This is a genomic window from Chenggangzhangella methanolivorans (assembly GCF_019797865.1).
Lineage (GTDB): Bacteria > Pseudomonadota > Alphaproteobacteria > Rhizobiales > Methylopilaceae > Methylopila > Methylopila methanolivorans.
In genome coordinates this window covers 3,602,654-3,659,511 of the sequence record NZ_CP081869.1, presented here as the reverse complement: position 1 = coordinate 3,659,511, position 56,858 = coordinate 3,602,654, and the positions used below count along the sequence as shown (strand labels likewise).

Annotated in this window: 48 protein-coding genes and 8 pseudogenes (2 of these 56 running past the window's edge); 28 read left to right on the top strand and 28 right to left on the bottom strand. The window is 68.8% G+C overall.

What is annotated here, in order from left to right; translation table 11 throughout:
* The 3 genes in view from K6K41_RS19130 to K6K41_RS19120 are tightly spaced (each overlapping or abutting the next) and all read left to right on the top strand, a layout consistent with a single transcriptional unit that may run on beyond the window.
* Positions 1-331, top strand: the end of a protein-coding gene (locus K6K41_RS19130; protein ID WP_261401823.1) for a LodA/GoxA family CTQ-dependent oxidase. Its footprint begins 1,682 nt before the window's first position; 331 of the gene's 2,013 nt are visible here — the last part of the coding sequence; its start codon lies beyond the left edge, outside the window; it ends in the stop codon at positions 329-331.
* Positions 328-1,254, top strand: a complete 927-nt coding sequence (locus K6K41_RS19125) for an NAD(P)/FAD-dependent oxidoreductase (RefSeq protein ID WP_261401822.1) — start codon at positions 328-330, stop codon at positions 1,252-1,254. The genes K6K41_RS19130 and K6K41_RS19125 overlap by 4 nt, the downstream gene beginning before the upstream one ends.
* The gene (locus K6K41_RS19120) at positions 1,223-1,576 is read left to right on the top strand and encodes a hypothetical protein (RefSeq protein ID WP_261401821.1); all 354 of its coding nucleotides are present in this window, start codon (positions 1,223-1,225) and stop codon (positions 1,574-1,576) included. Before K6K41_RS19125 ends, K6K41_RS19120 begins: the two co-directional genes overlap by 32 nt.
* A gap of 77 nt (positions 1,577-1,653) precedes the next feature.
* Here K6K41_RS19120 and K6K41_RS19115 read toward each other — a convergent pair whose 3' ends face one another.
* Positions 1,654-3,369 carry a multicopper oxidase family protein gene (locus K6K41_RS19115; RefSeq protein WP_261401820.1) on the bottom strand — a complete coding sequence of 572 codons (1,716 nt, stop codon included), beginning with the start codon at positions 3,367-3,369 and terminating at the stop codon, positions 1,654-1,656.
* A 304-nt stretch (positions 3,370-3,673) separates the two neighbouring features.
* Between K6K41_RS19115 and K6K41_RS19110 the strand changes: the two genes are divergently transcribed.
* Positions 3,674-3,922, top strand: coding sequence for a hypothetical protein (locus K6K41_RS19110; protein WP_261401819.1), 249 nt, complete (start codon positions 3,674-3,676; stop codon positions 3,920-3,922).
* A 9-nt stretch (positions 3,923-3,931) separates the two neighbouring features.
* Here the strand turns inward: K6K41_RS19110 and fhuB are convergent, their stop codons facing one another.
* The 16 genes and pseudogenes from fhuB to K6K41_RS19030 form a co-directional block, all read right to left on the bottom strand.
* Entirely contained in the window at positions 3,932-5,905 is a 1,974-nt protein-coding gene (gene fhuB / locus K6K41_RS19105) for a Fe(3+)-hydroxamate ABC transporter permease FhuB (RefSeq protein ID WP_261401818.1), read from the bottom strand.
* Entirely contained in the window at positions 5,898-6,707 is an 810-nt protein-coding gene (locus tag K6K41_RS19100) for an ABC transporter substrate-binding protein (RefSeq protein WP_261401817.1), read from the bottom strand. Before K6K41_RS19100 ends, fhuB begins: the two co-directional genes overlap by 8 nt.
* A gap of 79 nt (positions 6,708-6,786) precedes the next feature.
* A complete protein-coding gene (locus K6K41_RS19095; protein ID WP_261401816.1) occupies positions 6,787-8,985 on the bottom strand; it encodes a TonB-dependent siderophore receptor in 2,199 nt (732 codons plus the stop codon).
* A gap of 153 nt (positions 8,986-9,138) precedes the next feature.
* Positions 9,139-10,008 carry an alpha/beta hydrolase gene (locus K6K41_RS19090; RefSeq protein WP_261401815.1) on the bottom strand — a complete coding sequence of 290 codons (870 nt, stop codon included), beginning with the start codon at positions 10,006-10,008 and terminating at the stop codon, positions 9,139-9,141.
* Between the two features lie 79 nt (positions 10,009-10,087).
* Positions 10,088-11,440: an L-serine ammonia-lyase gene (locus tag K6K41_RS19085; protein ID WP_261401814.1), complete on the bottom strand. Its 1,353-nt coding sequence runs from the start codon at positions 11,438-11,440 to the stop codon at positions 10,088-10,090.
* A 128-nt stretch (positions 11,441-11,568) separates the two neighbouring features.
* Positions 11,569-11,703, bottom strand: a complete 135-nt coding sequence (locus tag K6K41_RS19080) for a hypothetical protein (RefSeq protein WP_261401813.1) — start codon at positions 11,701-11,703, stop codon at positions 11,569-11,571.
* A gap of 21 nt (positions 11,704-11,724) precedes the next feature.
* Positions 11,725-13,229 (bottom strand): annotated as a pseudogene (locus K6K41_RS19075) (hydantoinase B/oxoprolinase family protein); the annotation flags it as partial.
* Between the two features lie 14 nt (positions 13,230-13,243).
* Positions 13,244-15,325 carry a hydantoinase/oxoprolinase family protein gene (locus tag K6K41_RS19070; protein ID WP_261401811.1) on the bottom strand — a complete coding sequence of 694 codons (2,082 nt, stop codon included), beginning with the start codon at positions 15,323-15,325 and terminating at the stop codon, positions 13,244-13,246.
* Positions 15,326-15,358: 33 nt separating this feature from the next.
* Complete coding sequence (locus tag K6K41_RS19065; RefSeq protein ID WP_261401810.1) at positions 15,359-16,462, bottom strand: alanine racemase; 1,104 nt, start codon at positions 16,460-16,462, stop codon at positions 15,359-15,361.
* Positions 16,459-16,659, bottom strand: coding sequence for a hypothetical protein (locus K6K41_RS19060; RefSeq protein WP_261401809.1), 201 nt, complete (start codon positions 16,657-16,659; stop codon positions 16,459-16,461). Before K6K41_RS19060 ends, K6K41_RS19065 begins: the two co-directional genes overlap by 4 nt.
* Positions 16,640-17,860, bottom strand: coding sequence for an MmgE/PrpD family protein (locus tag K6K41_RS19055; RefSeq protein ID WP_261401808.1), 1,221 nt, complete (start codon positions 17,858-17,860; stop codon positions 16,640-16,642). Before K6K41_RS19055 ends, K6K41_RS19060 begins: the two co-directional genes overlap by 20 nt.
* Before the next feature lie 5 nt (positions 17,861-17,865).
* A complete protein-coding gene (locus K6K41_RS19050; RefSeq protein ID WP_261401807.1) occupies positions 17,866-18,621 on the bottom strand; it encodes an ABC transporter ATP-binding protein in 756 nt (251 codons plus the stop codon).
* 1 nt (position 18,622) lies between these two features.
* Complete coding sequence (locus K6K41_RS19045) at positions 18,623-19,669, bottom strand: ABC transporter substrate-binding protein (protein WP_261401806.1); 1,047 nt, start codon at positions 19,667-19,669, stop codon at positions 18,623-18,625.
* A gap of 30 nt (positions 19,670-19,699) precedes the next feature.
* On the bottom strand, positions 19,700-20,119 hold the full coding sequence (locus K6K41_RS19040; RefSeq protein WP_261401805.1) for an ABC transporter permease: 420 nt from the start codon (positions 20,117-20,119) through the stop codon (positions 19,700-19,702).
* Positions 20,119-20,454, bottom strand: a complete 336-nt coding sequence (locus tag K6K41_RS19035) for a hypothetical protein (protein WP_261401804.1) — start codon at positions 20,452-20,454, stop codon at positions 20,119-20,121. Before K6K41_RS19035 ends, K6K41_RS19040 begins: the two co-directional genes overlap by 1 nt.
* Entirely contained in the window at positions 20,451-21,263 is an 813-nt protein-coding gene (locus K6K41_RS19030; RefSeq protein ID WP_261401803.1) for an ABC transporter permease, read from the bottom strand. The genes K6K41_RS19035 and K6K41_RS19030 overlap by 4 nt, the downstream gene beginning before the upstream one ends.
* Positions 21,264-21,379: 116 nt before the next feature.
* Between K6K41_RS19030 and K6K41_RS30610 the strand changes: the two are divergent.
* From K6K41_RS30610 to K6K41_RS19005, 5 genes and pseudogenes are all read left to right on the top strand, one after another.
* A pseudogene (locus tag K6K41_RS30610) lies at positions 21,380-22,146 on the top strand (GntR family transcriptional regulator).
* Between the two features lie 751 nt (positions 22,147-22,897).
* Positions 22,898-23,680: pseudogene (locus K6K41_RS30605) on the top strand (diguanylate cyclase domain-containing protein); the annotation flags it as partial.
* A gap of 184 nt (positions 23,681-23,864) precedes the next feature.
* A pseudogene (locus K6K41_RS30600) lies at positions 23,865-24,308 on the top strand (EAL domain-containing protein); the annotation flags it as partial.
* Positions 24,309-24,411: 103 nt separating this feature from the next.
* A complete protein-coding gene (locus K6K41_RS30595; RefSeq protein WP_428978534.1) occupies positions 24,412-24,597 on the top strand; it encodes a hypothetical protein in 186 nt (61 codons plus the stop codon).
* A gap of 40 nt (positions 24,598-24,637) precedes the next feature.
* Positions 24,638-25,120 carry a phage regulatory CII family protein gene (locus K6K41_RS19005; RefSeq protein ID WP_261401799.1) on the top strand — a complete coding sequence of 161 codons (483 nt, stop codon included), beginning with the start codon at positions 24,638-24,640 and terminating at the stop codon, positions 25,118-25,120.
* A gap of 16 nt (positions 25,121-25,136) precedes the next feature.
* Here the strand turns inward: K6K41_RS19005 and K6K41_RS19000 are convergent, their stop codons facing one another.
* Complete coding sequence (locus tag K6K41_RS19000) at positions 25,137-25,964, bottom strand: hypothetical protein (RefSeq protein WP_261401798.1); 828 nt, start codon at positions 25,962-25,964, stop codon at positions 25,137-25,139.
* 235 nt (positions 25,965-26,199) lie between these two features.
* Between K6K41_RS19000 and K6K41_RS18995 the strand changes: the two genes are divergently transcribed.
* The 14 genes and pseudogenes from K6K41_RS18995 (at position 26,200) to K6K41_RS18930 (ending at position 38,928) form a co-directional block, all read left to right on the top strand.
* On the top strand, positions 26,200-26,442 hold the full coding sequence (locus K6K41_RS18995; protein ID WP_261401797.1) for a TetR family transcriptional regulator: 243 nt from the start codon (positions 26,200-26,202) through the stop codon (positions 26,440-26,442).
* Positions 26,331-26,888: an HTH-type transcriptional regulator RutR gene (rutR, locus tag K6K41_RS18990; protein ID WP_315855235.1), complete on the top strand. Its 558-nt coding sequence runs from the start codon at positions 26,331-26,333 to the stop codon at positions 26,886-26,888. Before K6K41_RS18995 ends, rutR begins: the two co-directional genes overlap by 112 nt.
* A gap of 201 nt (positions 26,889-27,089) precedes the next feature.
* A pseudogene (gene rutA, locus K6K41_RS18985) lies at positions 27,090-28,186 on the top strand (pyrimidine utilization protein A).
* Positions 28,186-28,932, top strand: a complete 747-nt coding sequence (gene rutB, locus K6K41_RS18980; RefSeq protein ID WP_261401796.1) for a pyrimidine utilization protein B — start codon at positions 28,186-28,188, stop codon at positions 28,930-28,932. The pseudogene rutA and the gene rutB overlap by 1 nt, the downstream one beginning before the upstream one ends.
* A 186-nt stretch (positions 28,933-29,118) precedes the next feature.
* Positions 29,119-29,508: a pyrimidine utilization protein C gene (rutC, locus tag K6K41_RS18975; protein ID WP_261401795.1), complete on the top strand. Its 390-nt coding sequence runs from the start codon at positions 29,119-29,121 to the stop codon at positions 29,506-29,508.
* A 41-nt stretch (positions 29,509-29,549) separates the two neighbouring features.
* A complete protein-coding gene (rutD, locus tag K6K41_RS18970) occupies positions 29,550-30,323 on the top strand; it encodes a pyrimidine utilization protein D (protein ID WP_261401794.1) in 774 nt (257 codons plus the stop codon).
* Complete coding sequence (locus K6K41_RS18965; RefSeq protein ID WP_261401793.1) at positions 30,320-31,648, top strand: amidohydrolase family protein; 1,329 nt, start codon at positions 30,320-30,322, stop codon at positions 31,646-31,648. Before rutD ends, K6K41_RS18965 begins: the two co-directional genes overlap by 4 nt.
* Before the next feature lie 88 nt (positions 31,649-31,736).
* Entirely contained in the window at positions 31,737-32,711 is a 975-nt protein-coding gene (locus K6K41_RS18960) for a BMP family protein (protein ID WP_261405786.1), read from the top strand.
* Positions 32,712-32,929: 218 nt separating this feature from the next.
* Positions 32,930-34,429, top strand: a pseudogene (locus K6K41_RS18955) (ABC transporter ATP-binding protein).
* On the top strand, positions 34,429-35,484 hold the full coding sequence (locus K6K41_RS18950; RefSeq protein WP_261401792.1) for an ABC transporter permease: 1,056 nt from the start codon (positions 34,429-34,431) through the stop codon (positions 35,482-35,484). Before K6K41_RS18955 ends, K6K41_RS18950 begins: the two are co-directional and overlap by 1 nt.
* A complete protein-coding gene (locus K6K41_RS18945; RefSeq protein ID WP_261401791.1) occupies positions 35,481-36,425 on the top strand; it encodes an ABC transporter permease in 945 nt (314 codons plus the stop codon). Before K6K41_RS18950 ends, K6K41_RS18945 begins: the two co-directional genes overlap by 4 nt.
* 138 nt (positions 36,426-36,563) lie before the next feature.
* Positions 36,564-37,211, top strand: a complete 648-nt coding sequence (locus tag K6K41_RS18940; RefSeq protein WP_261401790.1) for an NHL repeat-containing protein — start codon at positions 36,564-36,566, stop codon at positions 37,209-37,211.
* A gap of 14 nt (positions 37,212-37,225) precedes the next feature.
* Positions 37,226-37,471 carry a hypothetical protein gene (locus K6K41_RS18935; RefSeq protein ID WP_261401789.1) on the top strand — a complete coding sequence of 82 codons (246 nt, stop codon included), beginning with the start codon at positions 37,226-37,228 and terminating at the stop codon, positions 37,469-37,471.
* A gap of 230 nt (positions 37,472-37,701) precedes the next feature.
* On the top strand, positions 37,702-38,928 hold the full coding sequence (locus K6K41_RS18930) for an amidohydrolase family protein (protein WP_261401788.1): 1,227 nt from the start codon (positions 37,702-37,704) through the stop codon (positions 38,926-38,928).
* Here the strand turns inward: K6K41_RS18930 and K6K41_RS18925 are convergent, their stop codons facing one another.
* The 7 genes and pseudogenes from K6K41_RS18925 to K6K41_RS18895 form a co-directional block, all read right to left on the bottom strand.
* Positions 38,929-41,187 (bottom strand): trimethylamine N-oxide demethylase, encoded by a 2,259-nt coding sequence (locus K6K41_RS18925; RefSeq protein ID WP_261401787.1) that lies wholly within the window; start codon positions 41,185-41,187, stop codon positions 38,929-38,931.
* Between the two features lie 148 nt (positions 41,188-41,335).
* On the bottom strand, positions 41,336-42,700 hold the full coding sequence (locus K6K41_RS18920) for an NAD(P)-binding domain-containing protein (protein ID WP_261401786.1): 1,365 nt from the start codon (positions 42,698-42,700) through the stop codon (positions 41,336-41,338).
* Between the two features lie 29 nt (positions 42,701-42,729).
* The gene (locus tag K6K41_RS18915) at positions 42,730-43,860 is read right to left on the bottom strand and encodes an aminomethyl transferase family protein (protein WP_261401785.1); all 1,131 of its coding nucleotides are present in this window, start codon (positions 43,858-43,860) and stop codon (positions 42,730-42,732) included.
* Between the two features lie 192 nt (positions 43,861-44,052).
* A complete protein-coding gene (locus tag K6K41_RS18910; RefSeq protein WP_261401784.1) occupies positions 44,053-45,093 on the bottom strand; it encodes a heme-dependent oxidative N-demethylase family protein in 1,041 nt (346 codons plus the stop codon).
* Between the two features lie 175 nt (positions 45,094-45,268).
* Positions 45,269-46,230, bottom strand: a pseudogene (locus K6K41_RS18905) (PDR/VanB family oxidoreductase).
* Entirely contained in the window at positions 46,227-46,823 is a 597-nt protein-coding gene (locus K6K41_RS18900; protein ID WP_261401783.1) for a dimethylamine monooxygenase subunit DmmA family protein, read from the bottom strand. The pseudogene K6K41_RS18905 and the gene K6K41_RS18900 overlap by 4 nt, the downstream one beginning before the upstream one ends.
* Before the next feature lie 82 nt (positions 46,824-46,905).
* Positions 46,906-48,528 (bottom strand): trimethylamine N-oxide permease, encoded by a 1,623-nt coding sequence (locus tag K6K41_RS18895; RefSeq protein ID WP_261401782.1) that lies wholly within the window; start codon positions 48,526-48,528, stop codon positions 46,906-46,908.
* A 686-nt stretch (positions 48,529-49,214) separates the two neighbouring features.
* Between K6K41_RS18895 and K6K41_RS18890 the strand changes: the two genes are divergently transcribed.
* The 3 genes from K6K41_RS18890 to K6K41_RS18880 all read left to right on the top strand — a co-directional run bounded on the left by K6K41_RS18890 (position 49,215) and on the right by K6K41_RS18880 (position 53,419).
* Positions 49,215-50,264, top strand: coding sequence for a helix-turn-helix transcriptional regulator (locus tag K6K41_RS18890; protein WP_261401781.1), 1,050 nt, complete (start codon positions 49,215-49,217; stop codon positions 50,262-50,264).
* Between the two features lie 38 nt (positions 50,265-50,302).
* Positions 50,303-51,364, top strand: a complete 1,062-nt coding sequence (locus tag K6K41_RS18885) for a helix-turn-helix domain-containing protein (protein WP_261401780.1) — start codon at positions 50,303-50,305, stop codon at positions 51,362-51,364.
* 141 nt (positions 51,365-51,505) lie between these two features.
* Positions 51,506-53,419 carry a caspase family protein gene (locus tag K6K41_RS18880; RefSeq protein ID WP_261401779.1) on the top strand — a complete coding sequence of 638 codons (1,914 nt, stop codon included), beginning with the start codon at positions 51,506-51,508 and terminating at the stop codon, positions 53,417-53,419.
* A 2-nt stretch (positions 53,420-53,421) separates the two neighbouring features.
* Here K6K41_RS18880 and K6K41_RS18875 read toward each other — a convergent pair whose 3' ends face one another.
* From K6K41_RS18875 to K6K41_RS18865, 3 genes are all read right to left on the bottom strand, one after another.
* On the bottom strand, positions 53,422-53,886 hold the full coding sequence (locus K6K41_RS18875; protein ID WP_261401778.1) for a hypothetical protein: 465 nt from the start codon (positions 53,884-53,886) through the stop codon (positions 53,422-53,424).
* Positions 53,883-54,647 carry a Trm112 family protein gene (locus tag K6K41_RS18870; protein WP_261401777.1) on the bottom strand — a complete coding sequence of 255 codons (765 nt, stop codon included), beginning with the start codon at positions 54,645-54,647 and terminating at the stop codon, positions 53,883-53,885. The genes K6K41_RS18875 and K6K41_RS18870 overlap by 4 nt, the downstream gene beginning before the upstream one ends.
* 101 nt (positions 54,648-54,748) lie before the next feature.
* Entirely contained in the window at positions 54,749-55,660 is a 912-nt protein-coding gene (locus K6K41_RS18865; protein ID WP_261401776.1) for a helix-turn-helix domain-containing protein, read from the bottom strand.
* A 456-nt stretch (positions 55,661-56,116) separates the two neighbouring features.
* Between K6K41_RS18865 and K6K41_RS30015 the strand changes: the two are divergent.
* A pseudogene (locus K6K41_RS30015) lies at positions 56,117-56,323 on the top strand (TonB-dependent receptor plug domain-containing protein); the annotation flags it as partial.
* Positions 56,324-56,856: 533 nt separating this feature from the next.
* Positions 56,857-56,858, top strand: a 2-nt sliver of a protein-coding gene (locus tag K6K41_RS18855; RefSeq protein WP_346433458.1) for a TonB-dependent receptor domain-containing protein. The gene runs 1,222 nt beyond the window's last position; a 2-nt sliver of its 1,224-nt coding sequence is all that appears in the window; its start codon straddles the right edge of the window (only 2 of its three bases are visible, at positions 56,857-56,858); the stop codon falls past the right edge of the window.

Sequence of the window (56,858 nt, the reverse complement as noted above, 5' to 3'; positions counted from 1 at the left end):
GTCGAGCCCGTGGCAGGGCGACTTCTGGTCCTGCGACACGGCCTGGTGGCCGACGCAGCGCCCCGACGTCGTGTTCGAATACGACAGGGCGACCCAGACCCGGACCTACAAGGAATGGTTCCGCGGCTATGACGAGAGCGGCGAGCCGCTCTCGTCCGACGACGGCTACCAGCAGATGGCCTACGCCTGGCCCAAGCTCGGTATGGTGCTGCCGCTCAGGACCGAGGACGGCGGCTTCCTGAAGGACAACGGCCAGATGGTGTTCGTCGAGCACGAGCGCGATCCCGCGCTCAACCGGCCGCCGCAGGCCAAGTCGCCCCCGGCCAAGTGAGCCAGGGCGCCGACCCGGCCGGCGAGATGTGGGACGTCATCGTCGTGGGATCCGGCCCGGCCGGATCCGCGACCGCCCTTACGCTGGCGCGGCTCGGACGGCGCGCGCTGCTGGTCGAGAAGCGGCGATCGACGGGCGTGAAGCTTGGCGAGACGCTGCCGCCGGCCTCGATCGACCTGATCGCGCATTTTCTCGGGCCTGAGACCGGGACGGCCGGGCGGCCCTTCGACGCCTTCCCGACGACCGGAAACGTTTCGTCCTGGGCGAGCGAGGGCGCGGACGCCGCGGATTTCTTCTTCGCATCGAGCGGTCATGGGCTCTGCGTCGACAGGCCCGCCTTCGACGACGCCTTGCGCGACGCTGCGGCCGCAGCCGGCGCGACGCTGCTCAAGGGCGCGAGCTTCCAATCCTGCGAGCGCGTCCTAGACGGCTCGCTCAACTGGCGCGTGACTCTCGCGACGGACGCGGGCGCCCGTCAGGACCGGGCCCGCTATCTCGTCGACTGCTCCGGCAGGCGGCGTGGGCCGGGCGCTCTCGGGGCTTCGATCGAGGACGACGACGACCGGCTGTTCGCCTATGCGCGATGGTTCTCATGCCCGGGCGGCGACGACGATCGCCGCACCCGCATCGAGGCGGCGCCGGAGGGCTGGTGGTACAGCAGCCGGCTGCCGGGAGCCGTGGGGCGAAACGGGGCGGCTGGTCGTCTTCTACACGGACCGCGACCTGCCGGCCGCGCGGCTCGCCGCGTCGCCGGACGGTTTCGACGGGCTCTTGGAACGCTCGGCGATGATCGCGCCCGTGCTCAGGGATCGCGGTTATCGACCCTACGGGGCGATCCGCGGCGCGCCGGCCGGCGGCCAGCGGCTGCAGGCGTTCTGCGGCGACGCCTGGATGGCGGTCGGCGACGCGGCGCAGGCCTATGATCCGCTGTCGTCGCAAGGCGTCGACAAGGCGCTTAAGTCCGCCAGCGACGCCGGGCACCTGATCCACTACGCGCTGGAGGACTCTTCGCAGGGCGAGGACTGTTCGCAGGGCGCAGCCGAGCTCGACGCGCGCAACCCTTACGTCGTCCGTCACGACGAGGCGCAGCGACGGATGTGGGACGAGTATCTCAGGCGGCGCGCCTTCTACTACGGCGCGGTGCGACGCTGGCCCGGCGAGGCGTTCTGGCGGCGGCGCCTCCCCGTCGAGCAGGCGGCCGCGGACGCCGACGAGCATCGGTTGCGCGCGTCCCCGAGCGTGTGACGTTTCAGGTCGAACCACCGCCGTCACGCCCGCGCTTCGTGCGGGCATGACGGCCGAGCCGGCTGTGATCTCCGCCTTCAGTTCGTCGGCGTCACGGGTCCGCGGCCCGACACCCAGAGGTTCGCCTCTTCGCGCTCGTCGGCCGGGTCCGACGTCACGCAGATCTCGCCGTTGAGCGCCGCCGTCAGCTCGTTGGCCTCGGGAAGCCGCGCGGCGCGCTGGGCGCGGGCCGGCCACCACGGCGGCGGCTCGTCGGAGCCGAGCATGCGGCCGAACATCCGCCAGGCGTCCTCCGCCGCGGTGCGCTGGGGCAGCACGCGGATCGACTGCATCATCCCGGCGTCCTCATGGCCGACGAGATGGCAGTGATAGACGAACTGCCCGGTCATCACCGGATTGGTGAAGGGGATGATGACCGACACCTCTCCGGGCTTGCCGTCGGCCGCGTAAGGCAGGGTGATGACGTCGCGCAGGCCCGTCGCGTCCGGCTGTCTGCCGACGCCCTTCTCCTGCACCAGGAACGAGGTCTGGTGCAGGTGGAAGACGTGGAGTTCGGTCGCGAGGTTGCGCAGGATCCACCGTTCGACGTCGCCCACCCGGGTCGTGGTGTTCACGACGTTCGGGTCGAAGATCTGGCCGTTGATGTAGAACTTGCTGAAGTCCTTCGCGTCCGAGAATTCGAACACGCGCTCGCGGGTGATGGGGAGGTTCTTGATGTCCCTCGGGCGCGGAAAGATCGCGCTCCTGTTCGCCGCAGGCTCCTGGACGCGCTCGCTGATCCCGCGGTCGGGCTTCGGGTCGCCCGCGACGATGAAGGTCCCGAGGTCGGCGGCGTCGTTCGGCAGGCCGGTCGGCCCGGTGTCGACGTTAAGCGAGCTCAGCTTGTAGCTGCCGGCCGCCCCGGCCTTCACCGCGACGGTCACGCGCGCGCCGGGCGCGAGGAACAGCGTCTCCTGCCGCTCGGGCGTGACGAGGACGTTGCCGTCGCGCTCGATCGTCCAGAACTCGTGGCCGGCGAGCGCGAACTTGAAGAACGAGTTCGCGCCGAGATTGCCGACCTGCCAGACCTGCCACTCGCCCGGCCGGGCCTTCACCGGCGCGTCGGTGTAGCCGTTGAGCGTCAGCGTCGTGGCGGTCTCGTTGGGAAGGACGATGTCCTTGAGCACCATCACGCGCCGGCGAAGGCCCGCGAGCTCCGGATAGTGGGCCTCGATGTAGCCGTCGACGATCAGCATGCCGGACATGCCCGACAGGATCTGCTTGTTCACCACGCCGTGCGCATGGGGGTGATACCAGTGCAGCCCTTCGGGATGGTCGCTCGGGAACGGCACGACATAGTCGAAGCTCGTCCCGGCCTTGACCTTGAGGAAGACGTCGTCGCCCGGCGCCTTCGGGCTCACGTCCGCGCCGTGGTAATGCATGTTGGTGCGGACGGACTTTTTGAACTGGACGTCCGCCGGCCCGATCTCGTTGTTGAGTTTCATCCGCAGCGTGTCGCCGCGGCTGAGCACGAGCGTCGGCGGGATGTAGAGGCCGTTATAGACGTTGCTGCGGAACCGCTTGCCCGCGACGCGGATCCAGCTCGGCCGCGCGGTGAGCTCGACCTCGAGCACGCCGTCGCGCGAGCGCAGCTCCGGCGGGTTGGGCAGGTCGTCGATCGCCGCAGGGTCCGCAGGCGCGCCGCGAATCGCGACCACGTCCACCGCCGCAGGCGCTGACGGCGGCGCCTCCTCGGCGAAGGCTGCGGCGCCTGACGCCAACAGCATGAAGAGCGCGACGGCAGGCCGAACCATGGTCATCCCCCGAACCAAGGCTGAGATGTCGCGAGTCTACCTCAAGTCGAAGAGGAGGCAACAGGATCCGGCCTGGAACGCGCCGCCTGTCCTCGGCGAAATGGTCCTTGGTCAATGCGCCTCCGCCGGAACGTCCGGCATTTGATCGACCTCGGCCGCCCTTTTGGGATGTCGCCTCCGCGGCGCGCATGATCTAGCATTGCGAGCAGCCGCCCGCCGACGCCGACGCGCGCTCGCGCACCCACTCTGGACGAAAGGTCCGCCGATGATTAGCCGAACAATGATCTGCGGAACGCTCTTCGCCTTGGTCGCCGCAGGGTCCATCCCGGCGTTCGCCCGCGACATCGGCGCGCCGGAAGTTCGCGACGCGGGCCCGGGAATGGGAGGGCCGCCGCAGATGGACGACGCGCTCGGCGTCACCGTTCCGATCGGAAAGCAGCCGAAAAGCGCGGGCGACGCCCCGCAGGACGGCCAGGCAAGGCCGAACTGCGGCGAGACCGTCACCATGGCGCAGGACGGAACCGAGACGGTCACGCCGAAACCCTGCGACTGACGCGGGGCCTCATCGGCGCTGCAGCAGCCACATCAGCAGCGGTCCGGCGATCAGCATGCCGATGAGCCCGGCCGGAACCTGGAACGGCACGTAGACCACCCGCCCGAGCCAGTCCGCCGCGATCATCGTCAGCGCGCCGATGAGCGCGGCCGCCGCAAGCTGGCCGCCGGCGCGCGCGAAGCCGAGACGCAGCGCGAGATGCGGCGCGATCAGCCCGGCGAAGCTCAAGGGGCCGACCGCGAGCGTCGCGCCCGCGGTCAGGGTCGCGCAGAGGGCGAGGACGCCCAAACCTGCGACGGCCGGCGATGCGCCGACCGAGAGCATGAACGGTCGCCCGAGCGGCGCGAGATCGAGCCAGCGCACGACGAGGAACGAGGCGGCGATCTGCACGATCGCGCAGGCCATGGTCCCGACCGCGACCGCAGGCTCGACGTCGTAGGTCGAGCCCGCCATCCAGTTCGCGACCAGCAGCATGCGCGGGTCGCCGCTCGCCATCAGGATCGCGAGCAGCGCCGAGAACATGGCGCCGAGCGCGACGCCGGCGATCAGGAGCTGTTCGGGCGCGAGCCTGCCGCCGCGTCCGAGCCCGAGCAGCGCGCCCGCGACCAGAAAGCCTCCGGCAGCCGCAGCCGCGGTCTGGACCGCCAAGCCCGGCGATGGGGCGAACAGCAGCGCGAGCACGAAGCCAAGCGCGGCGCCCGAACTCACGCCGAGCACTTCGGGGCTTGCGATCGGATTGCGGGTCAGGCGCTGGAGCATCAGCCCTGCGGCCGCCAGCATCGCGCCCGCGGCCCCGGCCCCGAGGGTCCTGGGCCAGCGCCACGGCAGGAGCTCGGCGAGCTCGGGCCATGGCGCGACCGACAGGCCTCCGCCCGGCGCTGGGCCGATCGCGAGCGAGGCGAGCAACGCGACCGGAACCGCGGTCGCCAGCAAGCAGATCGCCAGGCCGACGCGCCGCACGCGCGGCCCGGCGGGGCGCTCGGTCTCGACCGGCGCGGGGTTGCGCAACCTGGAGGCGAGCCAGACCAGCGTCGGCGCGCCGATCAGCGCCGTCGCGGCTCCGGTCGGCACGTTTAGATGCGCCAAGGCCTCGGCGGCCTGGAGAAGCGCGTCGGTCGCAAACAGGATCGCCGCGCCGATCGCCGCGCTCCAGGCGAGCCGGTCCCTCAGCCTTCGGACGCCGAGAGCGCGGGCGAGCGCAGGCGCAGCGAGCCCGATAAAACCGATGACGCCGACGGCGCTGACGATGACGGCGGTGAGCGCCACCGCCAGTCCGATCGTGACGAGCCGCAGCCGAACCACCGACAGGCCGAGGCTGCGGGCCGGCTCGTCCATCTCCAGCAGCTGCAGCGGCCGGACCGTGAGGGCGACGAGGCCGGCGAGGACCGCGACCTTCACGCCGAGCGGGCCCGCGACCGACCAGTCCTGCTGGTTCAGCGCGCCGCTGCCCCAGACATAGAGGCCCGTCAGCATCCGCTCGTTGAAGAGCGTGAGCGCGGAGGCCGCCGCGCCGCAGAACATCGCCGCCACCATGCCGGACAGGATCACGGTCAGCGGCGCGAAGCGGCTTCGCCAGGAGAGCGCCGTCACCACCGCGGTCGAGGCCGCGCCGCCGAGAAGCGCCACCACCTCCCGGCCGGCCAGAAGCGCAGACGGCGCCGCCACCGTCGCCAGCGACAAAGCAAGCTGCGCGCCGGCCGAGACGCCGAGCGTCGAGGGCGAGGCGAGCGGATTGCGCAGCGCCTGCTGGAGCACGGCGCCTGCGAGCGCGAGCCCCGCTCCCGCGATCAGCGCGACGACGGCGCGCGGCGCGACGCTGTAATGGACGAGAAGCTCACGGATGTCGTCGGCCGAGGGCGCCAACAGCGCCTCGAGCCAGAGCCCGACAGGCAGCCGCGCCGACAGGTTGAGCGCCATGGCGACCGCGCCGAGCCCGATGAGCGCGAGCACGGCGACGAGCGCCGGGCGGAACCCGTCATGCACGCTGGGCGGCCTCCGCCAGGAGCCGCGCGAGACGCGTCACGGACGGTAGGCCGCCGAAGGCGAGCACCGGCGGCAGGCGGAACAGTCGGCCTTCGTCCGCAAACCCCGTCGCGCGCCAGATCGGGCTCCCCGAAAGAAGCGCAAGCGCGTCCGGCGGCGTCGGGGCGAGGCAGAACAGCCGAGCGCCGCGCGCCTGCGCAAGCGCCTCGACGCCGACCTGCGAAAAGCCCCACGGATTGGTCGGGCGGGTCCAGCCATTGGTCAGGCCGAGCCGCTGGAGCGCGTCCTCATAGAGGCTGTTCGCCCCATAGACCCAGGCGTTGCGCGCGTCCTGAAAGGCGGCGAGCAGCACGGGCCGATCGCGAAGCGGAGCCACGCGCTCCGACAAAGCCGCAAGCTCGGCTTCGGTCCGCGCGACGAGCCCCTCGGCCTCCTGTTCCGCGCCGAGCCGCTTGCCCATGGCGCGCGCCGCCGCCACGAGGTTCGGCCAGGGCGAGGATCCGGTGGCGTGGACCGGAAAGCTCTCGACCGGCGCGACGCGCTCGAGCTTCGGGCGGAGGCGCTCGAGATAGGGAGTGGAGAAGATGACGTCGGGCTTCAGCTGGCTCAGGATCTCGAGATTGATCTCGCGCGACGTCCCGAGATTGACGATTCCAGCGGGCAGCCGGGGCTCCACCACCCAATCGTCCCAGTCGTCCGCGGCCGCGATCGCGATGGGCGGCCGCCCCATCGCGATCAGCGTCTGGGCGATGCCGTAGTCGCCGGTGACGGCGCGCGGGGCGTCCGACGCGCGGACGCGCACGGGCGCAAGCGCTGCGGCGGCCGCAAGCGCGACGGCGGCCCGTCGCGTGACGCCGCGCCGTTCGCGTTCCTGAAAGTCCTCACCAGCGATAGCGCAGCGTCCCGATCACCGTTCGTCCCTGGCTCAGATAGCACCGACCGCTGTTGCACACAGGCGCGTCCTTGTCCGCCAGATTGGTGGCGTTGAGCGCCAGCGAATAACCCGCGAGCTTCGGATTCGCTGTGCCGAAATCGTAGCGGGCCGCGGCGTCGAGCAGCGTGTAGGGCCTGTTGCGGATGACGTTGGCGTTTTCGGCGTAGCTCGCCCCGACATGGCGCACGCCCGCTCCGAAGCCGAGGCCCGCAAGCGCGCCGCCCTGGAACTCGTAGTCGAGCCAGGCCGAGGCCGTGTGCCTGGGCGTCACCAGCGGCTGGTTGCCGACGTTCGCCGCGACCGAATCCCGTTTGATCTCGGCGTCGTTGTAATTGTAGGAGGCGATCGCCTTGAAGCCCTGCGCGAGGTCGATGCGGGCGCTGAGCTCCACGCCGCGGGTCTCGATCTCGCCGATCGCCTGCGCGGCGCCGTTGAGCGGATCGTATTTCACCGCGTTCTTCTCGGTGAGCCGGTAGACCGCGGCGGTGAACAGGCTGCTCGATCCCGGCGGCTGGTATTTGACGCCCGCCTCGATCTGCTCGCCTTCGGTCGGCTTGAGCAGTCCGCCGTTCGGGCCGCGAACGGCTGCGGGCAGGAACGAGGTCGAATAGCTGGCGTAGGGCGAAATCCCGCTCTCGAAGGCGTAGAGCACGCCGATGTTGTAGGAAAACGCCTTGTCGTCGCGCTCGGCCGAGGCGGTCGGCGCGCTTCCGTCGAAGCGCGTGTTGTCCGACGTTCGGTTCGCCCAGTCGCGCCGGACGCCGGCCGAAATGTTCCAGCGCTCCCCGATCTTGATCTGGTCCTGCGCATAGAGGCCGAGCTGCTTCAGGCCGATGTCGGTGCGGGTCGTGATCGGCGGCGTCGGGCCGTCGACGCCGTAGCGCGGGTCGTCGATGTCGAGGTCGTAGGCCGGGTTCGCCGCGAGGCTCCCCTGCCCCTGGCGCGACTCCGACCACTGGTAGTCGAGCCCGAACAGCATGGTGTGGCGGATCGCACCGGTCTCGAACTTCGCCTGCAGCTGGTTGTCGAGCTGGACCGCCTCGATCGTCTCGTCGATCGCCCATGAGCCGCGCCGGTAGACGTTCGGCCGCGCCGGGTCGAAGCCTCCGCCCGAGACGCCCGCGGTGAGGTAGCGCGAGCGCATGTCGAGGTGATTGTAACGGGCGTTCTGGCGCACCGTGAAGGTCTCGTTGAAGGCGTGCTCCAGCTCGTAGCCGAGCTGGTATTGGTCCTGCTTCAGATAATCGTAGTCCGGATCGCTGGCGCGGATGTTCAGGACGTTGATGTTCGGCGAAATGCCGGCGTTCATCACCGCGACGTTGCTGTCGGTCTCGTCCTTCTGGGCGAGGCCATAAATGGTGATCCTGGTCTCGTCGTTCGGCGCCCATGTGAACGAGGGCGCGAGGAAGAAGCGCTCGTCCTCGATGTCGAAGTCGACCTCGCCGAGCCGGCCGAGCGCCGTCAGCCGGCCGGTGAGCGTTCCCTCGGCGTTGAGCGGCCCGCTGGCGTCGAAGCCGGCCTCGTAGCGGCCTGTGCCGCCGATCGTGCCGATCGCCTCGAACTGCGGTTCTGCGGTCGGGCGCTTCGACACGCGGTCGATCAGGCCGCCGGGCGTCGACTGGCCGTAGAGCACGGCGGCCGGGCCCTTGATGATGTCGATGCGCTCGAGCTGGAACGGGTCGGTGCGGAAGGTCGCGAACTGCCCCTGCGCCTGCCGCAGCCCGTCCTTGTAGTCGCCGAAGGTGTTGACCGGGAATCCGCGGATCGAGATCTGGTCGAAGCGCGGATCGAAGCCCGAGCCGTTGGTGGTGACGCCCGGCGAATAGCGCACGGCCTCCGGAATGGAGGTGGCGGCGCGGTCCTCCAGCTCCTCGCGGCCGATGACCTCGACCGAGCGCGGGGTCTCCATGATTGGCGTGTCGGTCTTCGTGCCGGCCCGGCTCTCGGTCGCGACATAGCCCTGGACCGGGCCGCGGCCCGTCCCCCCGGCGCCCGGGTTCGCGCCGCCGCCTTGGCCGCGGCCCTGCACCTCGATCCCGTCGAGCGGCGTCGCGTCGTCCTGCGCCCTCGCCTCGCCCGCCCCGACGGTGACGGACAACGCCGCCGCCCCCGCAAGCCGCAACGTCAGTCTGCGCGCAGCCCCCATGCCCATCCGCCCCCGCGATCATGAGTTTCAGATACGGGGCGGTTGCTGGGCGCCTGCAGATTGATTGTCAAGCGATTATTCAATGTATTTAATTATTATAGCTCAAATAATACGCTGTACTCTCTCGTCATACGCGCCGAGTCTGAAGTATTCTCAACGGATCCACGCCCCGAACGCGAACCGGATGGCCTGATTGATCGCGGTCGGCAGGACGGTCATGTGCGTTTCGCATGGAATGAGCTCGTAAGAGACCTCGAGATCATCCATCGCCGCGAGCCTTTCGGACATCGCCCGCGCGTTCTCTTCCGTGCGGCTCCGCTCATGCCCCGCCCGGCGCTTCTCCTCGTCCTCGGCGCCGACCTGGAAGGGCGCGAGGGTCTGCTCGTATTCGCCGACCGAAATCAGCACGCGCTTGCCCGACGGACGGTCGGCGCGCGCCTCGAACCGCTCCGCCGAGCGCAGCAGCGTGAAGTTCTCCCAATAGACCGTCGGCGAGGCCGCGGTCCACGTCGCGAACGCCTCCGGATGGTTGAACAGGGCGTAGAGAACGAACAGGCCGCCGAACGAGTGCCCGAAGATCGCCTGCCGGGCGGGATTCACCGGCAGGCGCCGGGAGATCTCGGGCTTCAGCGTCTCTTCGATAAAGGCGAGGAACTCGTCCGCGCCGCCCGTCAGAACGTCGGGTCCGCCGGCGACGTGCGGCGGATAGGTCGCGCCGGGCGGCGGGCTGTAGTCCCAGGAGCGCCGGACGCTGTCATAGGCCGCCTCGGTCGGATAGCCGATCGCGACGACCGCGGCCTCACGCACCCCGGTGCCGAGCGGCCAGGCGGCCTGAACGCGGATCGCGTCGGCCGCGGTCGCGAACACCGCGTTGCCGTCCAGCATGTAGAGCACGGGCCACCCCTCCGGCGGCGCGTCTCCGGGCGGCGTGCGCAGGAAGATGCGATAGGGCGCCGCGCCGGATTTGGCCGGAAGGTCGAAGCGCACGGCTTCTGAAAGGACGACGGGGTGGTCCTGCGTCATGTCGGCCGGCCTTGCGCTCCGTTCGGGGCGCTCCCCTATCGCGTTCATCGGCCGCCGTCGACCGGCGGGAGAGCCGCCCTCAGCACGCCGCGACGTTGACCGCGAGCCCCCCTTGCGATGTCTCCTTGTACTTGGCCTGCATGTCCGCGCCGGTCTGGCGCATGGTCTCGATGACCTCGTCGAGCGTCACGCGATGCACGCCGTCGCCGCGCAGCGACAGCGAGGCGGCCACGATCGCCTTGTTGGCCCCGAAGGCGTTGCGCTCGATGCAGGGGATCTGGACAAGCCCGCCGATCGGGTCGCAGGTCATGCCGAGATGGTGCTCCATCGCGATCTCGGCCGCGCTCTCGATCTGCTCGGCCGTGCCCCCAAGCGCGGCGCATAGCCCCGCCGCCGCCATCGCCGAGGCCGAGCCGACCTCGCCCTGGCAGCCGACTTCCGCGCCGGAGATCGACGCGCGGCGCTTGATGAGCCCGCCGATCGCCGTCGCGGTCAGCAAAAACTCGCGGCCACGCTCGACCGACCAGCCGGGGCAGAAGTCGCGGCAATAGCGCAGCACCGCCGGCACGATGCCGGCCGCGCCGTTGGTCGGCGCGGTGACGACGCGCCCGCCGCCGGCGTTCTCCTCGTTGACGGCGAGCGCGTAGAGGCTGACCCAGTCGACGATCTCGTGCGGCGGGCGGCTGTTGATGTGCGCGCGGGCGTCGAGCGACTCGCGCATGCGCTTGGCGCGGCGGCGGACCTTCAATCCGCCCGGCAGCATGCCGTCGTGGCGCATGCCGCGCTCGATGCAGTCGAACATCGCGGCCGCCACGGCGTCGAGCCCGGCCTCGATGTCCGTGAGCGAGCGCCGCGCGAGCTCGTTTTCCAGCTGGGCCTCGGCGATGGTCCATCCGGTCTCGCCGCAGAGCTTCAGCAGCTCTGCGCCGCTGTCGAAGGGCGTGGGATAGACGGTCGAGTCCGCGCTTCCGGCGTCGCGCTCGGTGACCACGAAGCCGCCGCCGATCGAGTAGCAGACGTGCTCGTCCAAGACCCCGCCGTCCGTCCCATAGGCGCGGAACCGCATGCCGTTGGTGTGGAGCGGCAGCAGCTCGACGAAGTCGAACACCACGTCGGCTTCGGGATTGAAGGCGACCGCAGACAGCGTGCCGTCCAGGCTCTTGGCTTCGCGCAAGGCCGCCATGTAGCCGTCGACGAGATCCGGATCGACCGAGGCCGGTTCATGGCCCATGAGGCCGAGGCAGATCGCGACGTCGGTGGCGTGGCCTTTTCCGGTCCAGGCCAGCGACCCGAAGATTTCGGCGGTCACCCGCGCGACGCCGTTCGTCAGCATCACCCGATCACGGAAGGCCTTGGCGGCCGCCATCGGCCCGACCGTGTGCGAGCTCGACGGGCCGACGCCGATCTTGAAGAGGTCGAAGGCTGAGATCATGGACGGCAGCGTAATCCAGAATGACGACGCCCCGAAGGCTGAACCGCTGGCGGGATGACGATCCGCCAGCGGTTTCTCTTCGTCGCGGCCCTCGGGGGGCGAAACGCCGCGACCTCGTGAGGCGCGGATCACTCCACGCCGTAAACCTCGCGGGCGTGCGCCGCGGTCACTTTCCCCTGCGCGATGTCGGCGCGGATCGCCTCCGGATCGCGTTCTTCGGCCAGGCCGTAGCCGCCCGCGCCCGCCATCTCGACGCGGAGCACGTCGCCGGCCTTGAAGCGGCGGGTAAACTTCGAGGGCAGCGCCTCGGCCTTGTCGGTGCCGGGATTCAGCGTGGTGGAGGCTCCGCCGCCCGCGCCGCCGCCGAACAGCCCCAGGGCTTCGACTTGAAGCGGTCGGCGCGCACCTGCACCTGGATGTCGTCGGTCAGGAAGCGGTACTGCCGCACGAGACCGAGCGCCCCGCGATAGCGCCCGGCGCCGCCGGTGTCAGGGAGAAAACCGTATTCGTCGATGACGATTGGGTTTTCGGCCTCGATCAGTTCCACGGGCACGTTGGCGAGGTTGCCGATGCAGTAGGGGCCGGCGTCCTGGCCATCGGAGTCCGGGTTCGCCCCGAGACCCGTGTTGTTGTGGAACTCGAGATGCAGGAACCGGCGTCCGTTCGCATCCGACCCTGAGGCCGCGATCGCGAACTCCGAGCCGCCCGCGCAGGCGGGCATCTGGTCGGGAAGGAGCGTCGCGAGCGCGCCGAGCACGATCGAGCGCAGCCGGAAGCCCACCTGCCCGCGCGAGCCGACCGCGGCCGGGAACGTCACGTCCACGAAGGTGCCGGGCTTGGTCTTGACCGTGATGGCCCGGTAGAGCCCGGCGTTGTTGGGGATCGCGGCGCTGAGCACCGTGCGGATCGCCGCATAGGTGCAGGAGACCGTGAAGGCGCGGTTGCAGTGGACCGCGCCGCCGAGATCGACGTCGGTCTGCGAAAAATCGGCCTCGATCTGGTCGCCGGTCTTGGTGAGTTTCAGGTGGATCCGGATCGGGCCGTTGCCGACGCCGTCGTCGTCGTTCCATTCCTCGAACTCGACCGTCCCGTCCGGGAGCTTCGACAGCTCCGAGCGGGTGAGGATCTCGGCGTAGTCGATGAGGTCGTCGAGATAGGCTTCCAGAACCTCCGGCTTCCACTCGCGCGCGAGCTTCTCGGCCTCAGCGGCCGCCTGGTCGAGCGCGGCGAGCTGGGCGCGGACGTCGCCCATCACACGGTCCGGCACGCGGGTGTTGAACTCGATGATGCGCATCAGCGTCTCGTTGACGAGCCCGCCCGCGACCATCTTCAGCGGCGGGATGCGCAGCCCCTCCTCGAAGATCTCCATGCTGTCGGCGGCGTTGCCGCCCGGCACGCGGCCGCCGAGGTCGCTGTGGTGGAGGATGAGGCTGACGAAGGCGACGCGCTTGCCGTCCACGAACACCGGCTTGAACGTGTAGATGTCGTTGAGGTGACTGCAGCCCGAGTAAGGATCGTTGCTCGCCAGCACGTCGCCTTCGCGCACGTCGTCGCCGAAGTGGGCAAGGCATGCCTCCAGCGCCGGCATGACGACGCCGAGATGGACCGGCACCGCGACGCCCTGCGCCACCAGCCGGCCGGCCCCGTCGCAGACGGCGGCCGAAAAATCCATGGAGTTCTTGACGTTGGAGGTGCGCGCGGTGCGCATCACCATGACGAGAGCGTTGTCCGCGGTGGTGACGAGCGCGTTCTTGAGAAGCTCGCGGCGGACGGGGTCGATCGTGGTCATGTCAAAGGGCTCCGTCAGGCCGCGTCGCGGGTGAGGACGACGTTGTTCCAGCTGTCGCGGGCGGCCGACCAGCCGGGGCGGACCACGATCGTGGTGTCGTATTCCTCGATGATCATGGGACCTGCGGCCGGCGTCGCGGTGAGGTCCGAGCGCGGCGCGACCGGCGTGTCGCGCCACCCGGCCTCGCCGAAGAAGGCGCGGCGGACATGGCGCTCGACGGTCTTTTCGGCGCCGCGGCGGGCGCTGTCGGGCATCCGGGGGCTGGAGGCGAGGCCGCGCGCCACGAGCTTCAGCGCGACGAACTGGATCGCTTCGCCGGGCGAGGCGTAGCCGAAGACCGACTTGTGCTCGGCGTGGAAGGCGGCCGCGAGAGCGTCGAGGCCGCCGGCCTCGTCGATCTCGAGCGTCAGCGGCGAGGTCTGGCCGACATAGCGCAGGTCCGCGAAGAGCTTGGCGCTCTGGGTCTCAGGCGTCCCGAAACCCTCGTCGCGCAGCATGCCGAGGCCGCGCGCCAGCATCGGGGCGGCGGCCAGCGTGACGGCCGCCATGTCGACCTCGTCGAGGCGCTTGTAGAAAGCCGAGACCAGCTGATGTTCGACGTCGGCGAACAGCATGCCGAGCGCCGAGAACAGGCCTGCGACCGGCGGCGCGACGATGCGCGTCATGCCGGCGGCCTCGGCGAGCGAGCAGGCGTGCACCGAGCCGTTCCCGCCGATCGCCAGCATCGTGTATTGCGAGGGATCGCGGCCCTTCTCGGACGAGACGCCGCGCAGCGCCCGCAGCATGGTGGCGTCCGCGATGCTGTGGATGCCGTAGGCGGTGTCGGTCGCCGACAGCCCGACGCGCGAGCCCACCGCTTGAATCGCGTCGGTCGCGGCCTTGACGTCGAGCGACAGCTCGCCGCTGACGAGCGCCTTCGGGTTGAGATAGCCGAGCACGATGTTGGCGTCGGTCACGGTCGGCTGCTGGCCGCCGCGGCCATAGGCGACGGGGCCGGGTTCCGCACCTGCGCTGCGGGGACCGACGGTCAGGCCGCCCGCCGCGTCGCTGGCTGCGATCGAGCCGCCGCCGGCGCCCACTTCCGCGATGTCGATGGTCGGCGTCTGCACGGGATAGCCTGCGCCCTTGATCATGCGGGCGCCGAGCGCCGCCTCGCCGCCGACTTCGGTCTCGGGGCAGAGCGCATAGGCGTGGTTCTCGATCACGGTGGCCTTGGCGGTGGTGCCGCCCATGTCGAACACCAGCATGTCTCCTACGCCGATCTTCTCGCCGAGCCGCTGGCCGCCGAGAACGCCCGCCGCCGGGCCGCTCTCGATGATGTCGATCGGCTGACGCGCCACCGCCTCGCCGGGCGAGACGCCGCCGCTCGACTGCATGATCAGCAGCGGCGCCTTGATCCCGAGCCGGTCGAGCCGGTTCTTCAAGGACTGCACGTACCGCTCGACCACCGGGCGGATGTAGGAGTTCACCACCGTCGTGCTGGTGCGCTCATATTCGCCGAGCTGCGGCAGCAGGTCGACCGAGGCCGTCACCGGCACGCCGGGCAGGCGCTTGGCGAGATAGGCCGCTGCGCGGCGCTCGTGGTCGCCGTTGACGTAGGAGTTGATGAACGCGACCGAGACCGCCTCGACGCCTGCCTCCTCGAACGTCTTGGCGGCGGCTTCCAGGTCAGCGTCGTTCAGCTCGCGGACGATCGCGCCGTCCGCGGCGACGCGTTCGTCGGCTTCGAGGCGCAGGCTGCGCTCAACCAGCGCGTCCTGCTTCTTGTAGTGGATGTCGTAGAGCCGCGGCGTGCGGAAGCGCGCGATCTCGAGAACGTCGCGGAAGCCCTTCGTGGTGAGGAGGCCCGACTTCGCGCCCTTGCGCTCGATGATGGTGTTGGTCGCGACCGTCGTGGCGTGCACGAATTCGGCGATGTCGGCGGCGTTGATCTTGAGTTCATCGAGCAGCGCCGAGACGCCGTTCTCGATGCCCTGGCTGTAGTCCTGCGGGGTCGACAGCACCTTCTTGGAATAGATCACGCCGTCGGCGCTCATCAGCACGACGTCGGTGAACGTGCCGCCGATGTCGACGCCGAGACGATAGGGAGCGGACATGTCAGGACTCGCGGGTTCGGGATGCTGTACGGGTCACCGCAGCTTGGCTGCGGGAGAAATCGGCCACACGTGCTCGATCCGGCCGCCACGGGCGGCGAAGATCGCATCGTGCAGATGGACGGTCGTGTCGGCGTAGCCGACCACGAAGCGGATGACGTCGCCGACGCGCGGGGTCGCGCTGTCGGAGCCGAGTTCGATCTTGCCATGCTCGGCGGAGAACGAGACCGAGGCGACGTCGCCCAAATCGAGCGGGATCGGCGTTCCGGCGTCGACGCTCATCGCCTTCTTGCCGGCGTCGCAGATCACGCGCCGCGGCGTCGGGCGGCTCGTCACCGTGGCGTGGACCGTCAGCCCGTAGGCCACCGGAACGCGGTAGATCGTGCGGTAGCGCGCGTCGCCGAACACGCCGCCGCCGGCCTGAATTTCTGTCACGCCGGGGATCGTGGCGGAGGTCTCGAAGGTGCCGGTGCCGCCGCAGCTGACGACGTCGATCGCGATCCCGTCGCGCCGGCAGAGCTCCGCGCTCGACACCAGCGCGCCGACCGCGTCTTCGATCGCCCAGCGCTTCTCCGTCGGATCGGCGATCTGGGTGGTGTGGCCCTCCCAGGTCATGACGCCGGCGAGGCGCAGTCCCTGAAGGCCGACGAGACGGCGGGCGAGCGCCAGCACCGGCTCGCCCGGCTGGACGCCGGCGCGGCGCGTGCCGGTGTCGACCTCGATCAGGACGGACAGCGTGAGGCCTGCGAGCCGCGCGGCTTCGGCGAGCGCTTCCGCGTTCTCCATGCCGTCGACCGCCACCATCACGTCGGCGCGGGCGGCGAGGTCCATCAGCCGCGCGATCTTGGCAGAGCCCGCGATCTGGTTCGCGATCAGGATGTGGTCGACGCCGGCCCGCGCCATGGTCTCGGCTTCGGAGAGCTTGGCGCAGGTGACGCCGATCGCGCCGGCGGCGAGCAGCAGCTTGGCGACTTCCGGGGACTTGTGGGTCTTGCAGTGCGGGCGCCACGCCACGCCGCCCGCCGCGCAGGCCCCGGAGATGCGCGCGAGGTTCTGCTCCATGACGTCGAGGTCGGCGACGAGCGCCGGCGTGTCGAGCGCCTCGACCCGTTCGCCGATGAGGGCGGCCGCGTCGCTCATGCGGCCCGCCGCTCCTGCTCGCAGCCGCGGAAGAGATGGATGATGAGGCTCGCGTCGACCAGCGCGTCGAGCGACATCACCGCGTCCTCGAGCCCCTGCAGGTTGGCGTCGCCCGCGTCCATGCCCCAGCGCAGGCAGGCGCGGAACTTCGCCACCGTCTCCTCGAGGCTCATCGGGTCATTGGGCGCGCCCTTCATGGTCCAGCGCGTCAGCTCGACCGAACGGCCGCTCTTCAGCTGAAGGCGGATGCGCGCCGGCGGCACCGCGGTCGGCTCCATGTCGGCGGCGTCGGCGCTGTCGAAGATCGAGGCGAAGGACACGTCTTCGGCGGATGCGGTCCGGCGTGAAGGTCGAGATGTCGACCTTGCCGTCGACGAGCGCGGCCGCGAAGGCGTAGGCGGCGTTGAACTGGGCGTGCACCACCGGATTGGGGTGGGACTGATCGAAGCGCGAACCGACGATCTGGCGGTTGACCTTGCCGATCTCGATCACGCCGCTCTCGATGTCGTCCGGCGCGATCCCTTCCGCGCGCACGTCGAGCGCGAGCTGGATCACCGTGTGGGTGCAGCGGCAGCACGGATAGGGCTTCATGGAGAGTTCGCGGATGCGCCAGCTCTCGCCCAGGCCCTCGGTCAGCAGTTCGGGGATCGCCTCGCCGCGCTCGTAGAGCTCGAAGAGGCCCGCCTTGCCGTCGAGATAGCGGTAGGGGCCGGTGACGCCGTGCTTGGCCATCTGGGCGGCGAGCAGCCCGGAGCGGGCCGCAAAGCCCGGGCCGACGCGTTTCGCGAGCGCGCCGTCGGCGATGAACTGCGTGGTGCCGGAGAGCTGCACGAAGGCGAGCGCCATGGCGTGCAGGGTCTTCTCGGCGTCGAGCCCGAACACCTTGGCGCAGGCCGCAGCGGCCGAGATCGAGCCGAACGAGGTCGTCGGGTGCCAGCCCTTGCCGAGCGAGTTGTGGCAGGCGAGGCCGATGCGGCAGAACACCTCGACGCCGACGGCGAGCGCCGTGATGGCCTCGCGGCCTGAGACGTCGCGCTTGGCCTCGATCGCCGCGAGCACCGCGGGAAGGATCACGCAGAAGGCGTGGATGCGCGCCTGATCGTGCTGGTCGTCGAAGTCGAGGCTGTGGGCCGCCGCGCCGTTGGCGAGCGCGGCGGTCGCCGGGTTCGCGGTGCGGCCGTTCAGCAGCAGCGTCGCCTTGCCGGCCGTCTCCCATTCGGTGAGCGCCGAGAGCAGCTCGGTCATGCCCGGGGCCCGGCGCGCGCCGCCGATGACGCCGAGCGTGTCGAGCGTGAAGAGCTTCACGATCTCGACGACGTCCGCCGGGATGTCGTCATAGCCGATCGCTGCGAGCGTCGCGGCGATCTCGCGGCCGATGGAGGGAGCGGTCGTGGTCATGGTCGTCAGGCCGTGATGTCGTGGCGCAGCAGTTCGGAGATCTCGCGGCGCAGTTCGAGGAACTGCGGCTCGAGCTTCATGGCCTCGCGGCGCGGCCGTTCGAACGGCACGACGATCTCCTTCAGCACCCGCGCAGGGCGCTTGGAGAATACGAGGATGCGGTCGGCGAGGTAGAGCGCCTCTTCGATGCCGTGGGTGACGAAGAGCACCATCTTGGGCTCCGCCTCCCAGATCCGGACCAGTTCGTCCTGCAGGATGTCGCGGGTCTGGACGTCGAGGGCGCCGAAGGGCTCGTCCATCAGAAGGAGCTGCGGCTTGACGCAGAAGGCGCGCGCGATGCCGACGCGCTGCTGCATGCCGCCCGACAGCTGGTGCGGCCAGGCGTCTTCGAAGCCCTTGAGGCCGACGAGATGCAGATAGTGGCGCGCGCGCTCGAGCCGCTCCTTCCTGGGAACGCCCATTACCTCAAGCCCGAAGGCGACGTTCTCGAGCGCGCTTCTCCAGGGGAACAGGTCCGCCCCCTGGAACACCATTCCGCGGCCGGTACCGGACTTGCCCGTCACGTCCTGCCCGTCGAGCACCACGCGGCCGGCGTCCACAGACGTCAGGCCGTTGATGATCTGGAGCAGGGTCGACTTCCCGCAGCCTGACGGCCCGAGAAGCGCGACGAACTCGCCCTCCGCCACCTCGAGCGACTGGTCGATGAGGACCGGGACGCTTCCGAACGACTTCGAGACGCCGGAGACCGACAGGCTGGCCATGTCAGGCGAGGTCCTTCAGGGCCTGCTCGAGATAGGTGCGGTCGATCAGCTTGCCGAGATCGACCGTGCCCTTGAGCGCGCCGGCGTCCTTGTAGACGGGCAGCACCTTGGCGAAGGCGTCGGGGTTGAGGTCCTCCATGGCCTTCGGGAAGGCCTTGATCTCGGTCGTGAGCGTCGTCCAGACCGGCTTCAGGAACGCGTCGTCCGCGGCCTTCAGCTCCTTGGACGAGGCGTATTCGGCGACCTGGGACTTGTACCAGTCGAAGTCGTCGTCGGTCTTGCGGAACGAGCCGAGGACCGCCTTCAGAACCGCGACGGCGGCCGCCTTGTTGGCGTCGTCCTTGAGCCACGCGCCGCTCGCGATCACGCCCGCGCTCGGCCAGGAGCCGTATTCCTGCCAGGGCCGGACGAGGATCTGGTAGTTGCCCTTCTGGGCGAGCTGCGCGGCCTGCTCGACATGCATCGGCACGGCGTCGACGCGGCCGGCGACAAGCGCCCGGGCGCGGTCGCCCGACGAGCCCATCTCGATGAAGTTGATGCTCTTCGGGTCGATCTTCTGCTTCATCAGCACGCCGACCAGCATGACGTACATGAAGTCGCCGATGCTGTTGACCGCGATCGCGCCGCCGTGCTTGGCGATCTCCTCGAGGCTCTTGGTCTTGTCGGCGTTGACGACGATGACCTGCGAGGTGTTGGCGTAGGAGAGGCCGATGATCTTGAGGTCGGCGCCGGCTTCGGCGGCGGCGAGCGTCGAGGCGACGTCGGCGTCGCCGAGATCGGCAGCGCCCGCGATCACCTCCTGGGCGATCTGCGGGATTTTCGCCGTCGGACGGACTTCGGCGGCGGTGTAGCCCTCGATCTTGGCGAGGCCGGAGCGCAGCGCCGACTGCATCGGCACGTTGACGGCCGCGGCCGACGCCAGCGTGTTGATCTTGAGCGTGCGGGGGGCCGCCGCGAAGGCGCGGCCCGCGACGCCCGAGCCGAAGGCCACAAGGCCAAGGCCCGCGCCTGCTTTCAGGAGACTGCGGCGGTTCATGCTCTCGAACATCGTCAATTTCCCAGGCGTCCAGAGGGGGCTTCAGGCCTTGGTGCGGCTCGCGTACCAGGGGGCGGATCGATCGGCGACGAAGCGCAGGAGACCGGTGGCCGCGACGCTCAGCGTCATCAGGATCACGATCAGCGCGAAGAGCGGCGCGGTGGAGAGGTCGAGGCCGGCGTTGTTCAGGAGCCCGCCGAAGCCCGCGGAAATGAACATCTCCGCCGTGATCATGGCGCGCAGCGCATGGATCAGGCCGATGCGGGCCGCGATCAGCACGAAGGGATGCAGCGCCGGCAGGATGACGTAGCGGAAGCGCTGGAAATCCGAGGCGCCGAAGGAGAGCGCGACGTTGATCAGCTTCGGCGAGACGCCGCGCGCGGCCTCCGTCATGGTCGTGACCACGTACCAGACGGTCACGAAGAACACGATCGAAACGCACATCACCGGGCCGCGGCCCATCAGGATGATGAAGAGCGGACGATGGCCGCGGCCGAGATGACGATGAACATCTGTGACCAGGGCTTCACCACCGCGAGCACGCGGTCGGAACGGCCCATCGCGACGCCGAGCGGCACGCCGACGCCCATCGCGAGCGCGTAGCCGAGCAGCATCTGCCAGCCCATCGACCAGAGCGCGGGCCAGAATTCGCCGGCCGCGAGCGTCTCGACGAGCGCATGGGCGACCTGCACGGGCGTCGCGACCAGCGCATCGCCGAGGCGAGAACCCAGGATCTGCCAGCCGACGAGCGCGAGTCCGACGCCAGCTGCGTTCACGAGGAGACGGGGCGGCCTCATGACGACGCCCCCTGCCGCCACACGCAGATGCGGCGCTCGATGAGAAGCAGGATCTCCTGCAGCGCGAGCCCGATCATGCAGAGCACCGCGAGCACGCCCAGCACCGCGGCGCTGTCGAGCCGCACCGCCGCCTGCTTCATGATCTGGCCGAGATTGACGGCCGCGAGGAAGAGCTCGGCGGTGATCATGGCGTTCACCGCCCGGACCGCGCCGATGCGCAGCGCCGTGAACAGGAACGGCAGGCTTTCGGGCAGCAGGATGTAGCGGAAGCGCTGCCAGCCGCTCGCCCCGAAGGAGCGCCCGACGTTCAGCAGCTTGCGGTCGGCGTTCTGCGCGCCGGCGCTCGTCACGATGATCATGTCGAAGGTGCACATCATGACGACGAGCGCGACCCGCGCCTCGAAGAAGAGGCCGAACCAGATCATGATGAAGGGCGCCCAGGCGACGCTCGGCACCGCGTAGACGAGGTTCACGATCGGATCGAGCAGGTCGTTGATGAGGCGCACCCGCCCCATCAGCATGCCGATCGGAATGGCGATCGCGCAGGCGATCAGGAAGCCGAGCGCCATGTGCTGCAGCGCGCCGCCGAGCGCGCGGGGCAGCTCGCCGCTCATGGTGAGCTCGACGAGGCGGTTCAGCACGCCCGTGGGCGGCGCAAGCACGAAGCTCGAATAGCCGCTCGCGATGACGTGCCAGACGCCGAGGCCCGCCACGATCGACACGAGGTAGAGCAGCATCAGCGACCGGCGGGCCGGCGCAGGAGCGCGCTTCGGACGGCCGCCGACGGCCGAAAGGGCCGCGTCCGTCATCGAGCGAGATCCTGTGACGCCAAAAACATGCGTGAAACGCCTGTCGAGCCTGCCGCGGCCACTTCCGCGGAACGGCGAGACCCTATATGACTGATCTCGGACATGTATAGTTGACTATGCAGCTTTTTGCGGGAGAGCCGGTTTTGTCGCAGCAGGACTTCGTCCCGCTTTACGTCCGCATCCAGCGCTATCTCCTCGACGAGATCGCGGCGGGCCGGCTCAGCGAGGGCGACCGCACGCCCTCCGAACCCGAGCTCGCCTCGAAGTTCGCGACCACGCGGGCGACGGTCGCGAAGGCGTTCCAGCAGCTCGTCTATGAGGGCGTGATCGTGCGCCGCGCGGGCAGCGGCACCTTCGTGGCGCGCCCCGCCATGAGCGCGCCGATCGATCTGTCCCGCGTGCGGTCATTCGAGGAGCAGCTCGCCGACCGCGGCGCCATCATCGACTACGAGGTGGTGGCGTTCGACAGCCACATGCCGACCCCGCTCGAGATCGAAGCGCTGCATCTGCGCAAGGCCGAGACCGTGTTCCGGCTCGACCGCCTGCGCGTCGTCAGCGGCGAGCGCATGAGCCTGGAGCGCCGCGTCATCCCGGCGAGCTCGGCCGGCGCATGACGCCGATCATGATCCGCACCAAGTCGATCCACCGCATCCTCGACGAGGATTTCGGGCTTCCCGTCCTGCGCGTCGAGGGCTCGATCCGCGCCGGCGTCGCCAAGGGCGCGATCGCCGACCAGCTCGCGGTCAAGCGCGGCGCCCCGGTGCTGATCCGCGACTACGTGCTGCTGAGCGCCGACCGCCGCCCGCTGGTGCGGGGCGAGTCGTTCTACCGGGAAGACTTCCACATTGACTACGTGGTCCAGCAAGAGCTTCGCGATCGGTGATCCCGAGAGCCGCAAGGCCCTCGCGTGAGGTCGGCCGCCCGCCCCGGGCGATAGAACGGGCGGACGGCTCTCCCCACGCCTCGGGCCACGCCCGCGACGCGGGAGTGCAGCTATCCGGGACGCGCGGCGCGCGAAATCAAATCGTCACGTTCGTTTTTGACGCTAATCGGCGGAAATCAGGGATCTCTAAAACCGCATCTTAAGATTTGAGCGATCAAATCGATCCGGGCGATGGTTGTCGGATATGTTACGATGTCCCCACACCTTCGCCCGGACGACGAACGGCTGCGCCTCGCGCGCCTCGACAGCTACGCATTTTCGGCGCGCCCCCGATCCCGAATTCGAGATCGCCAGGCTCGGCGCCGAGGTCTTCCAGACCCCGTTCTGCCTGATCGCGATCACCGGCGAAGAGGAGCACTGGCTGCTCGCGCGCCGGGAATTTCCGCGCCAGTCGCTCGTCCGGACGGGCGCGTTCTGCTGCTACGCCTTCGCCGCCGACGGGCCGTTCGTCTGCCTCGACGCGGCGCAGGACCCGCTTCGCCGGCCACCCGCTGGTGACCGGCGAACCCCACATCCGCTTCTACGCCGGCGGCCCTCATCGACTCCGACGGCGCGCGGCTCGGCGTGCTGTGCGTCGTCGACCGCACGCCGCGCGAGCGCTTTTCAGAACGGGAGGTGGAACTGCTGTCGACGCTCGCGCGGATCGTCTCGACCAAGCTCGAAAAAGCGTCGCAAGGCGCGCGACGGGACGATCGTCCAGGGCTTCGCCGAAGCGAACTCGCTCGCGACCGTCGCGACCGACCACGTCGGACGCATCACCTTCTGGAACCCGGCCGCCGAGCGGATGTTCGGCCGCAGCCGCGACGAGGTGGTCGGCCGGTCGATCGAGATCATCATGCCCGAACGGTTCCGGGCCCAGCACGCCGCGGGCATGCGGCGCATGACCGAGAGCGGAGAGTCGCGCCTCGCCGGCAAGTCGGTCGAGGTCGTCGGCGTCGACGGCGCCGGGCGCGAATTTCCGATCGAGATCACGATCTCGTCCTGGCCGGGCGCGCGCGGCCGCGAATACGGCGCGCATGTGCAGGACATTTCGGAGCGCAAGATCCGGGAGCGCCGGCTCGAGCATCTCGCGCGGCACGATCCGCTCACCGGGCTGCTCAACAAGGCGGCGTTCGGCGAGGAAGTCGCGCGGCTGCTCGGCGAGCACGGGACCGCGACCGCGATCCGGCTCGATCTCCATCGCTTCAAGTCCATCAACGAGACCTTCGGGCACGACGTCGGCGACGCGCTGCTCCAGACCGTCGCGCTCCGGCTGCGGTCCTGCCTCGACGAGACCGCCATCGTGGGCAGGGTCGGGGCCGACGACTTCGCGGCGCTGCTTCCCCATGACGACGAGGGCGCCGCGCGCGAGGTCGCCGCACGCCTGCTGGCGCTCTTCGAGTCGCCGTTCCACGTGTCGCGCTTCGCGATCCCGCTCGCCGCCGCGATCGGTCTCGCCTTCGCCCCGGCGCACGCCGTCGAGGCCGAGGATCTGCTGGCCCGGGCGGAGTTCGCGATGCTGGGCGCGAAGCCCGAGGCCCGAAGCGCCTGCCGCGCCTTCGACGACAGCATGGCCAACCAGCTCGCCGCCCGCCGGGCCTTCAAGGACGAGCTGCGCCGCGCGACCGTGCGCGGCGAATGGGAGCTGTTTCTACCAGCCCCAGGTCGCGCTCGACGACATGACGCTATCGGGCTGCGAGGCGCTGCTCCGATGGCGCCATCCGCAGCGCGGGCTGCTGAGCCCGGCCGCTTTCATGCCGACGCTGGAGACCCATCTCATCGCTTTCGACGTCGGCCGCTGGACGCTCGACGAGGCCTGCCGTCAGCTCGCCGCCTGGCGCGCCGAGGGCCGCGACGTCCCGAGGATCGCGGTCAACCTCTTCGCGGCGCACTTCCACTCAGGCGCGCTGAAGGCCGACGTCGAGGCGGCGCTCGCCCGTAACGGCCTGTCGCCCGAAGACCTCGAAATCGAGATCACGGAGACGATCGCGCTCAATTCCGACGACGACGCGATGCGCTCGCTCAGCGAACTGCGCGACATGGGCGTCGGCCTCGCGCTCGACGACTTCGGAACCGGCTTCGCGTCGCTCTCGACCCTCAAGCGCTTCCCGGTCTCGCGCCTCAAGATCGACCGCTCCTTCGTCCAGGACATCTGCGACAACGCCATGGGCCGCGCGATCGTGGGAGGCCGTCGCCTCGATCGGGCGGAGCCTGTCGATCGAGGTCGTGGCCGAAGGCATCGAACGGGACGAACAGGCGCAGATGGTGCGGCGGCTCGGCTGCCAGATCGGACAGGGGTTCCTGTATTCCAAACCCCAGGCCGCAGACGCGCTGTTCGGTCAGGCTGCGGCCGGCTTCTCGGAGCGCGCCGCGCCGTCAGGAGCCTTGCCCGATCGGGCGCCTGACGCCTAGGCTCGCAGCGCGCGGTCCATCGCGCATCGGGAACAGGCCCGTGGCTGAACGCGGCAAGGACTTCGCCGACATCGCCTACACGATGATGGTCGTGGAGAAGTCCCATTCCATCGAGGCCGTGGCCGCGGCCCTGAACATGAGCTACGCCGCGCTGCACGCCCGGCTGATCAACCGCACCTGCTTCTCGGCCGACGAGATCCGCGGCGTGATCGCCGCAGCGCCGAGCGCGAAGCTCGTCTCCTACCTGCTCGAGGGCACGCGCTTCGTCGCCGCCGACCGCGTCGAGGGCGGGCGCGACGACGTGCCGGCCGCGATCCAGCGCAGCGCCACCCATGTGGTGGTCAACGCAGCCGACATCCTGCACTCGATCGACGAGGCGCTGTCGGACCGCAGGATCGACCACCGAGAGGCGCTGTCCATTCTTGAGGGGATCGAGAACGCCCGCCGCACCCTCGCCTCGCTCAAGCTCAAGATCGAAAGCGCCGGCGTCCATCCGGCGCCGCGGCCGGACGCCGGCGGCTGAGCGCTGACGGCTCGCGTCAGTGGTCGATTTCCAGCCGGCCGCTCTGCGGGTCGAACTTCAGCAGGTTGTTCGGGCCGTTCTCGCGGTAGCCCACCACGTCGCAGCCCGACCAGATCGGCGCCTGCCCCTGCAGAGCCCAGGAGCCGGTCGCGACGCGGGCCTGCATGACCGCATAGGGCGCGGGTTCGCAGCCCTTCTTGAACACCCAGGCCGTGCCGACCATCGACGACACATAGATGCCCGGCGTTTGTTCGTTTTCGTAGACCACCAGAACGTCGCCGGGCTTGATCGTGCCCGCGATCGACGGCTTGGGACGCGAATAGCTGATGACGCCGTTGGTTCCGTCGAGAATGACCTTCGAGCCGTTGTGGTCGATCTCGATCGCCGGGAACTCCGGCTTCTCGGTGACGCGGGGGCGTCGGCCCGTCGCGAGATCGATGAGCCAGCCGCACGCCGACAGCCATCGGCCGCCCATGTAGAGCCTGTGGTCGCCCGCGCTTCCGTCGCACGCGAACTTTTCGGCGATCTTGGCCCCGCCGCGATACACGATGGTCTTGCAATTGAAGGCGCCGCAGGCGTTCGTGTTCGAGCCCTGCACGATCACCGAGCCTCCGGCGCGGGCCGCCTGCAGCTGCGGCCGGTCAACCGGCGCAGCGCTGATCAGGCCGTCGCGATCGGCCGCGATCAGCGCCGCGATTTCAGGATCCTCGGGCGAGACCGGCGCGTAAGCGTGGCGCTCGACGGCGGCGGACGCCGCGCCGGCCGAGACCGCGAACATCAGCGCAGGCAGAGCGAGCCGCGACACCCCGCGCGCCACGCGGGCAGAGACGGACGAGAAACACATTCAGACACCCCCAGTCGGTTACGGGGCGCAGTTCATCACTCAACTTGTGAGAGATTTTATCTCGACATGATTGCAATTTTAGGCAAGCCGTCCGGGCGCGCGCGTCGTCCGCAATGACGGGGGCGCGGCTTCTCGCTATGGATGGCTGCGGTCGGGCGCAAGGCCCCGATCAGGAGCAGATCGACGGAGGCGGAGCGAGCGCGTGGCGTCCGGAAGTGCGAAAGCGACTGAGGCGGTGACGAAGAGGCGCCGGATCGCCGCCACGCCCGTCGACGAAACGAAGACCTCCGACACCTCCCGACGGCAGCGGCGCGTCCTGGCGCGTAAATCCGCGATCCTCGACGCGGCGCTGACGCTGTTCTCGCAATCGGGACTGCACGGCGTCAGCGCCGAGCAGATCGCGGAGCCGCGGACGTCTCGAAGACCAACCTGTTCTACTATTTCGCCTCGAAGGACGAGATCTATGTCGGGGTTCTGAAGCGGCTGCTCGCCGACTGGCTCGCGCCGCTTGAGGCGCTCGATCCCCAGGCTGACCCGATCCGGGCGATCGGCGACTATGTCCGCCTCAAGATGGAGATGTCGCGCGACGAACCGCGCTCGTCCCGGCTGTTCTGCCTCGAGATCGTGCAAGGCGCGCCGATGATCGGGGAGGAGCTCCGAACCTCGCTCAAGGCGCTCGTCGACCGCAAGGCCGGCGTCATCCGCGCATGGAGCGACGCGGGCAAGATCGCGCCCGTCGACCCCCACCATCTCATCTTCATGATCTGGGCCGCGACCCAGCACTATGCGGACTTCTCCGCTCAGGTGGAGGCGATCACGGGACGCACGCTGGACGACCAGAAGTTCTTCGAGGACGCGACCGAGAACGTGCTGCGCGTCGTGCTCGGAGCGCTCTCGCCGCAGCGGGCCGCGGATCCCGCATGACGCCTTCCGCGGCGCCTGTCGCCGCAACTTTCGGCACAAACCGGACCGCACGATAAAAAATCGGACCAAATGGTCCGATCAATCGACGTCCGGATCTCCGCATCGCTCGAACTCAGGGCCGGATCAACATCTGGCACGCGCCCTGCTTAGCCTTTTCCATCTCGTGACGACGCTGCGGTTTCTGCCGCGCAGGAGGACGCGATGCAGATCGGCGTGTTCATTCCCATCGGCAACAACGGCTGGCTGATCTCCGAAACGTCGCCGCAATACAAGCCGACCTTCGAGCTCAACAAGATCGTGACGCAGACGGCCGAACGCCACGGCCTAGATTTCGTGCTCTCGATGATCAAGCTGCGCGGGTTTGGCGGGAAGACCGAGTTCTGGGACCACAATCTCGAGTCCTTCACCCTCATGGCGGGGCTCGCCGCCGTCACCACGAAGATCAAGCTCTTCGCCACCGCCGCGACGCTGGTGGTACCGCCTGCGATCGCGGCCCGCATGGCGTCCACCATCGACTCCATTTCGGGCGGCCGCTTCGGCCTCAACGTCATCACCGGCTGGCAGAAGCCGGAATATTCCCAGATGGGCGTGTGGCCGGGCGACGAGTATTTCGGCCGCCGTTACGAATATCTCTCCGAATATGTCCAGATCCTGCGCGAGCTCTGGGAGACCGGCGTCTCGGATCGGAAGAGCGAATTCTTCCAGATGGACGACTGCCGCCTGAGCCCCCGGCCGCAGGCCGACATGAAGATCATCTGCGCCGGGCAGAGCGCGGCCGGGATGGCGTTTCCGCCCAATACGCCGACTATAATTTCTGCTTCGGCAAGGGTTTCAACACCCCGACGGCCTTCGCCCCGACCGCGGCGAAGCTCGCGGAGGCGGCTGCGAAGACGGGGCGAAACGTCACCTCCTTCGCGCTCTTCATGATCATCGCCGACGAGACCGACGAGGCCGCCCGCGCCAAGTGGGAGCTCTACAAGTCGGGCGCCGACCAGGACGCGCTTAAATGGCTCGTCGACCAGTCGAACGTCGACAAGTCCTCCGGGGCCGACACCAACGTGAAGCAGATGATCGAGCCGACCTCGGCGGTGAACATCAACATGGGAACGCTGGTCGGCTCCTATGAGACCGTCGCGACGCTGCTCGACGAGGTCTCGACCGTGCCCGGCTGCGAGGGCGTGCTGCTGACCTTCGACGACTTCATCAAGGGCGTCGACGAGTTCGGAACGCGCATCCAGCCGCTGATGAAGAGCCGCGCCGGGATCGCCGCGCCGGCGCCCGAACTGGCGGCGGTCTGATGGCGGCGCCCCTCCACGCCGGCTATGCGCTCGGCGACTCAGCCGACGCAGCTATCGTGCCGGCGCGCCCCGAGCCGCTGTCGCTGAAGCCCGCCGAGACCGCGGTGATCGTCGTCGACATGCAGAACGCCTACGCCTCGAAAGGCGGCTATGTCGACATCGCCGGCTTCGACGTGTCGAAGACCGCCAAGGTCATCGGCAAGATCGGCCAGGTGCTCGACGCCGCGCGCGCGGCCGGCGTCGCCATCGTGCATTTCCAGAACGGCTGGGATCCGGCCTATGTCGAGGCCGGCGGGCCGGGCTCGCCCAATTGGCACAAGTCCAACGCGCTCAAAACCATGCGCGCCCGGCCGGAGCTCGAAGGCCAGCTGCTCGCCAAGGGCGGCTGGGACTACGCGATCGTCGACGAGCTGAAGCCGCAGCCGGGCGACATCCTGATCCCGAAGACGCGCTACAGCGGTTTCTTCAACACCAATGTGGACAGCGTTCTGCGCGCCCGCGGGATCCGCACGCTCGTCTTCGTGGGCGTCGCCACCAATGTCTGCGTCGAGAGTTCGCTCCGCGACGCGTTTCATCTCGAGTATTTCGGCCTGATGCTCGAGGACGCGGTCAATCATCTCGGCCCCGACTACATCCGCGACGCCAGCCTCTACAACATCGAGAAATTCTTTGGCTGGGTGTCCACCGCCGCCGACTTCTGCGGCGCGATCTCCCAGCACGCCGCCGAGGCGCAAGACGACCGATGACTGAGAGGCCTGGATCTCCGCCGCTGCGTGCTTCGAGACGCCGCCCTGCGGACGGCTCCTCAACATGAGGGAGGTTTGCGCTTTAGCGCCCTCAACAATCCTCATGCTGAGGAGCCCGCGCAGCGGGCGTCTCGAAGCACGCACATCGCCAACGCCTCCGACCACACAGGTTTTGAGAAGCCCGCCATGCCCAAGACCATCGTAACGCCGCCCGGGACCGGAAAGCCGATCGCGCCGTTCTCGCCCGGAACGCTCGCCGACGGCGTGCTCTACGTGTCCGGCACCCTGCCCTTCGACAAGGACAACACCGTCGTCCATGTCGGCGACGCCTCCGCGCAGACGCGACATGTTCTGGAGATCATCAAGTCGGTGATCGAGACCGCCGGCGGCACGATGGACGACGTGACCTTCAACCACATCTTCCTCACCGACTGGGCCAACTATGCGGCGATGAACGCGGTCTACGCCGAGTATTTCCCGGGCGAGAAGCCCGCGCGCTACTGCATTCAGTGCGGACTGGTGAAGCCCGACGCGCTCGTCGAGATCGCCTCGATCGCGCATATCGGCAAGGCCTGACGTTGAACTACACATCGACTGGCCGCGAAGGCGCGGAGACGGTGCTTCTATCGACGGGGCTCGGCGGCTTCGGCGCGTTCTGGAAGCCTCAGCTCGCCGCGCTCGAGCAGCGCTTCCGCGTGATCGTCTACGACCACCGCGGCTGCGGCGCGAACGCCGGCCCGCTGCCCAACGGCTATGCGATCGCGCACATGGCCGACGACGTCGTGGAGATCCTCGACGCGGCGGGCGTCGGCCGCTGTCATTTCGCCGGCCACGCGCTCGGCGGGCTGGTGGGGCTCGAGCTTGCGCTCAAGTCCCCGGAGAGGCTCGCGACCCTGACCCTCGTCAACGCCTGGGCCGCGGTCTCCCTGCATACGCTGCGCTGCTTCGAGGCGCGGCTCGCGCTGCTGCGGCATGTCGGGGTCGAGGCCTATGTGAAGGCGCAGCCGATCTTCCTCTATTCCGCGGCCCATGCGGCGGCCAACGCCGAGGCGATCGACCGCGAGGTCGCGCACGCCATCGCGGCGTTCCAGGGCGAAGAAACCCTGCTGAGGCGCGTCTCCGCGCTTTCGGCCTTCGACGTCCGCGACCGGCTTGGCGAGATCGCCGTCCCGACGCTTGTCGCCGCCTCCCGCGACGACGTGCTCGCGCCCTGGACCGCCTCGCGCGATCTCGCCGAACGATTGCCCGCAGCAGAGCTCTGGATGGCCGAGAGCGGCGGCCACGCGTTCACGGTCGTCGATCCAAAGCCCTTCAATGATGTGCTGTTGCACTTTCTTGCGAAGGGCGGCATGCCGGCGTCTTCCTCGAACGCCGCCGACGGCCTCTCATGATCGACACGCTCATCCGCGACGCGACCCTGCCCGACGGCCGCAAGGGGATCGACCTTGCGATGTCGGGCGGGAAGATCACGGCGATCGAGCGCGGGATCGCGGCGGAGGCCGGCGAGATCGTCGACGCCGCCGGGCGGCTCGTCTCGCCGCCCTTCGTCGATCCGCATTTCCACATGGACGCGACGCTGTCGCTCGGCAGCCCTCGCCTCAACGTATCCGGCACCCTGCTCGAGGGCATCGCGCTCTGGGGCGAGCTGAAGCCGCTGCTCACCCATGACGCCATGGTCGAGCGGGCGCTGCGCTATTGCGACCTCGCGGTCGCCCAAGGCCTGCTCGCGATCCGCAGCCATGTCGACGTCTCGGACCCGCGGCTCCTCACCGTCGAGGCGCTGCTCGACGTTCGCGAGCGGGTGAAGCCCTACATCGACCTCCAGCTCGTCGCCTTCCCGCAGCACGGCTATTTTCGCAGCGGCGGCGCGGTCGCGGCGCTCGAAAAGGCGCTCGACATGGGAGTCGAGGTCATCGGCGGCATCCCGCATTTCGAACGCACCATGGCGGACGGGACGGCGTCGGTCGAAGCGCTCTGCCGGCTCGCCGCGGAGCGCGGCCTGCGCGTCGATCTCCATTGCGACGAGAGCGACGATCCGCTGTCGCGCCATGTCGAGACGCTGGCGGCCGAGACGGTTCGGCACGGGCTGCAGGGCCGCGTGGTCGGCTCGCACTGCACCTCCATGCACTCGATGGACAACTACTACGCCTCGAAGCTGATCTCGCTGATTGCGGAGGCGGAGCTCTCGGTCGTCGCCAATCCGCTGATCAACATCACGCTTCAGGGCCGGCACGACAGCTATCCAAAGCGCCGCGGCATGACGCGCGTGCCCGAATTGAAGGCGGCCGGGGTCAACGTCGCCTTCGGGCACGACTGCGTCATGGACCCCTGGTACTCGCTCGGGAGCGGCGACATGCTCGAGGTCGCCCATATGGCGATCCACGCCGCCCCCATGACCTCGCGGGAGGCGATGCGCGGCGCCTTCGACAGCGTCACGATCAACGGCGCCAAGGCCATGGGGCTTGAGGGCTACGGCCTCTCGGTCGGCGCGAGCGCCGACCTCGTGATGCTGCAGGCCGCCGACCCGATCGAGGCCATCCGCCTCAAAGCCACGCGTCTCCTCGTGATGAAGGCCGGCAAGGTTCTTGCCCGCGCGGCGCCGCGCGTTTCGGAGCTTTCGATCTCAGGCCGTCCGCGATCGTCGACGCCTCGGCCTATGCGCCGCGACTTGATCAGGAATCGGACTGACGGCGCCGAAGTCTTCGTCTTGACGTGAACAGGCGGGCCCGGAAGCCTGTCTTCGAAACGACCGCGACGGTCCGGGGATCGCGGCTCAGGAAAGCATGTCCGACATGGTCCATTTCATGAACCGCAGAGACGTTCTCGCGCTCACGGCCGGCGGCGCCGCGGCGCTCGCGCTTGGGGGCCGCGGCTTCGCGCAAGGGACCAAGATCAAGGTTGCGGGGCTGCATTCGAGCCCGGTCGAGAACGCCTGGAACTCGCGCCTCCACGAGGCGATGCTCGAGGCCGCCAAGGACGGCGTCATCGAATACGTGTTCTCCGAAGGCGTGGCGGGCACCGACTATCCCCGCGCCATGCGCGAATACGCCGAGCAGGGCCACCAGCTGATCGTCGGCGAGTCCTACGCCGCCGAGACCGAAGCAAGGCAGGTCGCCGCCGACTATCCGAAGGTAAGCTTCCTGATGGGCTCGAGCGCGGGCCCCGCCGGCCCGAACTTCGGCGTGTTCGGCACCTGGAACCACGAGGCCGCCTATCTCACCGGCATGCTCGCGGGCAAGACCAGCAAGTCCGGCAAGTTCGGTTCGGTCGGCGCGATCCCGATCCCGGAGATCAACAACACCATCAACGCCTTCCGCGCCGGCGTGAAGGAGACGCGGCCCGACGCTGTGTTCCTCAACGGCTTCATCGGCACCTTCTTCGATCCGCCCAAGGCCAAGGAGGCGGGCCTCGCGCAGATCGACGCCGGCGCCGACATCCTGTTCGGCGAGCGCATCGGCACGGCGGACGCGGCCAAGGACAAAAACGTTCTGTCGATCGGCTCGCTGCGCGATTATTCCCCGCGCTATCCCAAGACCGTGTTCGCCAACGCCATGTGGTACTTCCGGCCGATCCTCGACGGGGCGCTCGCCGACATCCGCGCAGGCAAGCCCACGGGGCAGGACTACAGCCCCTTCAGCTTCATGGCGAAGGGCGGCAACGACGTGCTGTTCGACAAGGAGCTGGTTCCCGCCGAGGCGGTCGCCCTGATGGAAGCCAAGCGCAAGGCGATCAAGGAGGGGAGCTTCACGGTGCCGGTCGACAATTCGGAGCCGTCCTGACGGTTGGCTTCAACATGAAGGCGCCTGGCTCAAACGAACTGCGTGCTTCGAGACGCCGTCCTGCGGACGGCTCCTAGAGCCATGAGGGAGGTTTGCGTTCCGGCGTCCCAAAACGGTCCTCATGCTGAGGAGCCCGCCACCGGCGGGCGTCTCGAAGCACGCAGTCGGCCGATCCGACGCGCTGTTTCCGAAGACGTTGCTGCTGGCGGCGTCTCACGATGACCGACCCGGTCCTGCGCCTCGAAGGGATCACCAAGCGCTTTGGCGCGCTTCTCGCCAATGACGGGATCTCGCTCGAGCTCGCCCGCGGCGAGGTGCTGGCCCTGCACGCTGAAAAGACCACGCGATGAACATCCTGTTCCCACTACGCGGCCGACGAGGGCAGCGTCTCGGTCTTCGGCAGGGAGCTGCCGCCCGGCCATCCGCGCGCCGCGATCGAGGCCGGCGTCGGCATGGTGCACCAGCATTTCGCGCTCGCGCCCAACCTCACCGTCATCGAGAACGTGGTGGCGGGAACCGAGCCGCTCTGGGGTTGGCGCTCCCGCCGCTCTGCGGCGCGAAAAAAGCTCGCCGAACTTTCAAGTCGCTTCGGCCTCGCGGTCGATCCGGACCGGCTGGTCTCCGAGCTGTCGGTCGGCGAGCGCCAGCGGGTCGAGATCCTCAAACCCCTCTATCGCGACGCAAAAATCCTGATCCTCGACGAGCCGACCGCGGTGCTGACGCCGGCGGAGTCCGAGAGCCTGTTCGCTGCGCTGAAAACCATGGCGGCCGAGGGGCTGTCGCTGATCTTCATCTCCCACAAGCTGCATGAGGTGATGCGCAGCGCGGACCGCGTCGCGGTGCTGCGCGGCGGCCGAAAGATCGCCGAGCGCCGGACCTCCGAGACGAGCGTCGACGAACTCGCCGAGCTGATGGTCGGCCGCCGCGTCAGCCGCCCGACGCGGACCGCGCAGGAGCCGGGCGCGCCAATGCTCGCCGGCCGCGACCTCGGTTTCGCGAAGGGCGGGCGGACGCTCGTCGAGGCTGCGAGCTTTGAGCTCCGCGCCGGCGAGGTGCTCGGGATCATCGGCGTGTCGGGCAACGGCCAGTCGTCGCTGGTCGAGATGGTCTGCGGCTGCGAGGCGCCCGCCTCGGGCGAGATCGCGTATTTCGGCGAGACGCAAGCGACCGCCTCGCCCCGCGGGCTCGTGGCCTCGGGCGTCGGCCGCGTGCCGGAGGACCGCCACGCGCAAGGCGCGGTGGGCGAGCTCACCCTCTGGGAGAACGCCGTGCTGGAGCGGTTGAAGGAGCCGCGCTTTCGCCGCCTCGGTTTCGTGCGGCGCGCGGAGGCCCGCGGTTTTGCGACGGACGTCATCACGCGGTTCGACGTGCGCGGCGGCGGGCCCGAGACCCCCACCCGTCTGCTCTCGGGCGGCAACATGCAGAAGATGATTCTGGGCCGGAACCTCGCCTCGGACCCAAGAATCCTGATCGCCGCGCAGCCGACGCGCGGGCTCGACGAGGGCGCGGTCGCGGGCGTGCACGCCGAGATTCTCAAAGCCCGCGCCTCCGGCATGGGCGTGCTGCTGGTCTCCGAAGACCTCGACGAGGTGCTGGGCCTCGCCGACCGCGTGCAGGCCATGGTCAAAGGCCGCCTGTCGCCGCCGGTCCCGGTCGAACAGCTCGACGCCCGCCGGCTCGGGCGCATGATGGCCGGCGTCTGGGACGAGGCGGCGTGATGCGTCTCGAACGGCGCGCGAGCGTTCCCCCGATCCTCTATGTGGCCGCCCCGCTCGCCGCGGTCATGGTCGCGCTCGCGATCTCAGGCGCGCTGATCGCGCTCGCGGGCGCGTCCGTGCCGGAGGCTTATCGGCGCATGGCGATCGGCGCCTTCGGCTCCCGCCTCGCCATCACCGAGACGCTGACGCGGGCCACCCCCCTCATCCTCACGGGGCTTGCGGCCGCGGTGGCGTTCCGCGCCCGGCTCTGGAACATCGGCGCGGAGGGGCAGTTCTACATCGCGGCGCTCGCCACCGCCGCGCTCGGCGGCGCGGCCTCGGCCGGCGGGCTGCTGCCCGGGCCGCTGCTGATCCCGTTCCTCATGATCTGCGGCGCGGCCGTCGGCGCCATGCTCCTCCTCGCGCCGCTGGCCTTGCGCCTGCGCTTCGGCGTCGACGAGGTGGTGGTGACGCTGCTGCTGAACTTTGTCGTGCTGCTCTTCGTCTCGATGATGATCGACGGGCCATTGCGCGACCGCATGGCCTTCGGCTGGCCGCAATCGGTGCGCGTCTCGCCCGAGGCGGCGCTGCCGAAGCTCTGGCAGGGCACGCGGCTCCATGTCGGCCTTCTGGTCGCGGTCGCGATGAGCGTCGTGGTCTGGATCATCCAGTCACGCACGGCCTTCGGGCTCGAGGCCAAGGCCGCGGGCTTCAACCCGCGCGCCGCCGCCTTCGCCGGGGTGCCGATCCCGAAGGTGCTGGTCGGCGTCGCGTGCCTCTCGGGCGGCCTTGCGGGCCTCGCCGGCGCGATCGAGGTGATGGGGGTGAAGGGCTATGTCACCACCGACCTCTCGCCCGGCTTCGGCTATGCCGGGATCGTGGTCGCGATGCTGGCGGCGCTCAATCCGATCGGGGTCGTGGCCGCCTCTCTCTTCGTCGCCGCCACCTTCGTCGGCGTCGACGGCATGAGCCGGGCGCTGAAGGTCCCGAGCTTCATCGCGGACGTGACCGTCGCGCTGTCGCTGCTCTGCGTCCTCGTCGCCCTGACGCTCGTCACCTACCGGATCCGGCGATGAGCGAGACCCTCGACATCCTCGCGAGCGCGAGCCTCTGGGCGGCGGTCCTGCGGATCGCGACGCCGCTGCTGTTCGGCGTGCTGGGCGCGCTCTTGTGCGAGCGCTCCGGCGTCCTGAACCTCGGCATCGAGGGGATCATGACCTTCGGCGCGATGATCGCGTGGCTGACCGTCTTCAAGACCGGCGACCTGTGGTTCGGCCTCGCGGCGGCGCTCGCCTGCGGGGCGCTGTTCGGGCTGCTGCATGGGGGGCTCACCGTCGTGCTCGGGCTGTCGCAGCATGTCGCGGGGCTCGGCGTCACGCTGCTCGGATCGAGCCTCAGCTACTATCTCTACCGCCTCGCGATCCCGGTCTCGGGCAGCCCGCCCACCATCACGCCGTTCCAGCCGCTCAAGATCCCGCTGCTCTCGGACATCCCTCTGCTCGGCGAGGCGCTGTTCTCGCAGACCGCGCCCACCTATCTCGCGATCCTCCTCACGCTCGCCGTCGCCTATGCGCTGGCGAAGACGCCGCTTGGCCTCGCCATCCGGCTCGTGGGCGAGAACCCGCATGCGGCCGAAGCGCAGGGGCTCGACCCCATCCGCCTGCGCATCGGCGTGGTGGCGTTCGGCAGCGCGCTGATGGCGCTCGGCGGGGCGTTTCTCACGACCGCGGCCTTCAACAGCTTCTTCCCCACGATGGTCCAGGGCCGCGGCTGGGTGTGCATCGCGCTCGTGGTGTTCGCCTCGTGGATGCCCCTGCGGGCGCTCGGAGGCGCGCTGCTGTTCGCCTTCTTCGACGCCTTCCAGCTCCGCCTCCAGCACGTCACGGGCAAGGCCGCGCCCTATCAGCTCTTCCTGATGATCCCCTACCTGATGTCGATCGCGGCTCTCGTCGTCTTCGCCCGGCGCGCGAAGGTGCCCCAGGCGCTGATGCAGCCCTATCGCCGCGGCGAGCGATGAGGCGCCGGCCGCGGCGTTTCGCAGCCCGGCCCATGGACGTCGCGAAGCTGCGCTCGATATGCCCTCCAAAACACAACGATGGAGGGCGGACGGTTGAGCTGTTTCTGGAACGCGCGCAGCGGCGCGGCGGCGGCGAGCATGGCGCTTACGATCGGACTTGCGTTCAGCGCGCCGGCGAGCGCCACCGACGTCATCCCTCTGCCCGAGAGCCACGCCTTCCCCGAAAACGTCGCGGCGACGGCTGAAGGCGTGCTCTACGTCTCGAGCTTCCGCGACGGCGGGGTGCTGAAGATCGCGCCCGGCTCGACGCCGGTCCCGTTCTTCAAGCCGGGCGAACACGGGACGCGCTCGACCTTCGGGCTGCTGATCGACGAGAAGACCAGAACGCTCTGGGTCGCCTCCAACGACATCTCGGCGATCGGCGTCAAGGGACCGGGCGACGTCGAGGGCGCCTGGGTGAAGGGCTTCGATCTCGACGGCGGCGCGCCGAAATTCAGCGCGAAACCGGCGGACGCCGCAGTCGCGAACGACTTCGCGCTCGGCGACGACGGGACCCTCTACGTCACCAACACCCGCGGACCGCAGATCTTCCGGCTCGCGCCGGACGCCAAGGCCTTCGAGGTCTTCGTCGAGGACGAGCGGCTCAAGGGCGGCCTCGACGGGATCGCGTTCGACGAGTCCGGCGCGCTCTACGTCAACACCTACATGTCGGGCGAGCTGTTCCGCATCGACATGAAGGCCGGAAAGCCCGGCGCGATCACCAAGCTCAAGACGTCGCGCCGCTGAAGCATCCCGACGGCATGCGGGCGATCCCGGGCGGCTTCCTGATGGTCGAGGGCGGCGGCGCGCTCGACCGCGTCACCGTTTCGGGCGACGAAGCCAAGATCGAGACCTTGAAGGACTTCGCCGGCCCGACCGGCGTCGCGGTGGTCGGCGACAAGGTCTGGGTGAGCGAAGGCCAGCTCGCCTGGCTCAGCGACAAGGACAAGAAGGGCAAGCCGCTGCCGAGCTTCCAGCTCCGCGCGACGGCGCTGCCCAAGGACTGAGACGGCGAGCCGGCGAGGGTCCGCTCAATAAACCGTGGGGCGCGGTTGCCCCAGGGCGACCCTGGCCCATGTCGTGGCCAACGCCAAATTGCCGTGGATTTGCATGATGTTGATGACACGACGCGCCGCCGTCGGCGGACTGGTTTCGCTGGTCGCCCTCCCCGCTTTCGCGCAAGGCTCGCCCGGCGCCGGCACCGCTCCTGAACGCGCGCCTCTTCACCGGCTCCGCCATGAGCGCGCCCTCGAGCCTGCTCATCAAGGATGGCCGCATCAGCGCGATCTCGGCCGGGGCCGGCCCGGCGGACCTTCCGCAGGGCGTGCGGCGCGTCGACATGGCGGGACGCTTCCTCGTCCCGGGGCTCAACAGCGCGCATGTGCATGTCGGCCATGTGGTCGGGATCGAGTCCGGCATCCGATTCTATACCCGAGACCGCGTCGAGGAGCAGCTCGCGCTCTACGCCGCCTTCGGCGTGACGCAGGTGTCGGCGCTCGGCATGTCGCCGCCGCTGTTCCACGAGATCAGGCGCGAGAGCCAGGCGGGGCGGCTCAAGGGCGCGACGCTCTATGGCGCGGGCCCGGGCGTCGGCGTCACGGACGGCGCGCCGCCCGCGAAGGTCATGAACCTCAGCGACGAACAGGTCGCGCGGCCGCGCACCGCCGCCGAGGCGAGCGACGTCGTCGACCAGCTCGCCGAAGCCGGCGTCGACCAGATCAAGCTCTGGATCGAGGACATGAACGGGCAGCTGCCGGTGATGTCGCCCGAGATCGCCAAGGCGACGGCGGACGCCGCGCATCGCCGAAACCTGCCGGCGGTCGCGCATGTGCACGACGTCTCCCACGCCCGGCTCGCCATCAATTCGGGCGTCGACGTCCTCGGCCATGGCGTGCGCGACGAGGAGATCGACGACGCCATGCTCGCGGCGATGAAGCAGGGCGGCGTGCGCTACATCCCGACCATCCAGATCGACGAGGCCGAATACATCTACGTCGACCGGCCGGAGCTCGCCGACGACCCGTTCTTCAAGGCCGCGGCGCCGGAGGCCTTCCGCAAGAGGATGGCGGACGCCGCCTGGCGCGAGACGCAGGCCAAGAAGGGCGAGAAGAACCGCCCCTCGGTCGAGATGAACAAGCGCAACCTCGCGAAGCTCCACGCCGCCGGGATCACGATCGGAATGGGCACGGATTCGGGCGCGACGCCGATGCGCATTCCGGGCTTCGCCGAGCACCGGGAGCTCGCGCTGATGGTCGAGGCGGGGCTGACGCCGGCCGACGCGCTGCGCATCGCCAGCGAAGGCTCGGCGGCGGTCTACGGCCAGAAGGACCGCGGCGTCCTGAAGGTCGACGCGGCCGCCGACCTCGTGGCGCTGGACGCCGACCCCGTGGCCGACATCGCCAACATGCGCCGGATCGTGTCGGTGTGGCGGGCCGGCGAGCAAATCGCCGGAGCGCCCGCCTGATCAGGCGGGATCGGCCTCGGTCCGCACCCGCGACTTGGTCGGATCGTAATGCGGGAAGGCCACGACCGTCGCCTTGATGCGCTTCTGCTGGCCGTCGAGCTTGCCGATCTCGACGTGCTCGCCGAGGTTGGCGTAGGTCACGTCGAGGCGCGCGAGCGCGATCGACTTGCCGAGGATCGGCGAGCGCGTCGCGCTCGTCACGACGCCGATCTGCGCGCGGCCGACATGGACGCAGTCGCCATGGCCGATCGCGTCGTTGGAGGCGATCTCCAGCCCCACGAGCTTCTTCGACGGCGTCTCGCGCCGGCGCGCCAGCGCCTCGGAGCCGACGTAAGCGTCGGCCTTCTCCTTCGGCACCGCGAAGCCGATGCCGGCCTCGAACGGGTCGGTCTGGTCGCAGAATTCGTAGCCCGCGAAGGCGAGCCCCGCCTCGATCCGCACCATGTCAAGCGCGAGAAGCCCGAGCGGCTTGATGCCGTGCGGCTCGCCGGCCGCCATGATCGCGTCCCACACCTCGACCGCGCGGGAGGGATGGCAGAACACCTCGTAGCCGAGCTCGCCGGTGTAGCCGGTGCGCGAGACCACGACGGGCACGCCTGCGAGCCGCCCGACCGTGAAGCGGAACCACTTCAGCTCCGAGACGGTCGGCTCGGCGGGCGGCGTCACCGTGATGGCGTGGAGGATCTCGCGCGAGCGGGGGCCCTGCACGCCGACATTGTGGAGCTGGTCGGTCGCGGTCTTCACCCAGACCTTGAGATTGTGCTTGGCGGCGAGCTCGCGCAGATGCACGCCGCAGTAATCCTCGCCGCAGATCCAGCGGAAATTGTCCTGGCCGATGCGGAACACCGTTCCGTCGTCGATCATGCCGCCGTGCTCGTAGCACATGGCGGTGTAGACCACCTGGTTGATGGCGAGCTTCTTCATGTTGCGCGTGACGGCGAGCTGCATCAGCGCCTCGGCGTCAGGGCCGATCACCTCGAATTTTCTCAGCGGCGAAAGATCCATGATCGCGGCGCGCTCGCGGCAGGCCCAGTATTCCTCGATCGGGCCGTTGTCCGAGTAGCAGTCGGCGAGCCAGAAGCCGCGATATTCGGAGAACTTTCGGGTCAGCGCAGACGTGCGCGGGTGGAAGCCGGTCTCGCGCGTGAGACGGGGCGCGGCGTCGGGGGTCATGCGGTGAGCTATCCCTCGGGAGAAGGTTTCTGACGCGTCATAGACGCGGACGTGGATGTCGGTCGGGGCCCAGCCGTTCGCGGGGTCGATGTCGTCGGTGCAGGACGAGGACGCGCAGACAAGGTCGGTGAGCGCGCGCAGCAGCACGTAGTCGCCGGGCCGCGACCATGGTTCGTCCATGCTGATCGAGTCGTCGGCGTTGACGGTGGTGTTGTAGAAGAAATTGATCGCGGGCCAGCCGGCCTTCGGCGCGATCCCGTAGGGCTTCAGCGCGCGGTTGAAATTGTCCGTGCAGTTGTCGTGGCCCGGATAGCCCATGTCCTCGTAGTATTTCGAGTTGCAGGCCAGCAGGAACGCGTCGTGGCGGCCGACCGTGTCGCGCACGATCTCGACGAGCGGGGTCAGCCGCGCGTCGAAATACTTCGAGTGAAGGCCCGGCGCGGGATTGGCCGTGGCCATCAGCGTGCGGGTGACCGTCGGGTCGATGCCGGTCTCGTCGCCGCGCTCGAGCGCCGCGGCGTCGAAAGCGAGGAAGTCGGAGCACTGGCGGCCGTCGACGTCGATGATCTGGATGTAGTCGCCGGCCTTCACGCGATAGGCGGACGCCGTCGCGGCGTCGATGCGAAGGTCGAGTTTCGGCTCGGCGAGCGGCGCCGGGGCGACGCCCTTGGCGGGCGCGGCGGACTCGATCTCGACCAGGAGCTCGGTCGGCGGGGTCTGTTCGTCCGGAGCCATCTGCGCGCCGGCCGGAACCAGCGCGCAGACGGCCGCCGAGGCGGCCTCGAGGGCGATCGAAGCGCCGGGCTCGGCGTCGTCGGAGAACAGGCGGAAACCCTTGAGCTTCGAGACGTCCGTCCCGCGCGCCGCGAGCGCGGCTCTGGCTGCGGCGGCTTCAGCCTCATCGGCCGGCGTCAGCCCTTCGGCCTCGATCTCGCCGGAGACGAGCAGGAGGCCCGGCTGGCGGCCTTCCGGATCGACGATCCGGACCCGGTCGCCGGCCGCGAGGTCGAACAGCAGGGGCTCGGTCCCGCGCGCCACCAGCGTGTCGGTGCGCAGCGGCGAGGTCGCGTCTGAACGGGCGTCCATGATCTTGGTCCTCGATGGATCATCGTCATCCCGGACCAGCGGCGAAGCCGCGCCGATCCGGGGTCGTCTTCAGGATGGGGCGCCCCTTCCGGAACGCGATCCCGGATCGACGGCTTGCAGCCCTCGTCCGGGATGACGCCCCTTGAGGCTACTCCGCCGCCTGGCTCGCGGGCTGGTTCAGGAACGCCTCGAGGCTGTCGTCGAGCGCATCCATCCACGGCGTGTGGTGCACCGGCGCGACGGTGCCGGTGAGCGTGGAAGGGTAGGAGCGGTTGCGGTAGGTGAGGATGCCCTCGGCCTTGTGGTGTTCCCACTCCTTGAACAGCCGCGCGCACATGTCGACGTCGAGACGCGGATAGTCGGTGGGCTCCAGCAGGTCGCGGACATAGTCCGTCTGGTAGTCGATCATCTGGTCGGCGTTTTCGAGCGCCTCTTCACGCGACATCCAGCTCTGCCAGTCGGCGCGCATCTCTTCGGGAGACGGAAGCGCGATGCGGCCGAGCACGACGTCGCGGGCGTACCAGGCCTGCGCGTCGAACATGTTGAAGGTGTAGAACTGGTCCTGCGCGCCGATGTAGAGCAGCTTCGGATTGCCCTCGTAGAAGATGCCCTTGTAGAGGTTCGGCGGGAACAGCCGGTTGCGGGTCTTCAGGCGCAGCTCGTCGTCCAGGAACGGGTAATAGTTCAGGTAGCCGGTGCAGAAGATGATGGCGTCGACGCCGTCGACATGGGTGCCGTCCTTGAAATAGCAGGTGTTGCCGACGACCTTGGTCAGCAGCGGCTTCTCCTCGAAACCTTCCGGCCAATCGAAGCCCATCGGCCGCGTGCGGTAGCTGAAGGTGACGCGCTTCGCCCCGTATTTGTGGCACTGGGTGCCGATATCCTCGGCCGAATAGCTCGAACCGATCATCAGCACGTGCTTGCCCGCGAACTCGTCCGCGACGCGGAAGTCATGGGCGTGCATGACGCGGCCCAGGAACTTATCGACGCCCTCGAAATACGGGATGTTCGGCGTCGAGAAGTGGCCGTTGGCCACCACGACGTAGTCGAACTCTTCCGAGAACACCCGGTCGCCGACCAGATCCTTCACCGTGACGGTGAACTTCTCCGTCTCGGCGTCGAAGGTCACGCCTTTCACGGCGTGGCTGAACTTGCAGTATTTGCGCACGCCGGACTTCTCGACGCGGCCGGCGATGTAGTCGTGCAGCACCGCGCGCGGCGGATAGCTCGGGATCGGCCGGCCAAAGTGCTCCTCGAAGCCGTAATCGGCGAATTCGAGGCACTCCTTCGGGCCGTTCGACCAGAGATAGCGGTACATGCTCCCATGGACCGGCTCGCCGAACTCGTCGAGACCAGTGCGCCATGTGTAGTTCCACAGACCGCCCCAGTTCGACTGCTTCTCGTAGCAGACGAGCTCGGGAACCTCGGCGCCCTTCTGCTTGGCGGACTCGAAGGCGCGGAGCGCGGCGAGGCCGCTCGGGCCGGCGCCGATGACGGCGATACGCTGGGTCATGACATCCTCCTTGAACTGAACGGCGAGCGTCAGGCGCGCTCTTCGAGCGGGTGCGTGCGCAGGCGGTGCGGGTCGTAGAACGGCGTCCGCACGACATGGGCGGAGAACTCGCCCTTCTCGGACTTCACCGTAAACGCGGTTCCGATCGCCGTCAGGTCCGGCGTCACCTGCGCAAGCGCGATCGACTTCATCAGATAGCGGCTGTAGGTGGTCGAGTTGACCGTTCCCACGTCCTTGCCGTCCTTCAAGAGCTTCGCGCCGGGCTCGATCGCCTCATGGGCGTCGATCTCGACGCCGACATTGGCGAAGCGGATGTCGCTTTTGCGCTTCTCGAGCGCCGCCTTGCCGTTGAAGTCAGACTTGGACAGGTCGACGGTCCAGTCGGCGCCGACCTCCCAGGGGGTCTCGTCGCCATGAGGCATGTCGAAGGGGAAGAACAGCAGCGCGCCCTCGACGCGGACGATGTCGAGGCAGTCCCACGACGCCGCGCAGATGCCGGCGCTCTTCCCGGCCTCCATGATCTTCTCCCAGATGACCGGCGCGTCGGCCGCCGAGCAGAAGACTTCGTAGCCGCGCTCGGCCGAATAGCCGCCGCGCGCGATCAGCACTTGCTTGCCGAACAGCACGTTGGGCGAATGCTCGAAATACTTGAGGCCGGTGATGTCCTTCTCGGCGTGCGGCTTCAGGATGTCGAGCGCGAGCGGGCCCTGCAGCGAGAGGATGTGGACGTCGTCGTCCTTGGCCCAGGTCGAGGACGAGCCGGCGAAGAAGCCGTCGATGACGTCCTCAAGCGCGCCGCCGCCGTGGGAGAGACGGAACTCGGTCGGCCCGTCGCAATAGACCAGCACGTCGTCGATCAGGTTTCCGTTCTCGTTGACGATGTTGGAGATCGCCGACTGGCCGGCCTTCAGCTTGGCCATGTCGGAGGTCAGCATCTTGTTGAGCACGGCGACGACGTCGGCGCCCGAAACGTTGATCATGCGAAGCCCCGAGACGTCGAACAGGCCCGCCTTCGTGCGGACGGTCGCGGTCTCCTCATAGGGGCAGGTCGAGTAATGCTGCGGGATCGGCATCCCGTTCCAGTCGCTGTCGAGCTTTGAGCCGAGATCCAGGTGGATCTTCTCGAGCGCGTTCTTGCGGGGAAAGTCGGCGGGTCCCATCGAAATGTCCGTTCTTGTCTGACGTTTATTGTTGCATCAGCGGAAGTGCGTCCTTCGAGACGGCCCTTCGGGCCTCCTCGAGGCATGAGGACCGGGGAGGACGCCAAGCTCCGACCTCCCTCATGCTGAGGAGCTTTGGCGTCAGCCAAAGCGTCTCGAAGCACGCAGTCCGGTCGGAGCGAGGCGCCTCCTTCAGTCCGGATAAAAGCCCGGCGAGGTCGGCGCGCCGTCGTCGTGCTTGGCCAGCCAGTCGACCACGGTCTGGCGGTAGCGGGTCGTGCCCTTGTAGTCGGCGATCTGGTCCGGCAGGTCGCGCAGCACGCGGTGGAAGCGGCGCGCCCATTTGGGGATCGTCACCAGCTCTTCCATCTTGATCAGGTAGCAGCGGATCGAGAACACGATCGCGTTCGAGCGCGGCAGCCGCCACAGCGCCTGCAGCTCGACGCGCAGATGCACCTTGTCGCCGACGTTCTCGGGCGTCACCGTCGTCCGGTCTACGCCCCACTTGTGGTAGTTCTCCGGCGACGTATCGAGCCGCGGATTGATGGTCATCGTCCAGTTGAGGCGGCGCACCGGCCGGCCCTGCTGAAGGTTCAGCAGGAACTTCAGCGCCCGGTCGAACACCCCGATGTCATGGGCGATCGGCACCGGCGCGTGCCATTCCATGAAGTTCATGCCGAGGTCGAAGTCGAGCGACCAGTCGGCCTGGGACGTGATGATGCCCGCGTCCATCCAGAGATTGTCGTTTCTCTGGTCGATCAGGTTGAAGTCGCCCTGGCACTGGCGGGTGACGTATTCCATCGGCGGATAGGGCAGCGTGGCCGTGTCGCCGAAGGTGAACTGCTGGTCGATGCCGAGCGGCCGGTTGATCCAATGCCAGCGGTCGCCGTCCTTGGTCAGGGTGAAGTGCTCGGGATAGTGCTTCGACATCGACTCCATCAGGAGCTCGAGCAGGTCCCATTCGGCCGTGATCATGTGCGGCAGCGACTGGCAACGCAGCGGGTCCTGCTTCAGCACCAGCGACCGGTCGGCCATCTCGGCGACGTAGTGCTCGTCGATGTCGATCGGGAATTCGGTCGCCGACTTGATCGGCCCCGGCATGTGCTGCTCGATGTTGACCGCGTACATGTAATGATCCTTGTCGAACGGGAACGGAAAGCGACGGATCGCCTCCGGCGAGTTCGAGAAGGTGAAGTCGTCTCGGAAGGTTTCGGTCTTGAACTGGATCGTCATCGGGCGGCTCCGTTCGAGTATTGGATCAGCCCGACTGCGTGCTTCGAGACGGCCCTTCGGGCCTCCTCAGCATGAGGGGCGTGGGAGAATGCCAAAGCGCGAACCGACCTCATGCTGAGGAGCCCGGCGGGAGCCGGGCGTCTCGAAGCACGCGCTCGGCTCGTGCAGGCCGCGCTCACAGGTCGAGCACCAGTTCGCGGCCTTTCAGGCGCGACATGCAGATCATGATCTTCCGGCCCGAGGCCTTTTCCTCGTCCGTGAGGTAGTGGTCCTTGTGGTCGAGCTCGCCGTCGGCTCCGAGCACCACGGTCTCGCACTGGCCGCAGGCGCCGCCGCGGCAGAGATACGGGGCGTCGACGCCCGCCTCCTCGATCGCTTCGAGCAGGCTCTGGTCGGAGCGGACCTGCGCGGTGATGCCGGCTTTCGCGAGCGTGACCGAGAACGGCTCGCCGCCCGCCGGCGACAGGAAGCGCTCGGCGTGGAGGTTCTCGTCGGGCCAGCCGGCGTCGCGGCCGCCTTTCAGGATCGCGTCGATCATGCCCTCGGGCCCGCACACATTGAGATGCGTGCCGAGCGGCTGGTGGGCGAGGATTTTCGCCACCTCGATGATCTCGCTGCAGTCGTCGCGGTAGAGCCGGAGCTTGTCGCCATGGGCGTTCCCGAGCTCCTCGACGAAGGCCCCGTGGGCGGCCGAGCGCATGGCGTAGTGGATCTCGTAGGGAGGCTCTGCTTCTTGAGCTCCGCCGCCATTGCGTGGATCGGCGTGATCCCGATGCCGCCCGCCACCAGAATGTGCTTGCGGCCCGTCCGCACGATCGGGAACAGGTTCACCGGCATCGCGATGGTGAGCTCGGTTCCGACCTCGACCTTTTCGTGCATAAACCTAGAGCCGCCGCGGGAGTCCTGCGTCCGCAGCACGCCGATCCGGTAGCTCGAGCCGTCCTCGGCGCGGTCGATCAGCGAATAGGGGTTTTTGATCCGGCGGCCGTCGTCCGACATCGTCACGATGACATGGGCACCGGCCGAATAGGTCGGCAGCGGCTCGCCGGAAACGGAGACGAAGCGGAAGCGCTTCACCGTGTCGGTCGCCTGCTCGATCTCGGCAACCCGGACCTTCAGTTCGACGCCGCCGCTCACAGGTAGAGCTCCTCTTTCGCCGGAAGAGCGCCGGGCTCCTCGCAATCCACGACGACGCCCTGGAAGGCCGCGAGCCGTCGCGAATAGTGGTCGCGCACGAACAGGTTCAGCCCGCAATGCGAGCAGACGAAGGGCGTCGCGGTCACGTCTTCGGTGACGCCCTTGCAGTGGACGCACTGGACGCGCCGGGCGAGCGAGCCGCGATGCTCGGTATAGATCGACTGATGGTCGACGCCGTGCTCGAGGCCGGACGCGATCACCTTGCCGAGAAAGCCCTCGACGCCGGCCGCGTAGAGACGCGTGCCCATGACGGCGTTGGCGAGAAAACTGTTGAGCCGCACCATGGCGGTCTCCTGGGTGGGCGCCACATGCAGCGTCCCGACCCCGAGGCCCGCGAGCGCGTCCTCGTGGCCCTGCCCCGCGGAGCCGCCGGGCGTGTAGATCAGCGTCGTGGCGGCGAGCGCGGCGGGCTCGCCCTTGAAGGTCCCGATCACCGCGAGGGCGCCCTCGCCTTCCGCCGCGACGAGGTGGCGGCGCGCCCTCTCGTCAAGCTTCAGTCCGGGATAGATCGGTCGGCTTTTGATGGCGGACACGAAGTCTCTCTGCTCAGCTATTTCGAGGCGTGGCGAAAAGAGGCCCCGGCGCGTCGCCGCGCCGGGGCCGGGACGCGATGCGTCAGAGCTGGAAGACCCAGTTGGCGATGAGCACCGTGGCGACGCCCGCCAGCAGCGTGAGGTAAGGCAGGATCCCGGCCTTGCGCTGGCTGATCGCGTTCTGCTCGCCGACGCCGAGGTCCTCGAGCATCTTGGCCGGGAACTTGCCCTTGTCCTGCACGTAGTGGCGGAACAGGAACACCGGGATGATGAGCGCGGCCGTGATCAGGCCCGCCCACAGCGCCATCGGATTCCAAACCTTCGCCCCCGCGCCCATGAACACGGCGTTGACGAAAGCGAAGATCGTGCCGATCGCGATGATGACCGTCGGGGCCTTGTAGGGGCGGTCGATGTGGCCGTTGTCGATCCGGTGGATCCAGCCCGAGTTCAGGTTCAGGAAGTTGAAGATGATGTAGCCGCAGTTCGACACCGCCAGGATGAAGAAGAACGAGGTGGCGTCGGCGCAGGCGATCGCGAGCAGGACCAAGTTGACCGCGAGGTCGGTCCACATGGCGTTGGTGGGCGCGCCGTTGTGGTTCACGAAGGAGAGGTACTTCGGCAGCCAGCCGTCGACCGAGCCCTGGTAGAGCGTGCGCGAGGAGCCGGCCATCGCGGTCATCAGGCACAGGATCAGCGCGAGGATCATGAGCATGACCAGCGCGTTCTCGATGATCGGACCGCCGCCGACCATGTGAGCGAGCGCGGCGGCGACGCCCGAGCCGTCAACGATCGGGGTCTCGAGCATGCCCGTCAGGCCGAGCTGGCTCTGGAACGTGAAGGGCACGATCACGAAGAAGCCGATGCAGAGGAGGCCCGAGAAGAAGATGGCCTTGAACGTGTCCTTGCGCGGATCCTTGAACTCGCTCGTGTAGCAGACCGCGGTCTCGAAGCCGTAGGTCGACCAGGCGGCGATGAACATGCCGCCGAGCACCAGCGTCCAGCCGGCGATGTTCCAGGAGCCGGGCTCAGGCTTGTAGGCCTCGGCGAGCGGCACGAAGGGCGTGAAGTTCGCCCAGTTCACCCCGTTCTGCAGCAGCGGCGCGATGCCGACGATCGCGAGCGGGATGATGACCAGGAGGCCGATGAACTTCTGGGTGTTGGCGGTGTCGAGAATGCCGCGATGCTGGATCCAGAAGGTCATCAGCATCAGCGCCGCGCCGATGAAGAAGGCGGCGTTGAACGAGAACGACACCGGCCCGAGCGAGCCCGTGAACAGCGTCCAGGTCCGCAGCGCCGAGGCCGCGTCGGGCGAGATCGCGGTGAGGATGTAGCCGGCGGCGATCGAGGTGCCGAGCGAGAGCACCGGCGACCAGGCGAACCAGTTGCACCACACCGAAAGCGGCGCGACGGGCTTGGCGTAGCGCACCCACGCGGCCGCGCCGTAGATCGAGGCGCCGCCCGACTTGTTCGGGAAGAGGCCCGCGATCTCGGCGTAGATGAAGGACTGCAGGAAGCCCATGAACATCGACGCGGCCCAGATCGCGAACGCGACCGTGCCGGTCGTGCCGGCGATGCCGCCGATCGAGAACAGGACCAGCGGCGGCACCCCGCTCGCCACCCAGAACGCGCCTGTCCAGTTGATGCTGCGTGAGAGTTGGCGCTCCTCGCCTCCCGCCACGCTGATGTCGCCGGCCGCAATTGTCATGTTGTTACCCCGTTGCAGTCACGATGCATGGCGCTTCCGCGAGCTTTCGCATGCGCCCAGGCGCAGCGTTCAAGGCATAGAGCCCCGAACGCCGCAGCCGTTTCCGGCGCGCCGCAAGAGTTCGCCGCCGCGTCGGCATGATGTCCGTCGCGGCTCGAAAGCATTGGTCTGACGTCGTAGTCCGTAAGCATCGACGACACGCCCGTCCGTGGCCGGATCGACTGCGTCTTCGCGATCTTGCCGCGATGATGCAGCAATTATCGCCCATGTCAAAAGTTTTTCTTCTGAATAAAAAATAGGCTGAAGCGCCGATATTTGCGGCAGCAAGTGCAGCGCATGCGAAGCCCTCCCATGGCGTCGCCGAACGCAAGCTTTCAGCATGCGACGGCGATGCGTTGCTTGAGACGCAAGGGATGGAGATCTTCGGCGCAGGGAAGCGCAGCGCTCCGAAATTTTTCGGAGACGCGGATGGCCTGCGTTAGCTTAGGCGTTCCCTTGAGTCTTTCTTATTTTGAAGTGAGCATCCCCGCGCTTTGCTGATGACGCAATGGTGACGAATGGCACCATTGGGCACGCCTATCGATCGCGGGGCGCTCGCGAATCCGGTCTGGAACGGCTCTCAAACTTGCGCGGGACGGCGTGATCGCGGCTTTGTTCGACGCGCGAGAACGCTTAGGTTCCCTTGCATGATCTCGACCGAAGCGCGGTCCGCGCTGCCCCGCATCGACGCGCCGGACTGGTTCGCGCATGCGGGCGAGGTCATCCAGTCGATCGGCACCAAGTTTTTCCACCGGGAGCTCATCGCGCTGCTGGAGGCGAGCATCCCGAGCGACGCCGTCTGGATCATCCGCTATTCGGGCGAGGCGCCGCCGGACGTCGTCTACACCCACAACGTCAGCAGCCACGCGATGGACGTCTACATGAACGAATGCGGCGGCGTGGACCCGTTCTCCCGCCGCTGGAAGGCGACGCGCGAGCCCGGCGTCTTCACGCTCGAGACCCTGCGCGACGAGAGCGTCGAGTACCTGCTCTACACTAGGCTGTTCCTGCCGGCGGCGCAGGTCGAGGACGAGCTCGGCGTGATCTTTCCCGCCACCGCGCACAATTGCTTCGCGTTCTTTCTCGAGCGCGTCTCCGGTCATTTCACGCGCGCCGAGGTCGCGCGGGCGCAGCTGATGTATCCGGCGCTCGAAAGCTTCTACCGCGCGCATCTCGGCTGGATGTTCAACGAACTGCGCTACGACGACGGCGCGGACGTGACCGCGATGATCGACCGTCCGACGCTGATCGAGGACCGCTCCGCCGAGCCGGTCTGGTCGAACGCCGCCTGGAACGAGCGTTTCGCCGCCCATCCGGCGCTCGCCGCGCAGCTCGGCGCGCTGCGGGGCGGACCGCTTCCCCAAGTCGAGCTCGACGACGCCGTCCTGAAGGCGGAGGCGCTCGGAGCCGATTTCCCGCTCGCGCCGGGCGGCCGCATGTATGTGATAGAGCCGCGGCCGCGCGGCGCGACCGACGACGCGGTGCTGTCGAACGTCCTGCAGATCTTCACGCCGCGCGAGCGCGACATCCTCGATCTCGTGATGAAGGGGCGGAACTCCGCCGAGATCGCGGAGACGCTCGGCCTCGGGGTCGGCTCGGTGAAGAACTGCAAGATGCGGATCTACCGCAAGGCCGACGTCACGACCGAAGCCGCGCTGGTCACGAAATTGATGGCGCTCTATGAGGCTCACCCGTGAGCACGGCGGTTGGTCTGCCGCAAATTTGGGCAGAGCCCATGACGCGTCAGTCGGATGAAGCCGAGAATTTTTCGCCGGACGCCGTGGCCGGGCCCATCCGGCTCGGCCAGGCGGAATGGTTTCGCCGGGTCGGCGAGGTCGCGTCGTCGATCGGGACGGACCGGTTCCACCAGCTTCTGGTCGAGCTGTTCGGCGCCACCATCCCGCACAGCGCCAGCTGGATCATCCGCTATTCACGCGGCGCGCCGCCGGACGTCATCTACACCGCCAACGTTCCGGCGGACGTCGTCGACTTCTATGTCGCCAACTGCTCGGCGCTCGATCCGTTCTCGGCGCACTGGAAACGGTACGAGGAGCCGGGCGTGCGCTCGCTTGCAAGCTTCGGCGCGCGCGGCGGGCCGATCGATCCGCAGCCCTACAGCCGCCTGTTCAAGGCGGCGGCCAAGATCACGGACGAACTCGGGATCTTCTTCTCGACCGTCGGACACTCCTCGCTCGGCATGTTCCTGGAGCGCGAGAAGGGCCGCTTCACCGAGGCCGAGATCGAGCGGAGCCGTCTCGTGTTTCCCATGCTCGACGGCTTCCACAAGACGCATGTCGGCCGGATCTTCGACAGGCTGCGCTACGCCGGCGACGTCACCGACAGCGAGCTGATCACGCGCCCGACTCTGGTGCAGGACCGGATGGGGCTCGAGATCTTCGCGACCCCGTCCTGGCGCGAAGCGACGGCGGCCGACGCCTCGATCGCCGAAGCCGTGGCCGCGGCGACGGACGCGCGCTCCATCGATCTCGCCGGCCACACGCTCAAGGTCGAGCGCTTCGACGACTACTTTCCGCTCGCGCCCGCGGGCCGGATGTTCGTTCTCACGCCGCGCGCCAAAGCCGCCGACCGGGCGGAGCCGGATCCTGGCCTGACGGCGCGCGAAAAGGCGGTCTTCGATCTTGTGATGGCCGGCGTCACCACCGGCGCCATCGCCCAGACGCTCGAAATTAGCAAGGGCGCGGTGAAGAACGTCAAGCTGCGGATCTATCGCAAGGCCGGCGTCGCCTCCGAGCGCGCGCTCGTCCAGAAATTCGCCCGCGCCAGAACCGCCGAGTGACCTCGCGCCAGGGCTCCGTCCGCCTCCGGCGGACCTGAAGCCGCGGAGTCGGCCGGTCCCTGCGGTCGTTCTTGGAACCGCGCTCGAGATGCGCTTGGATCTGCGGGGTGACAGACGGGGCGACGAAGCCGGGGTGCGGGCGTGGCGAAGGGCGGCATCATCCGAAGCGCAGGTCCGGTCGCGCTCGCACTCCTCGCAGTCGCGACGGCCGGAACGCCCGCCCGCGCCGCGTCCGACATCGCGCTATGCGCCGACGAGCGCGTGAAGCAGGAGATGCTGCCGCTCAAGGAGCTTGCGGCGGCGGAGGCCGCCTGCGGGCGCGCGCTTGGCGCCGCCGCCGATCCGGCCGACCGGCAGAAGGCGGCGTTCTTCCGCGGCCTGATGCGCTTCCTGCAGGTCGTCCAGAAGGGCGCGGAGCTGAAGCCGAAGCGCGACGGCGCGTTCGCCGGCTACGCGCCGCCGACGCTCGAGCAGGTGAGCCCGGCCCTCAAGGACGTCGAAAGCGCGCTCGCGATCGAGGGCCCTCTCAAGGACGAGGCGCTCGCGCTCCGGATCACCATCAACCAGACGATCGGCCGCCCCGCGGAGGCCCAGGCCGACATCGAGCAGGCGACGCGCTCCGACGCGCAAGGGGCGACGCCCTTCGTCCAGCGCGCGCTGGAGCGCGAGCGCGCCGGCGACCTCCGCGCCGCGCTCGTCGACCTCGACCATGCGCTCGGGATCGAGCCGACGGCGCCGACGGCGCTGCTCGCGCGCGGCCAGTTGCTGCGCCGGCTCGGCAGGCTTGGCCCCGCCCGCGCGGACCTCGAGGCCGCCGCCGCCGCGGGCCGGCCCTATCGCCTTGTCGCGCTGATGGCGAAATCGGGCGCGGAACTGCGGGCCGGCGATCTCCGGGCGGCCTATGAGAGCCTTCTCGGCGCGGCGCGCGCGACCGATGGCCTGCCGAAGTCCGAAGCCGCCTCGATCGGTGCCGACCTGCTGATCCGCGCCGGCGACTTCGCCCTCGACAAGCTCAAGGAGCCGGAGGCCGCGCGAAAACACTATCGCGAGGCGCAGAAGCTCGTCCCGAGGAACTGGAACGCGGCGATCGGCCTCGCGCGCTACGAGGAAAGCCGCGGCAAGCGCGCCGAGGCGATCGCGATCTGCAGGCGCATCCTCGCGGAGACGCGCGCGACGCCGAATCTTCCCGAACGGCTGCTCGCCTCGCTTCTCCTGAAGCGCCTGACCACGCCCCTCCAGAAAAGCGGGTCCGGGCCGTTCAAGAGCAGCTTCGAGACCGCCGGCGTCGCCGACGGCGCGGGCTCGCCGGACGGCCTCAAGCGCGTCGCCTTCATCATCGGCGAGAGCGACTACGCCGAGCTCGCGAGCCTTCCGAACGCCCGGCGCGACGCCGCCGTGATGGCGAGCGCCCTCGCCGAGATGGGGTTCGACCGGGTCGAGATCGCCGAGAACCTCGACAGCGCGGCGCTGCGCGGCGTTCCAGCGGCGATCGAGGAGGGCGTCGGCGACGCCGACGTCGTGCTCGTCTTCTACGCCGGGCACGGCGTCGAGACCGGCGGCGCCAACTATCTGATCCCCGTCAACGCCGTTCCCGAGACCGACGCGGATCTCAGGACCCGCGCGCTCGCGCTCGCCGACCTCACGGCCGCGGCCGGCAAGGCCCGGCGCGGGTCGCTCGTGATCGTGGACGCCTGCCGCGACGATCCGTTCGTGGAGGCGCGCGCGGTGGCGCAGTCGCGCGGGATCGGCGGCTCGGCCGTCGCAGATCCGGCGCCGGAGCGGATCCGCGCAGGCCTGGCCGCGACGCCCGTGACGCCTGCGAACGGCGTCGTGCTGCACTCGACGCAGCCCGGACAGGTCGCGCTCGACGGCGACGGGCTCGAGAGCCCGTTCGTGCGTGCCCTGCTCGAGACGCTCGGGACGCCGGGCCAGCCGTTCGAGGCGGTGGTCACCGGCGCCGCGGCGCGCGTCTCGGAGCGCACCGAAGGCCGGCAGCTGCCGGCTTCATACGGGGTCTCGCCCGCCGTCGCGCTGCTGCCGCCGGCCGCGAAATAGCGTCACTTCGGCGGATCGACCGTCAGCGTCACCTGCGCGCGCCCCACCCGCCCCTGCAGATCCGTCGCCTCGATCTCGATCACATGGGCGCCCGGCGGGACGACGACCGCGGCGGCCTCGATGCCGTCGGCGGTGACGAAGGGCTTGAGCCGCGGGCTGAGGTCGACCGAGGGCGCGCGCTGGTAGGTGACGCGCACGCTCGCCGGATCGATCGGCACGCCGTTGCGGGGCTTGAACTTCACCGCGAAGCGGAACGGCTCGCCCTTCAGCCCGACCATCGCGGGCGCGATCCGGTCGATCCCCGGCCCCCGCGTCATGTTCCGCGGCTGGCCGCCCGAGGCCACGACCGGCGGCAACGCCGCCTCCTCGGCCGTGATCAGCCGGACGGGCTCGGCGCCGGAGGCGGGCGAAGCCGCAAACAGCAGCGCGGCGAGGGCGAGGCGGCCGCGGAGGGCGGGATCGGTCATTGGATGAGCCCCATGAAGCCGGCCGCGAGACCGGTGACGGCGGATATCACGGCGCTGACCATCAGGATCGTCAGCTCGATCGCCTTCAGCGTGTCGAGCGGCGTCTTTCCGTTTCCTGACAGCAGGCTGTCGCGCAGGCGCGGGATCGAGGTGAGCCCGCGCGCCCGCAGAGCCGCGCGCAGGACGCCGACGAGCAGGCCCGTCAGCATCGAGGCTCCGATGCTCAAGGCGTAGAACACGGTTTCGCGCCAGGCCACGACGCCCTGCGGCGCGATCGGGACGCCGTCGACCCAGGCGAGCGCCGCGTTCATCGTCGCGACGGAGGCGACCGCGAAGGATGCGGCGATCGCGACGTCGAACCACCTCAGGCGCGGCCGGACGCCGAAATAGACGACCCCGGCGGCGAACGGAATGATGATCGAGGCGAGCCGCAGATAGGCGAGCGGCAGATCGAGCCAGAACACCACGGCCGCATAGGCGGCCAGCAGCGCCGCGAACCCGACCGCGAGAGCCTCGTAGCGACGCCACGCGGCGGGCAGCGGCGGCGTTTCGTCCGTCGCCGCCTCGGCCGCTGGCGGCGGCGCGAGCGCGAGCGGCCGGGCGAGCGCGCCGTCTTCAAGCTTCGCAAGCCTCGCCTCGAGCGCCGACAGGCGCGTCAGCAGCGGCAGGACCGGAACGAGGTCGCGTCCGCAGCTCCGGCACGAGAGCGCGCCCTCCGCGAGCGGCCCGTGACAATAGGGACAGCCGGTCTGGTGTTGCACGGAGCTCTTGGGCCTGAGGCCGTTTCCCGCCGAGGCTGTATCAAAGCCATGGGTCGGCTCATCCGGCAACGTCCGTTTCGCGAGCCGCCCGCAGCCCGGCCTCAGCGCATGCGTCGCCAGGCGGTCGGCGTGCAGCCGGCGAGGTCGCGGAACACGCGCGTGAAATGCGCCTGGTCCGAAAAGCCGAGCGCGCTCGCGATGTCGCTCAAGGAGGCTTCGCCGAGCCCGACGAGGCGCTTGGCCTCGCGCACCCGCGCCTGAAGCTGCCAGCGGTGCGGCGGCATGCCGGTCGCGGCCTTGAAGGCGTGGCTGAAATAGGTCTCCGACAGCCCGGTCAGGTTGGCGAGTTCGGCGAGACGGATCGTGTCGGCGCAGCGCGCCTCGATGTAGTCGAGCGCGAGCCGCAACTGGCGGTCCGAGAGCGCGCTGCGCCTCGCTTCGGCCCCCACATGAGCGAAGGTCGCGGCCACCAGCGCTGCGAGCAGGCCGTCGCCGTAAAGCCCGGGCGCGCCGCCGGCCTCCCCGCAGGCGCGCTCGATCAGCCGCGCGAAGCGCTGCACGCGCGCGTCGAGGAACATCAGCCGGGGCCGCTCGACGCTCGTCGGATCCAAGCCGTCGATCGGACCGAGGCGGTCGATGTCGAAATGGACGTCGAGATGTCGGACTTCGGTCGCGCCGTCGGCCGTCATCGACAAGGCGACGCCGGGCGGCACGTAGGTGGCGCTGAGCCCGCGGGACGCCGCCCGGCCGACGCCCCCGCCGCCGTCGAACGCGATCTCGGCCCTCGGCTCCTCGATGACGACGAACAGGCGCGGGTCCCGGGACACGTATTCGCCCCGCGCGCCCTCCTCGAAGCGCGCCCGCCAGATCTCGATGAGGCCGATTTCGGAGGCGTGCGTCAGCGGCCCGCCGACGACCGAGATGCCCTGGCGCGCGGCGACCATCCTCGGCCGGAACGGCGTCATGCCGGCGCCCCATGCTGCGGCGCAAAGCGACGGGCGCTGGTGCGCCATGAGCACACCGGCGGATCCGAGTATTCAAAAGCCAAAAATGTGCAAGACGGAAGCATCGCCCCGAACTCTTAGTGGCCGCATCGGGGCGGTCAAGATTCAAGGCTTTAGATTAGATTATATCTATTCTAAAGAGCGATCGATCTTAGCAGCTCGTAAGACTTGAGATTGTCGGGATTAAAGTGATCTACGTATCGAAGAGGCGAGCCGCGCTGCTCGCGAGCGTTTGCGTTCGCGACGCTGGCCCACACTGGCTATGCTGCAGCGCAGCAGGCCGATGGGACCACCCAGCTCGACGCGATCGAAGTTCAGGGCCGCGGGGGCGGCAATCTGATCGCGTTCGACGGATCGGGCGTCGCCCCGGTGAACTACGTGCCGGCCGCCACCACCACGGGCACCAAGACCGACACTCCGGTCGTGCTCATTCCGCAGTCGGTCGGCGTCGTCGGGCGCCAGCAGATGGACGACCTCGGCGCCCAGAAGGCCGACGAGGCGACGCGCTATTCGGCCGGCGTGTTCAGCCAGCCCTTCGGCGACGACACCGACACCAACTGGTTTTACATCCGCGGCTTCGACGCGACCCAGACCGGCGTCTATCGCGACGGCATGCAGCTCTACTCCTACGCCTTCGGCAACTTCTACCAGGACACGTATCTGGTCGAGCGCGTCGAGGTGCTGCGCGGCGCCTCCGCCTCGCTCTACGGCGGCGGCAACATCGGTGGCATCATCAACTACGTCTCGAAGCGCCCGCTCGACGCCGACTTCAGCCAGGTCGAAGTCGGGATCGACAACTACCCGACGGCCTTCGCGGCCTTCGACGTCAACAAGGTCATCCCGAACGACCTCGTCACCAAGGGACCCGCTGCCGCCGGTCTGGAAGTACCGCGTCACCGGCAAGCTCGAGGGCGGCGACGGCTACGCCAAGCACGAGGACGGCATCCGCGGATCCCAGGGCGCGGCGACCTATACGCCGAACGCCGGCACCGACACCGTCTACGCCAACTACACCCACGCCAGAACCACGGCTCGGGCGACTTCCTGCCCTATTACGGCACGGTGAAGGACGCGACCTCGGCCGACGGGACCATCAACCTCGGCAAGATCGGCCGGAAGACCAACTTCACCGATCCCGACCTCGACGATCATGACCGCCGCCAGTTCATGGTGGGCTACGAGCTCAACCACGACATCGACGACGTCT

Excerpts from the sequence above, each read along its gene's own strand:
- K6K41_RS19120 (WP_261401821.1), top strand. The coding sequence starts at position 1,223 with ATGGCGGTCGGCGACGCGGCGCAGGCCTATGATCCGCTGTCGTCGCAA.
- K6K41_RS19115 (WP_261401820.1), bottom strand. The coding sequence starts at position 3,369 with ATGGTTCGGCCTGCCGTCGCGCTCTTCATGCTGTTGGCGTCAGGCGCC.
- K6K41_RS19095 (WP_261401816.1), bottom strand. The coding sequence starts at position 8,985 with ATGGGGGCTGCGCGCAGACTGACGTTGCGGCTTGCGGGGGCGGCGGCG.
- K6K41_RS19090 (WP_261401815.1), bottom strand. The coding sequence starts at position 10,008 with ATGACGCAGGACCACCCCGTCGTCCTTTCAGAAGCCGTGCGCTTCGAC.
- K6K41_RS19085 (WP_261401814.1), bottom strand. The coding sequence starts at position 11,440 with ATGATCTCAGCCTTCGACCTCTTCAAGATCGGCGTCGGCCCGTCGAGC.
- K6K41_RS19070 (WP_261401811.1), bottom strand. The coding sequence starts at position 15,325 with ATGTCCGCTCCCTATCGTCTCGGCGTCGACATCGGCGGCACGTTCACC.
- K6K41_RS19065 (WP_261401810.1), bottom strand. The coding sequence starts at position 16,462 with ATGAGCGACGCGGCCGCCCTCATCGGCGAACGGGTCGAGGCGCTCGAC.
- K6K41_RS19060 (WP_261401809.1), bottom strand. The coding sequence starts at position 16,659 with ATGAAGGGCGCGCCCAATGACCCGATGAGCCTCGAGGAGACGGTGGCG.
- K6K41_RS19055 (WP_261401808.1), bottom strand. The coding sequence starts at position 17,860 with ATGACCACGACCGCTCCCTCCATCGGCCGCGAGATCGCCGCGACGCTC.
- K6K41_RS19050 (WP_261401807.1), bottom strand. The coding sequence starts at position 18,621 with ATGGCCAGCCTGTCGGTCTCCGGCGTCTCGAAGTCGTTCGGAAGCGTC.
- K6K41_RS19045 (WP_261401806.1), bottom strand. The coding sequence starts at position 19,669 with ATGTTCGAGAGCATGAACCGCCGCAGTCTCCTGAAAGCAGGCGCGGGC.
- K6K41_RS19040 (WP_261401805.1), bottom strand. The coding sequence starts at position 20,119 with ATGGGCCGCGGCCCGGTGATGTGCGTTTCGATCGTGTTCTTCGTGACC.
- K6K41_RS19035 (WP_261401804.1), bottom strand. The coding sequence starts at position 20,454 with ATGAGGCCGCCCCGTCTCCTCGTGAACGCAGCTGGCGTCGGACTCGCG.
- K6K41_RS19030 (WP_261401803.1), bottom strand. The coding sequence starts at position 21,263 with ATGACGGACGCGGCCCTTTCGGCCGTCGGCGGCCGTCCGAAGCGCGCT.
- K6K41_RS19000 (WP_261401798.1), bottom strand. The coding sequence starts at position 25,964 with ATGTGTTTCTCGTCCGTCTCTGCCCGCGTGGCGCGCGGGGTGTCGCGG.
- rutB (WP_261401796.1), top strand. The coding sequence starts at position 28,186 with ATGGCGGCGCCCCTCCACGCCGGCTATGCGCTCGGCGACTCAGCCGAC.
- rutC (WP_261401795.1), top strand. The coding sequence starts at position 29,119 with ATGCCCAAGACCATCGTAACGCCGCCCGGGACCGGAAAGCCGATCGCG.
- K6K41_RS18965 (WP_261401793.1), top strand. The coding sequence starts at position 30,320 with ATGATCGACACGCTCATCCGCGACGCGACCCTGCCCGACGGCCGCAAG.
- K6K41_RS18960 (WP_261405786.1), top strand. The coding sequence starts at position 31,737 with ATGAACCGCAGAGACGTTCTCGCGCTCACGGCCGGCGGCGCCGCGGCG.
- K6K41_RS18950 (WP_261401792.1), top strand. The coding sequence starts at position 34,429 with ATGCGTCTCGAACGGCGCGCGAGCGTTCCCCCGATCCTCTATGTGGCC.
- K6K41_RS18945 (WP_261401791.1), top strand. The coding sequence starts at position 35,481 with ATGAGCGAGACCCTCGACATCCTCGCGAGCGCGAGCCTCTGGGCGGCG.
- K6K41_RS18940 (WP_261401790.1), top strand. The coding sequence starts at position 36,564 with ATGGCGCTTACGATCGGACTTGCGTTCAGCGCGCCGGCGAGCGCCACC.
- K6K41_RS18935 (WP_261401789.1), top strand. The coding sequence starts at position 37,226 with ATGCGGGCGATCCCGGGCGGCTTCCTGATGGTCGAGGGCGGCGGCGCG.
- K6K41_RS18930 (WP_261401788.1), top strand. The coding sequence starts at position 37,702 with ATGAGCGCGCCCTCGAGCCTGCTCATCAAGGATGGCCGCATCAGCGCG.
- K6K41_RS18925 (WP_261401787.1), bottom strand. The coding sequence starts at position 41,187 with ATGGACGCCCGTTCAGACGCGACCTCGCCGCTGCGCACCGACACGCTG.
- K6K41_RS18920 (WP_261401786.1), bottom strand. The coding sequence starts at position 42,700 with ATGACCCAGCGTATCGCCGTCATCGGCGCCGGCCCGAGCGGCCTCGCC.
- K6K41_RS18915 (WP_261401785.1), bottom strand. The coding sequence starts at position 43,860 with ATGGGACCCGCCGACTTTCCCCGCAAGAACGCGCTCGAGAAGATCCAC.
- K6K41_RS18910 (WP_261401784.1), bottom strand. The coding sequence starts at position 45,093 with ATGACGATCCAGTTCAAGACCGAAACCTTCCGAGACGACTTCACCTTC.
- K6K41_RS18895 (WP_261401782.1), bottom strand. The coding sequence starts at position 48,528 with ATGACAATTGCGGCCGGCGACATCAGCGTGGCGGGAGGCGAGGAGCGC.
- K6K41_RS18890 (WP_261401781.1), top strand. The coding sequence starts at position 49,215 with ATGATCTCGACCGAAGCGCGGTCCGCGCTGCCCCGCATCGACGCGCCG.
- K6K41_RS18885 (WP_261401780.1), top strand. The coding sequence starts at position 50,303 with ATGACGCGTCAGTCGGATGAAGCCGAGAATTTTTCGCCGGACGCCGTG.
- K6K41_RS18875 (WP_261401778.1), bottom strand. The coding sequence starts at position 53,886 with ATGACCGATCCCGCCCTCCGCGGCCGCCTCGCCCTCGCCGCGCTGCTG.
- K6K41_RS18865 (WP_261401776.1), bottom strand. The coding sequence starts at position 55,660 with ATGGCGCACCAGCGCCCGTCGCTTTGCGCCGCAGCATGGGGCGCCGGC.